Annotated in this window: 54 protein-coding genes (2 of these 54 only partly in view); 37 read left to right on the top strand and 17 right to left on the bottom strand. The window is 67.3% G+C overall.

From position 1 onward, the window contains the following. Positions 1-396: the 3' portion of a malonic semialdehyde reductase gene (locus Q9R31_RS08895; protein WP_311262355.1), read on the top strand. 210 nt of this gene lie to the left of the window's left edge; only the last 396 of its 606 coding nucleotides appear in the window; its start codon lies off the left edge, out of view; its stop codon occupies positions 394-396. A 188-nt stretch (positions 397-584) separates the two neighbouring features. Beyond that, on the top strand, positions 585-1,103 hold the full coding sequence (locus Q9R31_RS08890) for a 2'-5' RNA ligase family protein (RefSeq protein ID WP_311262354.1): 519 nt from the start codon (positions 585-587) through the stop codon (positions 1,101-1,103). On the opposite strand, the gene pgm is transcribed toward Q9R31_RS08890, so the two are convergent. Next, positions 1,100-2,764: a phosphoglucomutase (alpha-D-glucose-1,6-bisphosphate-dependent) gene (pgm, locus tag Q9R31_RS08885; RefSeq protein WP_311262353.1), complete on the bottom strand. Its 1,665-nt coding sequence runs from the start codon at positions 2,762-2,764 to the stop codon at positions 1,100-1,102. The genes Q9R31_RS08890 and pgm overlap by 4 nt on opposite strands. Before the next feature lie 238 nt (positions 2,765-3,002). On the opposite strand from pgm, the gene Q9R31_RS08880 reads away from it, so the two are divergent. Continuing rightward, entirely contained in the window at positions 3,003-3,986 is a 984-nt protein-coding gene (locus tag Q9R31_RS08880) for a nuclease-related domain-containing protein (protein WP_311262352.1), read from the top strand. Here Q9R31_RS08880 and Q9R31_RS08875 read toward each other — a convergent pair. After that, positions 3,946-4,872, bottom strand: a complete 927-nt coding sequence (locus Q9R31_RS08875) for a LysR family transcriptional regulator ArgP (protein WP_311262351.1) — start codon at positions 4,870-4,872, stop codon at positions 3,946-3,948. The two genes, Q9R31_RS08880 and Q9R31_RS08875, sit on opposite strands and share 41 nt — an antisense overlap. A 95-nt stretch (positions 4,873-4,967) precedes the next feature. On the opposite strand from Q9R31_RS08875, the gene Q9R31_RS08870 reads away from it, so the two are divergent. After that, positions 4,968-5,540, top strand: coding sequence for a LysE/ArgO family amino acid transporter (locus Q9R31_RS08870; protein ID WP_311262350.1), 573 nt, complete (start codon positions 4,968-4,970; stop codon positions 5,538-5,540). 34 nt (positions 5,541-5,574) lie between these two features. Next, a complete protein-coding gene (locus tag Q9R31_RS08865) occupies positions 5,575-6,036 on the top strand; it encodes a DUF4190 domain-containing protein (RefSeq protein WP_311262349.1) in 462 nt (153 codons plus the stop codon). An 83-nt stretch (positions 6,037-6,119) separates the two neighbouring features. Here the strand turns inward: Q9R31_RS08865 and Q9R31_RS08860 are convergent, their stop codons facing one another. Next, positions 6,120-7,565 (bottom strand): cytosine permease, encoded by a 1,446-nt coding sequence (locus tag Q9R31_RS08860; RefSeq protein WP_311262348.1) that lies wholly within the window; start codon positions 7,563-7,565, stop codon positions 6,120-6,122. 211 nt (positions 7,566-7,776) lie between these two features. Continuing rightward, positions 7,777-8,475 carry a FadR/GntR family transcriptional regulator gene (locus Q9R31_RS08855; protein WP_311262347.1) on the bottom strand — a complete coding sequence of 233 codons (699 nt, stop codon included), beginning with the start codon at positions 8,473-8,475 and terminating at the stop codon, positions 7,777-7,779. A gap of 134 nt (positions 8,476-8,609) precedes the next feature. Here Q9R31_RS08855 and Q9R31_RS08850 point away from each other — a divergent pair, with 134 nt between their 5' ends. From Q9R31_RS08850 to Q9R31_RS08840, 3 genes are read left to right on the top strand one after another with little or no spacing between them, the layout of a single operon-like run. After that, the gene (locus tag Q9R31_RS08850) at positions 8,610-9,977 is read left to right on the top strand and encodes an SLC13 family permease (RefSeq protein WP_311262346.1); all 1,368 of its coding nucleotides are present in this window, start codon (positions 8,610-8,612) and stop codon (positions 9,975-9,977) included. 55 nt (positions 9,978-10,032) lie between these two features. Further along, complete coding sequence (locus Q9R31_RS08845) at positions 10,033-11,241, top strand: CoA transferase (protein WP_311262345.1); 1,209 nt, start codon at positions 10,033-10,035, stop codon at positions 11,239-11,241. Position 11,242: 1 nt separating this feature from the next. Beyond that, positions 11,243-12,763 (top strand): carboxyl transferase domain-containing protein, encoded by a 1,521-nt coding sequence (locus Q9R31_RS08840; protein WP_311262344.1) that lies wholly within the window; start codon positions 11,243-11,245, stop codon positions 12,761-12,763. Positions 12,764-12,819: 56 nt separating this feature from the next. On the opposite strand, the gene Q9R31_RS08835 is transcribed toward Q9R31_RS08840, so the two are convergent. The 5 genes from Q9R31_RS08835 to Q9R31_RS08815 all read right to left on the bottom strand — a co-directional run bounded on the left by Q9R31_RS08835 (position 12,820) and on the right by Q9R31_RS08815 (position 15,905). Next, positions 12,820-13,245: a LapA family protein gene (locus Q9R31_RS08835; RefSeq protein ID WP_311262343.1), complete on the bottom strand. Its 426-nt coding sequence runs from the start codon at positions 13,243-13,245 to the stop codon at positions 12,820-12,822. 81 nt (positions 13,246-13,326) lie between these two features. Further along, positions 13,327-13,686, bottom strand: coding sequence for a hypothetical protein (locus Q9R31_RS08830; protein ID WP_311262342.1), 360 nt, complete (start codon positions 13,684-13,686; stop codon positions 13,327-13,329). Between the two features lie 112 nt (positions 13,687-13,798). After that, a complete protein-coding gene (locus Q9R31_RS08825) occupies positions 13,799-14,008 on the bottom strand; it encodes a hypothetical protein (protein WP_311262341.1) in 210 nt (69 codons plus the stop codon). A gap of 112 nt (positions 14,009-14,120) precedes the next feature. Then, positions 14,121-14,345 (bottom strand): hypothetical protein, encoded by a 225-nt coding sequence (locus tag Q9R31_RS08820; RefSeq protein WP_311262340.1) that lies wholly within the window; start codon positions 14,343-14,345, stop codon positions 14,121-14,123. Positions 14,346-14,477: 132 nt separating this feature from the next. Beyond that, positions 14,478-15,905, bottom strand: a complete 1,428-nt coding sequence (locus Q9R31_RS08815; RefSeq protein WP_311262339.1) for an amidase — start codon at positions 15,903-15,905, stop codon at positions 14,478-14,480. A 211-nt stretch (positions 15,906-16,116) separates the two neighbouring features. Between Q9R31_RS08815 and Q9R31_RS08810 the strand changes: the two genes are divergently transcribed. The 3 genes from Q9R31_RS08810 to Q9R31_RS08800 all read left to right on the top strand — a co-directional run bounded on the left by Q9R31_RS08810 (position 16,117) and on the right by Q9R31_RS08800 (position 17,721). Next, positions 16,117-16,443, top strand: coding sequence for a rhodanese-like domain-containing protein (locus Q9R31_RS08810; protein ID WP_311262338.1), 327 nt, complete (start codon positions 16,117-16,119; stop codon positions 16,441-16,443). Then, on the top strand, positions 16,443-17,423 hold the full coding sequence (pheA, locus tag Q9R31_RS08805; RefSeq protein WP_311262337.1) for a prephenate dehydratase: 981 nt from the start codon (positions 16,443-16,445) through the stop codon (positions 17,421-17,423). The genes Q9R31_RS08810 and pheA overlap by 1 nt, the downstream gene beginning before the upstream one ends. A gap of 94 nt (positions 17,424-17,517) precedes the next feature. Next, on the top strand, positions 17,518-17,721 hold the full coding sequence (locus tag Q9R31_RS08800; RefSeq protein ID WP_311262336.1) for a hypothetical protein: 204 nt from the start codon (positions 17,518-17,520) through the stop codon (positions 17,719-17,721). 71 nt (positions 17,722-17,792) lie between these two features. On the opposite strand, the gene Q9R31_RS08795 is transcribed toward Q9R31_RS08800, so the two are convergent. Then, positions 17,793-18,875: a diacylglycerol kinase family protein gene (locus Q9R31_RS08795; protein ID WP_311262335.1), complete on the bottom strand. Its 1,083-nt coding sequence runs from the start codon at positions 18,873-18,875 to the stop codon at positions 17,793-17,795. 88 nt (positions 18,876-18,963) lie between these two features. Here Q9R31_RS08795 and serS point away from each other — a divergent pair, with 88 nt between their 5' ends. The 4 genes from serS to Q9R31_RS08775 all read left to right on the top strand — a co-directional run bounded on the left by serS (position 18,964) and on the right by Q9R31_RS08775 (position 23,124). Next, complete coding sequence (serS, locus tag Q9R31_RS08790) at positions 18,964-20,244, top strand: serine--tRNA ligase (RefSeq protein ID WP_311262334.1); 1,281 nt, start codon at positions 18,964-18,966, stop codon at positions 20,242-20,244. Positions 20,245-20,292: 48 nt separating this feature from the next. After that, on the top strand, positions 20,293-20,667 hold the full coding sequence (locus Q9R31_RS08785; RefSeq protein ID WP_311262333.1) for a hypothetical protein: 375 nt from the start codon (positions 20,293-20,295) through the stop codon (positions 20,665-20,667). Positions 20,668-21,555: 888 nt separating this feature from the next. After that, complete coding sequence (locus Q9R31_RS08780; RefSeq protein WP_311262332.1) at positions 21,556-22,440, top strand: HAD family hydrolase; 885 nt, start codon at positions 21,556-21,558, stop codon at positions 22,438-22,440. 99 nt (positions 22,441-22,539) lie between these two features. Next, positions 22,540-23,124, top strand: coding sequence for a histidine phosphatase family protein (locus Q9R31_RS08775; RefSeq protein WP_311262331.1), 585 nt, complete (start codon positions 22,540-22,542; stop codon positions 23,122-23,124). Positions 23,125-23,183: 59 nt separating this feature from the next. On the opposite strand, the gene Q9R31_RS08770 is transcribed toward Q9R31_RS08775, so the two are convergent. Next, complete coding sequence (locus Q9R31_RS08770; RefSeq protein WP_311262330.1) at positions 23,184-23,783, bottom strand: hypothetical protein; 600 nt, start codon at positions 23,781-23,783, stop codon at positions 23,184-23,186. Positions 23,784-24,009: 226 nt separating this feature from the next. On the opposite strand from Q9R31_RS08770, the gene Q9R31_RS08765 reads away from it, so the two are divergent. Continuing rightward, a complete protein-coding gene (locus tag Q9R31_RS08765) occupies positions 24,010-26,448 on the top strand; it encodes a phosphoketolase family protein (protein ID WP_311262329.1) in 2,439 nt (812 codons plus the stop codon). 46 nt (positions 26,449-26,494) lie between these two features. Here Q9R31_RS08765 and Q9R31_RS08760 read toward each other — a convergent pair whose 3' ends face one another. The 3 genes from Q9R31_RS08760 to Q9R31_RS08750 all read right to left on the bottom strand — a co-directional run bounded on the left by Q9R31_RS08760 (position 26,495) and on the right by Q9R31_RS08750 (position 29,172). Further along, entirely contained in the window at positions 26,495-27,247 is a 753-nt protein-coding gene (locus Q9R31_RS08760) for a DUF429 domain-containing protein (RefSeq protein WP_311262328.1), read from the bottom strand. A 6-nt stretch (positions 27,248-27,253) separates the two neighbouring features. Next, positions 27,254-28,597 (bottom strand): carboxylesterase family protein, encoded by a 1,344-nt coding sequence (locus tag Q9R31_RS08755; RefSeq protein ID WP_311262327.1) that lies wholly within the window; start codon positions 28,595-28,597, stop codon positions 27,254-27,256. 86 nt (positions 28,598-28,683) lie between these two features. Then, positions 28,684-29,172, bottom strand: a complete 489-nt coding sequence (locus Q9R31_RS08750) for an inorganic diphosphatase (RefSeq protein ID WP_018762663.1) — start codon at positions 29,170-29,172, stop codon at positions 28,684-28,686. A 156-nt stretch (positions 29,173-29,328) separates the two neighbouring features. On the opposite strand from Q9R31_RS08750, the gene dacB reads away from it, so the two are divergent. From dacB to Q9R31_RS08680, 14 genes are all read left to right on the top strand, one after another. Then, positions 29,329-30,852 carry a D-alanyl-D-alanine carboxypeptidase/D-alanyl-D-alanine-endopeptidase gene (dacB, locus tag Q9R31_RS08745; protein WP_311262326.1) on the top strand — a complete coding sequence of 508 codons (1,524 nt, stop codon included), beginning with the start codon at positions 29,329-29,331 and terminating at the stop codon, positions 30,850-30,852. Positions 30,853-31,153: 301 nt separating this feature from the next. After that, positions 31,154-32,284: a zinc-dependent metalloprotease gene (locus Q9R31_RS08740; protein ID WP_311262325.1), complete on the top strand. Its 1,131-nt coding sequence runs from the start codon at positions 31,154-31,156 to the stop codon at positions 32,282-32,284. A gap of 159 nt (positions 32,285-32,443) precedes the next feature. Further along, complete coding sequence (gene tilS / locus Q9R31_RS08735; protein ID WP_311262523.1) at positions 32,444-33,517, top strand: tRNA lysidine(34) synthetase TilS; 1,074 nt, start codon at positions 32,444-32,446, stop codon at positions 33,515-33,517. A 30-nt stretch (positions 33,518-33,547) separates the two neighbouring features. Further along, entirely contained in the window at positions 33,548-34,099 is a 552-nt protein-coding gene (gene hpt, locus Q9R31_RS08730) for a hypoxanthine phosphoribosyltransferase (RefSeq protein ID WP_311262324.1), read from the top strand. Positions 34,100-34,322: 223 nt separating this feature from the next. Then, positions 34,323-36,386, top strand: a complete 2,064-nt coding sequence (ftsH, locus tag Q9R31_RS08725) for an ATP-dependent zinc metalloprotease FtsH (RefSeq protein ID WP_311262323.1) — start codon at positions 34,323-34,325, stop codon at positions 36,384-36,386. A gap of 9 nt (positions 36,387-36,395) precedes the next feature. Beyond that, on the top strand, positions 36,396-37,040 hold the full coding sequence (folE, locus tag Q9R31_RS08720) for a GTP cyclohydrolase I FolE (protein ID WP_311262322.1): 645 nt from the start codon (positions 36,396-36,398) through the stop codon (positions 37,038-37,040). A gap of 9 nt (positions 37,041-37,049) precedes the next feature. After that, positions 37,050-37,988, top strand: a complete 939-nt coding sequence (folP, locus tag Q9R31_RS08715; RefSeq protein ID WP_311262321.1) for a dihydropteroate synthase — start codon at positions 37,050-37,052, stop codon at positions 37,986-37,988. Positions 37,989-38,001: 13 nt separating this feature from the next. Beyond that, positions 38,002-38,394 (top strand): dihydroneopterin aldolase, encoded by a 393-nt coding sequence (gene folB, locus Q9R31_RS08710; RefSeq protein WP_311262320.1) that lies wholly within the window; start codon positions 38,002-38,004, stop codon positions 38,392-38,394. After that, the gene (gene folK / locus Q9R31_RS08705) at positions 38,391-38,936 is read left to right on the top strand and encodes a 2-amino-4-hydroxy-6-hydroxymethyldihydropteridine diphosphokinase (protein WP_311262319.1); all 546 of its coding nucleotides are present in this window, start codon (positions 38,391-38,393) and stop codon (positions 38,934-38,936) included. The genes folB and folK overlap by 4 nt, the downstream gene beginning before the upstream one ends. Then, the gene (locus tag Q9R31_RS08700; RefSeq protein WP_311262318.1) at positions 38,933-39,481 is read left to right on the top strand and encodes a DUF3180 domain-containing protein; all 549 of its coding nucleotides are present in this window, start codon (positions 38,933-38,935) and stop codon (positions 39,479-39,481) included. The genes folK and Q9R31_RS08700 overlap by 4 nt, the downstream gene beginning before the upstream one ends. Continuing rightward, complete coding sequence (locus Q9R31_RS08695) at positions 39,462-39,974, top strand: PH domain-containing protein (RefSeq protein ID WP_311262317.1); 513 nt, start codon at positions 39,462-39,464, stop codon at positions 39,972-39,974. The genes Q9R31_RS08700 and Q9R31_RS08695 overlap by 20 nt, the downstream gene beginning before the upstream one ends. Continuing rightward, entirely contained in the window at positions 39,971-41,623 is a 1,653-nt protein-coding gene (locus Q9R31_RS08690; protein ID WP_397428223.1) for a PH domain-containing protein, read from the top strand. Before Q9R31_RS08695 ends, Q9R31_RS08690 begins: the two co-directional genes overlap by 4 nt. Continuing rightward, positions 41,616-42,509, top strand: coding sequence for a DUF2520 domain-containing protein (locus tag Q9R31_RS08685; RefSeq protein ID WP_311262316.1), 894 nt, complete (start codon positions 41,616-41,618; stop codon positions 42,507-42,509). Before Q9R31_RS08690 ends, Q9R31_RS08685 begins: the two co-directional genes overlap by 8 nt. Further along, on the top strand, positions 42,510-43,439 hold the full coding sequence (locus tag Q9R31_RS08680; RefSeq protein WP_311262315.1) for a pantoate--beta-alanine ligase: 930 nt from the start codon (positions 42,510-42,512) through the stop codon (positions 43,437-43,439). 101 nt (positions 43,440-43,540) lie between these two features. On the opposite strand, the gene Q9R31_RS08675 is transcribed toward Q9R31_RS08680, so the two are convergent. Next, complete coding sequence (locus Q9R31_RS08675) at positions 43,541-45,121, bottom strand: DUF222 domain-containing protein (protein WP_311262314.1); 1,581 nt, start codon at positions 45,119-45,121, stop codon at positions 43,541-43,543. 277 nt (positions 45,122-45,398) lie between these two features. On the opposite strand from Q9R31_RS08675, the gene Q9R31_RS08670 reads away from it, so the two are divergent. Continuing rightward, positions 45,399-45,965 carry a type 1 glutamine amidotransferase domain-containing protein gene (locus Q9R31_RS08670; RefSeq protein WP_311262313.1) on the top strand — a complete coding sequence of 189 codons (567 nt, stop codon included), beginning with the start codon at positions 45,399-45,401 and terminating at the stop codon, positions 45,963-45,965. 121 nt (positions 45,966-46,086) lie between these two features. Continuing rightward, entirely contained in the window at positions 46,087-47,586 is a 1,500-nt protein-coding gene (locus Q9R31_RS08665; protein WP_311262312.1) for a DHA2 family efflux MFS transporter permease subunit, read from the top strand. A gap of 27 nt (positions 47,587-47,613) precedes the next feature. On the opposite strand, the gene Q9R31_RS08660 is transcribed toward Q9R31_RS08665, so the two are convergent. Together Q9R31_RS08660 and Q9R31_RS08655 are read right to left on the bottom strand one after the other, a co-directional pair. After that, entirely contained in the window at positions 47,614-48,450 is an 837-nt protein-coding gene (locus tag Q9R31_RS08660) for an alpha/beta hydrolase (RefSeq protein ID WP_311262311.1), read from the bottom strand. A 59-nt stretch (positions 48,451-48,509) separates the two neighbouring features. After that, a complete protein-coding gene (locus tag Q9R31_RS08655) occupies positions 48,510-49,181 on the bottom strand; it encodes a TetR/AcrR family transcriptional regulator (protein WP_311262310.1) in 672 nt (223 codons plus the stop codon). Positions 49,182-49,410: 229 nt separating this feature from the next. Between Q9R31_RS08655 and Q9R31_RS08650 the strand changes: the two genes are divergently transcribed. The 5 genes in view from Q9R31_RS08650 to atzF are tightly spaced (at most 52 nt apart) and all read left to right on the top strand, a layout consistent with a single transcriptional unit that may run on beyond the window. Next, entirely contained in the window at positions 49,411-50,913 is a 1,503-nt protein-coding gene (locus Q9R31_RS08650; protein ID WP_311262309.1) for an amino acid permease, read from the top strand. Between the two features lie 52 nt (positions 50,914-50,965). After that, positions 50,966-51,841, top strand: coding sequence for an urea amidolyase associated protein UAAP1 (locus tag Q9R31_RS08645; protein WP_311262308.1), 876 nt, complete (start codon positions 50,966-50,968; stop codon positions 51,839-51,841). After that, positions 51,838-52,515, top strand: a complete 678-nt coding sequence (locus Q9R31_RS08640; protein WP_311262307.1) for an urea amidolyase associated protein UAAP2 — start codon at positions 51,838-51,840, stop codon at positions 52,513-52,515. The genes Q9R31_RS08645 and Q9R31_RS08640 overlap by 4 nt, the downstream gene beginning before the upstream one ends. 11 nt (positions 52,516-52,526) lie before the next feature. Further along, complete coding sequence (gene uca / locus Q9R31_RS08635) at positions 52,527-56,267, top strand: urea carboxylase (protein ID WP_311262521.1); 3,741 nt, start codon at positions 52,527-52,529, stop codon at positions 56,265-56,267. Beyond that, positions 56,264-56,472 carry the 5' end (the start) of an allophanate hydrolase gene (gene atzF, locus Q9R31_RS08630; protein ID WP_311262306.1) on the top strand. The gene runs 1,639 nt beyond the window's last position, so only the first 209 of its 1,848 coding nucleotides appear in the window; the start codon lies at positions 56,264-56,266; the stop codon falls past the right edge of the window. Before uca ends, atzF begins: the two co-directional genes overlap by 4 nt.

The following is a 56,472-nucleotide window of genomic DNA, read 5'->3' as shown; positions in this document are numbered from 1 at the left end:
GTGGACGCGCTGTCCCGCGGCAACCAGGGCAAGACGGCCTCCGCCCCGCTCGTGGCCATCCTCAGCTACGACACCGACTGGGCTGGCAAGTGGGACAACTTCCTCCCCGGCTACAACGCCCCGAAGGCCATGTACGACGCCGACCCGGAGCTGGCCGCCGCCACGGGCAACAACAACGCCCACCTGCAGGCCGGTTACTTCATCCTGGCCGTCCGTTCGCTTGGTTTCGCTGCCGGCCCCATGACCGGCGCTGACTTCGCCGCTATCGATGCAGCCTTCTTCCCGGCCGGCGACCAGAAGAGCTTCCTGGTGGTCAACATCGGCCAGCCGACCGAGGACGCCTGGGGCGAGGCGAAGCCCAAGTTCTCCTACGACGAGGCCGTCCGGACCGTCTAACCTCCCACGCCCGCTCACTTTTGGCGGTCTTTCGGCAAACGCCCGCTCACTTTTGGCGGTCTTTCGGCAAACGCCCGCTCACACGGTGAGCGGGCGTTTGCTGTTTCTCTGCATAATGTGAGCGGGGGTGTGACCATCGCCTGTCAAAAGTGAGCGGGCGTCTGCGGGGCTGGTGGGAGACTGGGCGTATGCCTGTGCGGAACCTTATCTTTGTGGCCTTCGTCGAACCTGTGGCTGCCGGCCAGGTTTTTCCACGGACGGAGTGGCCGCTGCACATCACCCTGGTGAGGTTCGACGCCGCCACCACGGACGGTGCCGACGTCGCCGAAAGCATCGCCCGGCTCGCGGCGCCGCGCGCCGAAGCAGCGCTTGGCAGTCCGCTGGCGGTGGGGGAGGACGCGGGATTCGGGCGAAACGGCTCCGTCCCGGTCAACCTCATCAGGCCGCAACCGGACCTCCAGAGGCTGCACGAGCATCTCGTCGAGGCAGTCGGCACCACCGGCGGGAGGGTCCTGACACCGGCGCACACGCTCGCAGGCTACCGCCCCCACGTCTCACACCACGGCAGCAAGCGCCTCCACCCGGGCGACGCCGTCGTGCTTGACCGCGTCGCCCTGGTGGACATGGCTCCCGACGGCGACCACACCATCAGGCGCGTCCTCCGGCTCTGGAGCCGCGATCCTGAGCAGGGCCAGCCGCAGGGCTAGGCGATGACGCTGTCCACCAGCGCCTTGGCCTCCGCCTGCACCTGCTTCAGGTGCTCTTCACCCTTGAAGGACTCGGCGTAGATCTTGTACACATCCTCGGTGCCGGACGGGCGGGCCGCGAACCAGGCGTTTTCGGTGACAACCTTCAGGCCGCCGATGGCCGCGCCGTTGCCGGGGGCCTCGGTGAGCTTTGCAGTGATCGTCTCACCCGCCAGTTCCGTTGCCGTGACATCCGACGGCGACAGCTTGCCAAGCGCAGCCTTCTGCTCACGGGTGGCGGCGGCGTCGATCCGGGCGTAGACGGGGGCGCCGAACTGGTCTGTCAGTCCCTTGTACAGCTGGGACGGGGAAGTACCCGTGACCGCGGTGATTTCCGAGGCCAATAGGGCCAGCAGGATGCCGTCCTTGTCCGTGGTCCACACACTGCCGTCCAGCTTGTTGAAGGACGCACCCGCGGATTCCTCGCCGCCAAAAGCGCCTTCACCGGAGAGCAGGCCGGGCACGAACCATTTGAAGCCCACCGGAACCTCAACAAGCTTGCGGCCCAGGTTCCCGGCCACGCGGTCGATGATGGAGGAGGACACCAGGGTTTTGCCGATGACCGACGCGGGGTTCCAGCCGCTGCGGTTGCGGTAGAGGTAGTCGATGGCGACGGCCAGGTAGTGGTTGGGGTTCATCAGCCCGCCGTCCGGGGTGACGATGCCGTGGCGGTCGGCGTCGGCGTCGTTGCCGGTGGCGACGTCGAAGGCGGCCTGGCCGGTGGCTGCGGCGTCGGACATCCGCTGGATCAGCGACGCCATGGCGGACGGCGAGGAGCAGTCCATGCGGATCTTCTCGTCCCAGTCCAGGGTCATGAAGGCCCACTGCGGGTCCACGGTCGGGTTCACCACGGTGAGGTCCAGGTGGTGGCGCTCACCGATCTCGCCCCAGTAATCCACGGACGCGCCGCCCATGGGATCGGCACCGATCCGGACGCCGGCATTGCGGATGGCATCCAGGTTCAGGACGGACGGAAGGTCGTCCACGTAGCTGCTCAGGAAGTCGAACTTGCCCGTGGTGTCTGCGGCCTGGGCGTCAGCCAGAGGGATCCGCTTTACGCCGCGCAGGCCGTTTTCCAGCAGTTCGTTGGCCCGGTTGGCGATCCAGCCGGTGGCGTCCGAGTCCGCGGGGCCGCCGTGCGGAGGGTTGTACTTGAAGCCGCCGTCGGCAGGCGGGTTGTGGCTGGGGGTCACCACGATGCCGTCGGCCTGCGGGGCTCCGGGCGCCGCCTTCCGGTTGTAGGTCAGGATGGCATGGCTCAGTGCCGGTGTGGGGGTGTAGCCGTGCCGGGCGTCAACGAGGACCTGCACGCCGTTGGCGGCGAGCACCTCCAGGGCGGAGTTCTGCGCGGGCTCGCTCAGCGCGTGGGTGTCCTTGGCCAGGAACAGGGGGCCGGTGACGCCCTGCGCCGCCCGGTATTCCACGATTGCCTGGGTGATGGCCACGATGTGCTGTTCGTTAAACGACGCCTTGAGGCTGGAACCCCGGTGCCCGGAGGTGCCAAACACCACGCGCTGGCCGGGATCACCCAGGTCCGGCGCAATGTCGTAATACGCGTCAAGGAGCGCAGTGATGTCAACAAGGTCCTGGGGTTGGGCAACTGTGCCCGCGCGGCTAGCCATGGCTCCAGCATGCCAGAAGCTGGCAGGAGTCCAAACGACCCGCCCAAAATTCCGGCCCTTTGACACGCAATAACGTCATCAACCAAGTAGTCCACCTGAGTACACGGCCGGAAAGTACCTATATACCGGCCCTTTCGCACCCTGCTACCTTTCAAAAAATCCAGGAAAACAACTGAAAGGAACGGACGACGGCGGGCCGCCGCCGTCGTCCTGTCCGGCAAGGAAACGGGGACGTCCAATGGGGGCAGGAGACGGGGCAGCGGATCAGTCCAGGCTGGCTGCCGAGCGCGTTGCGAGGCTGAAGCGCCAACTCGACCAGGCCGAACGGTGCACGAAGGCGTGGGATGCCGGCGCCGTGGGGGAGCGGGTGGTCGCCGAGAAGCTCAGCGAACTGGTCCCGCGCGGCTGGTACGTACTCCACGACGTCCACTGGCCCGGCCGGCCCAAAGCCAATCTCGACCACGTCCTGGTGGGTCCCGGCGGCGTGGTGGTGGTCGATTCGAAGAACTGGACCGGCGAAGTCCGGGTGGCCTCCGGAGTTCTGTGGCAGGGCCGGTTTGCCCGGACCCAAGCCGTGGAAGGCGCCCTGGCCCAGTGTGCAGCCGTGGCCTCGGTACTGGCTCCGCCGCACCGCCGGCTGGTGCGCCCACTCATCTGCATGGCCGCGCAGCCTGACCTTTTCGGGGTGACGGATTCCGATGTTGCCGTGGCGGGTTCGCAGCGGGTGGTGGGCGCCATCGAGGCGCTGCCGGCAGTGCTCGACCAGCAGACTGTGGTGGGCCTGTACGCGCAGCTGGGCCAGCAGCTCACCCATGAGCAGGAGCCTGGCATCACCGCCCTGCGCAGCGTGCGGCCGGGAACCGTGGTGCGCCCGGCAGGAGCATTGCCACCGGCCGGCCCGGCAGCAGCTACGCGGGAGAATTCCGGATCGGGGGCCGGAACGAGCCGGGACGGAACGGGCCGGAGCCAAAGCGCGGCGCGGCACCCCGCCGGGCGCGCCCTTCCCCCGGGCGGAACGAAGGCAGGACAGCCGGCACGGCAGAGGGCGGGAACGCGGGCAGGCGGGCCGGCGGGAACGCGGACAGGGTCGTCGGCAGGATCGGCGCGCCGGGGCCGGAACGGCAAAGCGCAGCAGCATGGCGGTACCAGCGGAGGGAAGCTTGCCCTGCTGGCGGCCTTCGTCATTTTTGCCGTGTATATCCTGCCCTACTTGGGCCGTTAGCCTCCAGCGCATCTCCCGGCAGCAGCCGGTCCTGGGCCGCCCTACGGACTGCGGCTGTCAGGCGCTTGAGCCGTTCTGAATCCAGGGTCCAGGCCTGCCAGTACAGGGCCACATCCTGGTGGACGTTGTCCTCAAGCAGGACCAGGGCACCGGACGCCAGCTCATCCGTGAGCTGAAGCTCCGGAATCATCCCCCAGCCCAGGCCGGCTTTGACCGCGGCGAAGAACCCCTGGGACGAAGGGACGGTGTGCGTGGGCGGGAACTGCGGCAGGCTCTTCGCGGTGAGCAACTGCTGCTGCAGGTTGTCTTTCGTATTGAACTTCAGGACCGGCATCGCTGCCCAGTCCACGCGGCCGGAGCCTGAAAAGCTGCGGCGCAGCCCGGGTGTGGCCACCGGGACGTACCGCATGGAGCCCAACAGCTCCACCCTGCAGCCGCTCACCGGGACAGGGTCCGACGTCACGGCCCCCATGACCTCGCCCTCGCGGAGCAACTGGCTGCTGTAGCCCTGGTCCTCAACGTGGAGATCGAGGACAGAGTCCTCCCATGCTGCGGCCTGGTGCAGGACCGGGACCAGCCAGGTGGCCAGCGAATCCGCGTTGACGGCCACCGGCAGGTGGGCCCGGGCCGGACCGCTCGAGCCCAGCGCTGCCGACGTCTCCGCCTCCAGCACCTGCACCTGGCGGGCCATCCGCAGCAGCAGCGCGCCGGCGTCGGTCGCCGTGCAGGGCAGCCTTCGGCGCACCAGCACCTGGCCTACCGACGCTTCCAGGGCCTTGATCCGCTGGCTCACAGCCGACGGCGTAACGCGCAGCAGATCTGCCGCTGCCTCGAACGTTCCTTCGTCAATGACAGCCACCAGCGCTTTCAGATGCTCAAGGTTCATGAAGCTATTCTAATGACCCCTCAGAATCCTTTATTTGCCTACAGTGGGAGGGGAAACTTACCGTCATAGCTATGTGGACTGCAGGAATAACGGGAATGCTTACCGGGATGGCGCTGATCGTGGCGATTGGCGCCCAGAATGCCTTCGTGCTTCGCCAGGGCATCCGGCGGGAGCACGTGGGGGCGGTGGTGGCTGTCTGCATGGCTGGCGATGCGGTGCTGATCGTGGGTGGCACGGCGGGCATCGGGGCTGTGGTTACCAGGTTCCCCGAGGCGCTGGAAGTGCTGCGCTGGGCCGGAGCCGCCTACCTGCTGTGGTTCGCGGCACGGTCCTTCATGGCGGCGGCGAAACCCTCGGCATTGGCGGAGCAGGCGCCCAGGTCGAAGAACTCGGTGATCGCCACTACGGCGGCCCTGACCTTCCTGAACCCGCACGTCTACCTGGACACCGTGGTGCTGGTGGGCAGCCTTGCCAACCAGCAGGGCGCCGACCTGCGGTGGATCTTCGCCGCAGGCGCGGTCACCGGAAGCGTGCTGTGGTTCTCCGCCCTGGGGTACGGGGCAAGGGCGCTGGCGGGAGTGCTCAGCAGCACCCGCACCTGGCGCTGGATTGATGCTGCCATCGGCGTGCTGATGCTGATCCTGGCGGTCCGCCTGGTCCTGCACTGAAGTAGGCTGGAGCCAGATTCGCAGGGGAGAAACCATGAGCAACCAGCCATCCCAGGGGCCTGACTACCAGCGTGACGGTTCGCCGTGGCCCAGCTACCAGCCGCCGCCCCAGTACGGGCAGCCCCAGTATGGCCAAGGCCAGTACAACCAAGCGCAATATGGCCAGGCGCGGTACAACCAGCCGCCATACAACCAGCCGCAGTACTTTGGCCAGCAGCCCTACTATGGCCGGCCGGTGGAAGCGAAGACCCTGAGCATCGCGAGCATGGTCTGCGGCATTGCCTCGGTCCTCATGGGCTGGCTGCTGCTCCCGCAGTTCGCCGCCATCATCACCGGCCACTTGGCCCTCCGGCGCGAACCCTCGGGCAGGGGGATGTCCATCACGGGCCTGGTGCTGGGCTACCTGTGCCTGCTGGGCTACGGGGCCATCTGGCTGCTGCTCATCATCGGCCTGGCCGTCGCCGGCACTGCCGGTTCCAATACCGGCACTTTCTAGCCCTGCCCGAGCGGGAAGCAACGGCGGCGGAGACCCGGGCGCCCGGGTGACCATGGCACCCGGGCCCGGGCCGCCGTCGTGCCTTATCCCTTCATGGCCGCGACCGCAGGCACCTCAACCTGATTGTCCGGATAGATGGTCTGCGCCGGCGCACGGTTGGTGGCACGGGCCCACGGGTAGTAGATGGCCAGCGTGGCAACGATCCCCACAAGCCAGGAGATGTCGGCGCCGCCCAGGAGTTTGGTGACGGGGCCCGTGTACAGCGCCTGGGCCAGGAGCGGGACCTGGATGACGACGCCGATTCCGTAGGAAACCAGGGCGGCGACGTTCCAGCGGCCGTAACGCCCGTCCGGGTTGTAGAGGGCGGGGATGTCCAGGCGGTCCCGAGAGATCTTGTAGTAGTCCACCAGGTTGATCACCGACCAGGGCGTGAACACCATGAGCAGCAGGAGGACGAAGTTCTTGAACAGGTTCAGGAAGTCCTTGCTGGCAAACAACGCGATGAGTACGCTGGCGCCGATCACCGCGACGATGAAGGCAATCCGCACCGCCTTGGAGACGGTATCCCTGCGGTTGACGGCGGTGCTGATGGTGACGCCGCACATGAAGGCGCCGTAGGCATTCAGGCAGTTCACCGTGAGTTTGCCGGTAACGATCATCAGGTAGATGAAGACGGCGATCAGCCCGCCGCCGGCGAGGTCGCCCATGTAGCCCACCTGGTTCTTCAGGAAGTCCCCGCCCAGCTTGGCGGCGGAAAGGCCGCCGGCCAGGGCGCCCAGGGTCATGGCCCACTGGGCACCGCCCACGGAGCCGGCGAACGTGTACCAGAAGGTCTTCCGTTCCGAGGTGTCCGCGGGCAGGTAGCGGGAGTAGTCGGCAACATAGGGGCCGAAGGTGAGCTGCCAGCCGGCGCCCAGGGCAATCGCGGTGAGGAACGTGGGCCATTCAAAGCCCTTGACCATCATTACCTGCGTGATGTCGAACTTGGTGGCAACGGCAACCGTCAGGTACAGGAAGCCTGCCAGGCCCAGCACGGTGGCGATGCGGCCCAGCGCGTGGATGTATTTGTAGCCCAGGATGGCCAGCAGCGCTGTCGCGGCACCGAAGATGAGGATTCCGACGGCGGGCGCGTCCACTCCCAGCATGAGGTTGATCGCCTGCCCCGAGAGGACGGTGCCGGTGGAGGCGAATCCGACGTACATCAGGATGACCAGTACCAGCGGAATCACGGCCCCGTAGACGCCGAACTGGGCGCGGCTGGAAATCATCTGCGGCAGGCCCAGCTTGGGACCCTGCGCGGAATGGAGGGCCATGACGGCGCCGCCCACCACGTTCCCCACCAGCAGGCCCACAATCGCCCAGAAAGCGTCCGCGCCGAATACCACCGCCAGGGCCCCGTCCACGATGGCGGTGATTTGGGCATTGGCGCCAAACCACAGGGTGAACTGGCCGCGCGGGTGGCCGTGCCGCTCGCTGGGCGGAATCATGTCGATCGATCGTGCCTCTACGGCGGTGCTGCCTCCGGCCATGGCCTAACTCCTCAGTGATGGAAACGTAGTGTCCATCACACCGGGTTTGGCTCTCCGTCTACACCCGCAACCGGCTCCTACTGTCCGGGAAGCCAGACGTCTCCGCGTGTCGCGCATAAAAGTCCCCTCCGGATGGACTATTCCCAAGCTCATTACAGGGGGAGCGGTCCGTGCGGCGGGAAGTTGCCTCCGCGAAAGCGGCTTGGGGCGACTAGCGGAGCAGCTCCACGTCCGAGACCAGCTCAATGTGCGCCAGCATGGCGTCTGCGGCCGCTTCCGGATCCTGGGCGCGGATGGCGTCGGCGATTTTCCGGTGCGAAGCCAGGGACTGCTCCGGCCGGCCGGGCTGGCCCAGGGACTCCATCCGGGTTTCCAGGATCATTTCGGCAATGAAGGCCATCAGCTGCGCCAGGACGGAGGAATGTGCCGCCGCGGTGATGGCCTGGTGGAACAGTTCGTCGCCGTGGGCGCCGCGGTCGCCGTCGTTAATTTCCTTGGCCATGACGTCCAGGGCGTTGTCGATGGCGGCGAGGTCCTGGTCAGTCCGGCGTTCCGCGGCGAGGGCGGCAAGCTTTACCTCCAGGGTGCTGCGCGCTTCCACGATCTCCGGCAGCCGGCTTTGGTGCTCACGCAGGCCCTTGATGACCGACGCGACGCTGGGCCGCCGGGCCAGGACCGCGCCGGTGCCGTGCTGCACGTCGATGACGCCCAGCACCTCCAGGGCCACCAGGGCCTGGGCCAGCGTGGCGCGGGAAACCCCCAGCCGTTCAGCCAGGTCGCGCTCGGCCGGCAGGAGATCGCCGGGGCGGAGCTGGGCGGACTCGATGTAGGCGAGGATCTGCTCCACCAGCTGCTCGTACAGCCGCGGCCGTGTGACGCGTTCCAGGCCCAGCCGTGCTGTCTTCTCCACAAAGCCCTCCCAAGGGTCGTACGAAACAGAATACCTCCTCGTTCTATTGACAGATAGACTCACTGTCTAAGAGGCTAGTCCAGTGAGCCAGTAACTCACGTCACATTCTTTCTTTCCCCAACGGAGGACCAACGATGTCCGCTCCTGTCCTATCGATCATCATCCTCGCGGCGATGTTCCTGCTCGCCACCGTCCTGCCCCTCAACATGGGTGCGCTCGCCTTCGTGGGCGCGTTTCTGCTCGGCGCCGTGGTGCTGGGCATGTCCACCAACGAGATCCTGGCCAACTTTCCGGGCGGCCTCTTCCTGACGATCGTCGGCGTCACCTACCTGTTCGCCATAGCCCAGAACAACGGCACCATTGACTTGCTGGTCCGCGGCGCCGTCCGGCTGGTGGGCAGCCGCGTCGCCCTCATCCCCTGGGTCATGTTCGCCATTACCGCCGTTATCACGGCCGTGGGCGCCCTCTCTCCCGCCGCCGTCGCCATCATTGCCCCCATTGCCCTGAGCTTCGCCGGCAAGTACAAGATCAGCCCGCTGCTGATGGGCATGATGGTGATCCACGGGGCGCAGGCGGGCGGCTTCTCGCCCATTGCCGTCTACGGCGTCACCGTCAACGGCATCCTGGCCAAGACGGACCTTGCGTTCAGCCCAACCGCGCTCTTCCTGTCGAGCTTCATTTTCAACCTGGTTATTGCCCTGGTGCTCTTCGTGGTCCTGGGCGGACGGAACCTCCTGTCCTCGAAGGTGGGCCACTTCGTGGAGCAGGCGGCTGAAGCCAGGATGGCCGTCAGCGTCGGCGCCAAAGCCGGCACCGACGTTCCCTTCAAGGGCTTCGGCTCCGGCATGTACGGTCCCCGGGACCCTGCCGGCGACGGCGTCGAGGCCACCAAGGAGCGCTCGCAGCGGATTCCGCAGCTGGTCACCATTGCCGGCCTGATCGTGCTGGCCGTCGTGGCCCTTGGCTTCAAGATGGACGTCGGCTTCGTGTCCATCACCATCGCCATCGTGCTGGCCCTGGTTTCACCGGCAGCGCAGAAGGGCGCCATCAACAAGATCAGCTGGTCCACCGTGCTGTTGATCTGCGGCATGCTGACCTTCGTGGGCGTGCTGGAGGAAGCCGGCACCATCGAATTCGTTTCGAACGGCGTGGCCGGCATGGGCATGCCGCTGCTGGCCGCCCTCCTGATCTGCTTTATCGGCGCCGTGGTATCCGCTTTCGCCTCCTCCACCGCCATCCTGGCCGCCCTCATCCCCTTGGCCGTGCCGTTCCTCTCCACCGGCGAGATCGGCGCCGTCGGCGTCATCTGCGCCCTGGCGGTGTCCGCCACCATCGTGGACGTCTCACCGTTCTCCACCAACGGTGCCCTGGTGCTGGCCAACGCCCCGGAAGGCGTGGACAAGGACCAGTTCTACAAGCGGATCCTCGGCTACAGCGGCATCGTCATCGTCGCCGGTCCCGTCCTGGCATGGCTGGCGCTGGTGGTGCCCGGCTGGCTCTAGCCGCAACTGCACCCGCCGGCGATCCGCCATCCGTTCCAGAAAGGAAACCCAGACCATGAGCACCGAAAACCGCCAAGGCCCGCTGGCCGGGCACACCGTCGTCGACCTCAGCCGCGCACTGGCCGGACCCCACGCAGGCATGATGCTGGCGGATCTCGGCGCCCGCGTCATCAAGGTGGAGAACCCCGGAACCGGTGACGACACCCGCGGCTGGGGGCCGCCCTTCGTCGGGCCCGAAGACGACCTCCAGTCCACCTACTTCATGTCCTGCAACCGCAATAAGGAGTCCATCAGCCTGGACCTGAAGAGCGGCGACGGACAGGCGGTGCTTCGCGGCCTGCTGGAGCGGGCGGACGTGGTGATCGAGAACTTCCGGCCTGGGGTCATGGACCGGCTGGGCTTCTCCACCGCGGCGATGCATGAGCTCAACCCCCGGCTGGTGGTCCTGTCCATTACCGGTTTTGGCCACGACGGGCCCGAGTCCCAGCGCAGCGGCTACGACCAGATCCTGCAGGGCGAGGCGGGGCTCATGTCCCTCACCGGGTCCGGCCCGGACGACCCCCAGCGCGTCGGCGTCCCGATTGCCGACCTGCTCTCCGGCATGAACGGCGCCTTCGGCGTGCTGGCAGCCCTGGTGGAGCGGAACCAGACCGGGCAGGGAAAGGTAGTACGCACCTCGCTGCTGGCCTCACTGATCGGCGTCCACGCATTCCAGGGCACCAGGACCACGGTGGCGGGCGAAGTCCCGCAGGCTCAGGGCAACCACCATCCCTCGATCGCCCCTTACGGCCTGTTCAACTGCAAGGACGGAAGCGTGCAGATCAGCGTCGGCAGCGAGAAGCTGTGGCAGTCATTTGCTTCGGCCTTCGGCCTGGACCCGGCTGCCCCCGGCTTTGCCAGCAACGCCGAAAGGGTGCGCAACCGCGGCGGGGTGATTGCCGCCGTCGAACGCGCCTTCGCCGGCTACGGCGCGGCGGAACTGCTGGAAAAACTGAACGACGCCGGGATCCCGGCAGGGAAGGTCCGCTCGCTGGACGAGGTGTACGCCTGGGAACAGGTGGCGTCCCAGGGCCTCGTGGTGGATGTGGAGCACCCGCTGCTCGGAAAGGTGAGCCTGCCCGGGCCGCCGCTGCGGTTCTTCGCCCCCGGGGATGCAGCCGAAACCACCCCGACCGAGCACGATGCACCGCCGCTGCTGGACGAGGACGGGCCGGCGATCCGCGAGTGGCTGGGCCTGGCTTCTGCAACGGCAGGGGCGAAATAGCATGCCGACAAAGGAAAAGGTGCGGCACCTGAACGCAACGGAACTGCTGGACGCCGTGGTGGACGCGGGGTCGTTCGTCTCCTGGGACGCCGAGCCGGAACAGCCGGAGGTGTCCGTGGAGTACGCCCGCGACCTGGCCAAAGCGCGCGACCGCAGCGGCGCCGATGAGTCGGTGATCACCGGCGCCGGGCTCATCCGCGGCCGGCGCGTGGCGGTGATTGTCAGCGAATTCTCCTTCCTGGCCGGTTCGATCGGCCACGCGGCGGCGCAAAGGATCGTTGCCGCCGTCGAACGCGCCACCGCGGAAGGACTGCCGCTGCTGGCCGGGCCCGCCTCCGGGGGAACCCGGATGCAGGAAGGGACACTCGCGTTCCTTTCCATGGTGAAAATCACCGGCGCCGTCCGGGCGCACCGCCAGGCCGGCCTGCCATACCTCGTCTACCTGCGGCACCCCACCACCGGCGGTGTCATGGCCTCCTGGGGTTCTTTGGGCCATATCAACGTGGCGGAGCCGGGAGCCCTGCTGGGATTCCTCGGCCCCCGCGTGTATGAGGCGCTGTACGGCGAAGCGTTCCCCGAGAACGTGCAGGTGGCAGAGAACCTTTTCAACAAGGGACTGATCGACGGCGTGGTGGAGCCGGGTGACCTGGCCGACTTGGTGGGCCGGGCGCTGGACATCCTGATGCCGGAGAACTCGATGGCTGAAGGGGCGCTGTCGGCGCCACCCGAAACCCTGAACGTCCGGCCCTCAACCGTGGACGCGTGGACCTCCATCGGGATTTCCCGCCGGCCGCGGCGGCCGGACCTCCGCCAGCTGCTGAAGTTCGGCGCCACGGACGCCCTGCCGCTGAACGGGACGGGGCAGGGGGAGAAGGATCCCGGGTTGCTGCTGGCGCTGGCACGGTTTGGTGCCCAGTCCTGCATCGTGCTGGGCCACGCCCGCCCGCTGCGGAAGGACGCCGCGGGCATGGGGCCGGGTTCACTGCGTGAGGCCCGCCGGGGCATGAAGCTGGCGGAGGAGCTGCGGTTGCCCCTGCTCACTGTCATCGATACCGCCGGCGCCGCGTTGTCGCAGGAGGCGGAGGAGGGCGGACTTGCCGGCGAAATCGCGCGCTCCCTACATGAGCTGATCGGCCTGGAATCGCCGTCGGTTTCCGTGCTGCTTGGCCAGGGCGCGGGTGGAGGAGCGCTGGCGCTGCTGCCCGCCGACAGGACCATCGCCGCCCAGCACAGCTGGCTCTCGCCGCTGCCGCCGGAGGGTGCCAGCGCCATCGTGCACCGGACCACCTCATTTGCCCCGGCCATGGCCCAGGCGCAGGGGGTCAACGTCGCCGCGCTGTATGCCAACGGCCTCGTGGACCACATCGTGGATGAGCGCGACGATGCTTCACAGGAGCCACGCGAATTCTGCACCCGGATGGCACGGGCGATTGAGTACGAACTGGGCTCGGTCGCCGCTATGCCGGTGCAGGAACTCGTGGCCGCCCGGGCCCGGAAGTTCGCAAGCCTCGGCGGCTGCTGACGGCGCGGAGCCCAGATCCGGGAACGCGCCGGGAACCCTGGTCCCGGCCGCCTCACCTACCTCCGCTGCTGGGTCCGTGCCCGGTGCGCGTTGGAACGGAGCTGAAGGATACGCGCGCCGCCAGCCATGGCTACCAGCACGCCGCCCGTCACGGCTGCGATAAACAGTGCCATGCCCAGCGGGACTGCGCCCTCGAAGCCCAGGAATTTCACCAGAGCCTGTTCCTGGTTCTGCAGGATGAAAACGATCAGCAGGATCAGCAGCACCAGGGCAGCCACGACTGCTGCCCAGATGACTCCGGCGCGGGTGACTTTGCGCTCAGGAGGAGCTGCAGGGGTTGCCTTGGGCGCCGGTGGGACGGGCTGGGAGTCTGCCGGCCGAACGTCCGGCGCCGCGGGGGTGCCGGCCCTGTCGGCCGGAGTGGGGTAGTTGTCGGGCTCCGGCTGATCCCCGGCCCCGGGTGTGTACTGTCCAGCACTCATTCGCGTCCCCTTCCAAGATGCTAAGCATGCTTATGATGCCACCTTAGCGGGCGGGCTTCGGCTGGCACAACGCCAGGCTGGCTAAGAGCCCGCGATTCGGAGCGCATGCCCGCGCTCCTCCGTCGTCAGTTCACCCGCACGGCTCTCCAAAAACCTCCAATGTGAAACAGTGCCGTCCGGGCCGGCCTGGGAGCCATGCGCCAAGGCATCGTCAATACGACGACGGACCTCACCTTCCTGCAGCGGGTCCGCGGCGAAGATCGTCCGCAGCGTCACGGTGCTGCCGTCCTGTTGCACCGCTGTGTAGTGCGCGGCGAGCGGGCACGGCGGCGGGTGCTCCCAGCTGCCGCAGAGGGCTGTGGTGATGGCTGCTCCCGGCGCCCCTGTGCGGGCGTCGGCATCAAACCGGAGGGTGGCCTCATGTACGAAGAGTCCGTGCATGCGTCCATTCTCCCGCCTGGCGGGATCCGTGCAGACCCGTGCCGGGCGCAGCGGAAGGGCCTCTGGAGGAGACCCTTCCGTGGACTTCGGCACAGTTCAAACCGGCAGCGTGTCAGACCCTTTCCCTGCTCCGTTCAGCGGAGGGAGTGCGGGGCCGTGGTGTCCTGCGCCAGTTCGGGAAAGCCCAGAATGTGTAGTCCTGTGCCTCGACGCGCGGTTCCGGAGTCTCCACCGGGCTTTCCGGGGTGTCCTGCTTGGCTTCAGGCCGGTGGGTTTCCTTCTTGACGTTCCACCCGAAGTCTTTGCTGGATGAATAGCACATCACAGACCTCCTCATAGTGACTGCCCCTTAATCGTCCTCCTGATTGGCTGGAGAGTCGATAGGCCGGCAAAGCCCACGGGTGCGCCAGGACAGCAGGGTGGGGCAGGGCCTGTCACGCGCCGTCCACCACGTCCTGTGCCTCTTGCGGACGGTGGAACTCGCAGGGCCCCTGATGCCGGAGGGGAAGGAGGCAGGTCCGGCCCGTAGGCAGATGGACCAGCGCGCAGCGGCCGGTCATCGCCAGGTCTTCCCTGACGTTCGGGTTGCTCATGTCTGGACGCCCGTCGCCTGCCGTCATGGTGGTTTCGGTACTTGGGGCAGGATGTTCAACGTTCACGGTGGGGCAACTCCTCATCGGGCGGAGGGCGAGTGGAGGGTGCTGAAGGGTGCTTTTCCAGTGTGCGCCGCCGGGGTTACCAGCGGATTAAGCGGGCGTTAGGAACAGGTCAACAAGTGCCCCGGCCACCGGTCAAGGGCGCAGGTTTCCCTGGCAGCCCAGCTGGTGCGCCACCTGCAGGAGGAGGGCTTCCGAACCCATGGGGCCAACCAGCTGGATTCCCATTGGAAGTCCGGAGGCGGGGGCACCGCCGGTCCAGTGCACAGGAATCGTGACGGCCGGCAGGCCGCACACATTCACCATCGAGGACCACGGGGCGAATTCGCACTGCTTCCGGTAGTCGCCGTCGGCATCCCCCGGCCACTGCGCCGACGGCCAGCGCTCACCGCCGTGCGCAGTCCCCGTGAACCAGCCCACTGGCCGCGGCGTCTGCGCCAGCGCGGGCATCAGCATCAGGTCCCACTGCCCGTACTGCACCAGGGTGTCATGCTGGAACTGCCGCAGGAATGCCAGTGCTTCGGCGAGCTTGGCGGGACTGCGCTGCTGGGCGCGGCGCCGGAAGGTGCGGGTCAGGGGTGCCAGCAACGCTTCCCGCGAGAGGCTGATCCGGGCCGCACCCACCCCGGCGGTCCACGCCGTGGTGAAGGCGTCCGCGTAACGGTTGTCATAGCGGATGGCAGCGTCACCCAGGCTATGGCCCGCATGTTCCAGGAGGGCCTCGCCGGCCCGGAGCGCGTCCAGGGCCTCCCGCTCCGGGGTAAAGGGAAACGTGGCTGACCACGGGCTGTCCAGCGTGACGCCGATCCGCAGCCGTGGCGGCTCCCCTTGTTGCACTGCCCGCAGATATTGGTTTCCCGGGACCATGACGTCCATCATCAATGCGGCGTCCTCGGCGCTCCGGGCAAGGGGGCCGGGCACCACCAGCCGGGCAGGATCGCCGGCACTTTCCCCGGCCGTCACCAGCCCCCGGCCGGGCTTCAGCCCCACCAGACCGCATGCGGCGGCCGGAATGCGGACTGACCCGCCGCCGTCGGTCCCCGGGGCGAAAGGCAGCAGGCGCGCCGCCACGGCCGCCGCACTGCCGCCGGAGGATCCTCCCGAACTCCTGCTGAGTGCGTGCGGATTGCGCGACGGCGGTGCGATGCGGTTTTCGCTGTAAGCCGTCAGTCCGAATTCAGGTACCTGCGTCTTGCCCAGCGACACCACGCCGGCTTCCTTGAAGAGGGCAACCAGCGGGGCGTCGGCGGGAGCGGGCTTGTGATCCAGGGCTGCGCTGCCATGTGTGGTCACCACGCCGGCCACGTCCGTGAGGTCCTTGAAGGCAAGCGGCATGCCGTGCAGCAAAGGCAGATCGTCGGCGTCAGTGTGGGCACGCAGGGCATCAGCCGCCCGTGCCTGATCCATGGCCTGTTCCGCGGTCACGGTAATGAAGGCGCCGAGAAGCTGGTTCTGCTGTCCGATCCGTGCCAGGAAATGGGCGGCGGCCTCCGTGGCGGACACGGTTCCACTCCGCAGGAGGTCCCGCAGGCCCAGCGCCGGGAGCTCATGGAGTTCAACCACAGACCGGGGACTCCGTTTGTGGTCCGGCGTGCCGTTCCGCGCCGAGGTCCGGCAAAGCCGGGGACGTGGCGAGGGCTGCGGGCTGTTGGGACATTGAAACCTCCTTGGGCTCCACCAGCCTAACCCGCAGCTTTTGCGTACCTGTTCAGCGGTGAAAGGGGCGGAAGGGCTAGGCTTAAAGCTGACTCTGATCCGCCAAGACAGGACTCCGATGAGTGACTTCGATACCGTCCCCGTGCATGACATTCCCGCTGACGCGGTGATCCTGGATGTCCGGGAGGACTACGAATGGGTTGCCGGGCACGCCGACGGCGCACTCCACATCCCCATGGACCAAATTCCGGCCAGGCTGGGCGAGCTCGATCCGGACGAGGACATTTACGTCATCTGCCGAACAGGTGGCCGGTCCTTGCGCGCTGCCCAATGGCTCACGGGCCACGGTTACACGGCCATCAACGTCGCCGGCGGGATGGACCAATGGCTGGAATCCGGCAAACCCCTGGTCTCGGACAACGGACTCAAGCCGCTGGTGCTTTAGTGCCCGGTACTTCCCGCACCTACACCTTCCTGGGTCCGGAAGGCACCTTTACTGAGGCGGCACTCCTCCAGGTACCCGGGGCCCTGCAGGCAGTCCGGGTCCCGGCGTCCAACGTCAACGCCGCCCTTGAGAAGGTGCGCGACGGGGCGGCCGACGCCGCCATGGTCCCCATCGAGAACTCGGTGGAGGGCGGTGTCACTGCCACGCTGGATGCCATCGCCACCGGCCAGGAACTGCGGATCATCCGCGAGGTCCTGGTTCCCATCAGCTTTGTCCTGGTGGCCCCGCCCGGGACGCGGACCGAGGGCATCCGGCGGGTGTCAACGCATGGCCACGCCTGGGCCCAGTGCAGGCTGTGGATGGACAAGAACATACCCGATGCGGAATACGTTCCAGGCTCATCTACGGCGGCCGCCGCCCTGGGGTTGCTTGAGGAGGGTTGCCCTTATGACGCGGCCATCTGCGCGCCGCTGGTGGCCAGCGAGCATGCGGGGCTGTCCGTGCTGGCGGAGGACGTCGGCGATAATCCGGGTGCGGTGACCCGCTTCATCCTGGTCAGCCGGCCGGGTGTGCTGCCGGCCCGCACCGGAGCGGACAAGACCACCGTGGTTGTCCCGCTTCCGGAGGACCGTCCCGGAGCGCTGATGGAAATCCTGGACCAGTTCGCCAGCCGCGGAGTCAACCTCAGCCGCATCGAGTCCCGGCCCACCGGGCAGTACCTGGGGCACTACTTTTTCAGTATCGACGCTGAAGGCCACGCCGGCGAGGCGAGGGTGGCCGACGCACTGGCGGGGCTGCACCGTATCAGTCCGGGAACCCGTTTCCTGGGCTCCTATCCGCGGGCTGACAAGCAGGAGACTGAGGTTCCGGCGTACACCTCCGATGCTGCATTTTCGGCCGCGCAATCGTGGGTTGACTCCATACTTGCTGCGGAATGTTTCGCAGGTGAAAGCGGTTCCGGAGCTTCGCCCACAGCGTAGGCAAATGCCCCCGGAAATACTTCCGCGGGCTGTGGACAATGCGTATGCTTGCCTGATCCACACGGGGTATGGCCCCTGACGAAAGGAGAGGGTCATGACCAGCAGCACTGACAACGACGGCCAGGGGATGATCGTCAACCCCAGGCCGACGGCTGACAACCAGGATTGGGACGGGGATGACGCGGACCGGGCCGACCGCCTGCGCTTCGAAGAGGAGCAGGCCATGATCCGCGAGCAGTCTGAAGCCCACGCCGCGGCGAAGGCCGCCGCGGACGCCAAGAAGCGGGCCAGCGCCTGACCCGCGCAGCACTCCCGCCCTTGTCACTTCACAGATTTGTTATCGCACAGCCTCGTTAACGCAAAGCCCTGTTACCGCACAGCCTTGGCGCTGCTGCCGTGGACCTCTCGCTTGACCCGGACCAGGAGTGACCGCGGCAGGACCTGAACGGTGAGCTGCGTGGCTTCACCTGACGTGTCGCCGTCGAGCTGTGTGGGCATGGGCTCGGGGCACTTGATCACCACCCTCCCTGACCGGTAAATGGTCATGACGGGCAGCTTGCCGCTGTGCTTGAACATGATTTTCATGTACATCAACAGCCAGCCCAGCGCGCTGCGGGGGCTCATCACCACCACGTCGAGCATGCCGTCGTCGATCATGGCCTGCGGGATGAAGTCGATGCCGCCCGGGACCAGGCCGCAGTTGGCGAAAAGCACGCTGCGGATGTTCCGGACCTGCTCCGGGCTGCCGTCCAACGCGATGGACACCTTCTTCCGCCGGCCCGGCAGGTGGCGTACGCCCGCTTCGGTATACGCCAGCCAGCCCACCGCTTTTTTCAATCCGGCGTTGGTGTCGGCCAGGACCTCGGCATCCATGCCGATTCCGGCGATCACCAGGAACACGTGCTCCGAGTAGTGGCCTGTCCGGGAGTTCTCGATGGCCATCCGCGCCGTGTCGATGTAGCGCTGGCGGCCGAACAGTGCCGTCTGGACGTTGCCGTGGAGGTCGTTCACATCCAGGTCCACGTTCCGCGCCAGCAGGTTGCCCGTACCCAGAGGGATCAAACCCAAGGCAACGTCCGTGTGCGCCAGGGCCTCAGCCACCACGCGTACCGTGCCGTCACCACCGCCCACAAGGACGACGTCGGGCTTGCCGGCCAGGGCGGCCTGCATCTGGGAAAAACCGGGGTCCTCCGCCGTCGTCTCGAAAAAGACGGGCTCCTCCCATCCGGCCGCCAGGCAGGCCCGCTGGATGATGGCCTTCGCTTCCCCGGCACGTACCTTGATCGGATTGAGGACCACGGCCACCCGCTGCTGCGCCAGCCCGGAGTCGTAGGATTCCCCTGCCATGGCGCTGCGCATGTGCAGGGCTTTGAGGCGGCGTACCCCCCACCAGCTGGAGATGGCGAAGGCAAGCGCCACCGCAATCAGCAGGTAGAGAATCCAGTCGCTCATGGTGATTCAACAGTAGCCCGGCACATGGTGGACGGGTGCACAGAGCCCGCCGCCCGCCGTCGTGCGCGGTATTGGATACCCTTGTCTGGTGATCGACGTAAAAGACCTCAGCGAAAACCCGGATAAATACCGTGCCAGCCAGCGTGCCCGTGGCGCGGACGAATCAGTGGTGGACGCGATCATCGCCGCGGATTCCGCCCGCCGCACTGCCCTGATCCGCTTCGAAAACCTCCGCGCCGAGCAGAACGTGTTCGGCAAGAAGGTGGCGCAGGCCAAGGGTGAGGAGAAGCAGGCGCTGCTGGCAGAGGTCAAGGAGCTGGCCAACTCCGTCAAGGCCGCGTCTGCTGAGGCCGATGCCGCGCAGACCAAGCAGGAGGAGCTCCTGCGCACCATCCCCAACCTCATCGAAGACGGCGTGCCCGAGGGCGGCGAGGATGACTACGTGGTGGTCAAGACCGTCGGCACCCCGCGTGAATTCCCGGATTTCCAGCCGCGTGACCACCTGGAAATCGGCGAGCTGATCGGCGCGATCGACATGGAACGCGGCGCCAAGGTCTCCGGTGCCCGGTTCTACTTCCTGCGCGGCGTGGGCGCACGCCTGGAGATGGCCCTGCTGCAGATGGCCATGGACCAAGCCATCGAAGCAGGCTTCGTCCCGATGATCACCCCCACGCTGGTGCGCCCCGAGACCATGCAGGGCACCGGCTTCGATGTAAAGCACGACGCCGAGATCTACCGTCTCGCCGAAGATGACCTGTACCTTGTGGGTACCTCGGAGGTGGCGCTCGCCGGGTACCACGCGGACGAGATCCTGGACTTCTCCAACGGACCCATCCGGTATGCCGGCCAGAGCTCCTGCTACCGCCGCGAGGCCGGCTCGCACGGCAAGGACACCCGCGGCATCATCCGCGTCCACCAGTTCAACAAGGTGGAGATGTTTATCTACACCACCGTTGAGGAGGCCGCCGCCGAGCACCAGCGGCTCCTGGCCTGGGAAGAGGAGATGCTGGCGAAGTGCGAGCTGCCGTACCGGGTTATTGATACCGCTGCAGGTGACCTCGGCACATCCGCAGCACGCAAGTACGACTGCGAAGCCTGGGTTCCCACACAGGGCGCCTACCGCGAGCTGACCTCCACCTCCAACTGCACCACCTTCCAGGCACGCCGCCTGAACATCCGTGAGCGTGTGGTGAACTCCGAGGGAGTCGCCAAGGGCACCCGGGCTGTCGCCACCCTGAACGGCACCCTTGCCACCACCCGCTGGATCGTGGCGCTGCTGGAGCACCACCAGAACCCGGACGGCTCCGTCACCGTGCCCAAGGCGCTGCAGAAGTACCTGGGCGGCCTCGAGGTCCTGCCGGTCCTCTAAAAGGCCTTCCTGTCGCAGCTCCCCGCCTAGTGGACTATTCCTCCCGTAATGCAGGGGGTCCGGTCCACGGGGCGGGGTTGTCTGCGGCCGGATGCCTGCAGCAATGAGCCGTTCGCGCAAGACGTCCGGGGTGGACAGAATCTTCCAGTCCCACCGGACCACCTTGTAGCCAAGAGCCCGCAGCCGGTCTTCGCGCTTCTTCTCGGCAAGGATCGCTTCCTGCGTGCTTCGCCCGGCGAGCAGGACATCGTCGAGGTACTTCGCGTCGCCGTCGAACTCGCCAATCACCTTGGCGTCAGGCCAGAAGAAGTCCGTGCGCGCGATGAAGCCTTCGTGATCCTGGAACACGCACTGGAGGACAGGAGCGGGCAGCCCGAGCACGTGGATGAGCGCCCTGCTGCGCGACTCTCCGACGGACTCTGACGCTTCATCGGCCAGAGCCAGCAGTTCGCGGATCCGCCGGCGCTTGGCGGCAGAGGTCATGACGTCTGCCGCCTCGCTCAGCTGCTGGCGCGTGAGCCCTTCGCCGGGCCGCCTTCCCGGTCCAAGTACTGCATCGGCCAGGGCCACTGCATCCGGGAGCTCGAGCCTGACCAGGCAGTCCATAACCGTCTGGGGCAAGGAAGTAACCGAGAAGCCATGCAATTGCACCGTATCGGCCGGCCAGAAGTGGCGGGCCACACCGTAGCTGCGGACGTGCTCAATGCCGGTTTTCCCTGTCTTGGTATCCGGCGCAGCAGTGGTGGTTGGCGGAAGCCGTCCCGCCTTGTGCGGGGAGGCGGTGATGACATGGACGTGGGTTGGAACGCCAGGCCCCGGAAGATTCCAAATTCGCAATGCTGTCACGTAGCAGAATGTGGTGGACGCATCGAGAGCGGCCACTGCAGCCATGGTGATTCCGTACCTCTCCCAGGGCTTGAGCGAAAGCCAGGCGGCTTTCCCGAAGTAGACACCGGCCCGGACCCTGACCAAGGTGCCGTTCTTGTAGCCCCGGCTTAGCGAGCGGCTGTCTCCAGTCAAGGCCCGACGTCTGCTGGCCAGAACCAGGCCTGCATCATTCGATTTCATGACTCCATGCTGGGCCGCTCGGGCGCTGCGGTGCCGATCAGGATGTCCTATGTGGAAAAGAGCCGCGCTCCTCCCCGCGCCGCGGACAAGTCCTCGGATAACACGGTGGGGACTTGTCCATTACGGGGGGACAATTGCGCGGCGGAGCCCCCGTATGTGGGAACCCGCCGTGTTAACCAACAGTTCAATAAACCTGTGGCCCGCGTCCTAGCGCGTGTCGGTTACGTCTGGTTCACTATGTGGATGACAACGCTGACTGAAACCTCAGTCGCCGGCAACGATGACCGGCGAGACAACAACCGAGACAACACGAGCACCCTGGGCCTGACCGGCGCGGACCAGAAGTTCATGGTCGCGCTGGACGTGGATGGGACCCTGGTGAACCACGACGGCCACATGTCTCCGGGCGTGCGGGAGGCTGCGCAGGCCGTGGTGGCAGCCGGGCACGAGGTGATGATCGCCACCGGCCGTTCCCTGAATGCCACGCTTCCCATCATTGAGAAGATCGGCATTGATCGCGGGTACGCCGTCTGCTGCAACGGTGGCGTGACCCTCCGGCTCCACCCGGAACTGGAAAACGGCTACGAGGTGATCCACAAGGCCACGTTTGATCCTGCTCCGGCCCTTCGTGCGCTGCGTGAACGGCTGCCGTCCGCCAAATATGCGCTTGAGGACGCCGACGGCAATTTCCTCTCCACCGAGCGGTTCCAGGATGCCAGCTTTGGCGTCGAGGCCGTGGGCGTGGACTTCCACACCATGCTTGAGGCCACCGCCGTCCGCGTGGTGGTCTTCAGCACCGAAAACACGCCGGAGGAGTTCACCGAGGCCATTAATCATGTGGGCCTGGCGGGAGTCACGTACTCGGTGGGTTGGACTGCGTGGCTGGATATCGCCGCCGCAGGGGTGACCAAGGCCAGCGCCCTGGAAAACCTGCGCGTCCGCCTTGGTTTTGAAGAGCACCTTACCGTTGCTGTCGGCGATGGCCGGAACGACATCGAGATGCTCACCTGGGCCGGCCGCGGGGTCGCCATGGGGCAGGCCCCGGCGGAGGTGGTCGCCGCCGCGGATGAGGTCACCCACTCGGTGCAGGACGACGGCGCCGCCCACGTACTGCGCAGCCTCCTCTAAACGGACAGCGCACCCTTAGCCGGCGCCGCCGCCCGCTCAATGGCCGGGGGAGCAGGCGGCGATTCCGGTCCGGGCCCGGGGTCAAGGCAGAATAGGGGCATGACCCTTACGACGTTCGCCCTCGTCCGCCATGGCCAGACCGACTGGAATGCCGAGCGCCGGTTGCAGGGAGCCACGGATATTCCCCTGAACGACGTCGGACGCGGCCAGGCGAGGGACGCCGTCGCCGTCCTTGCCCCATACGAATGGGACGCCATCGTCTCCTCGCCCCTGAGCCGCGCTGCGGAAACCGCGGACCTGATTGCCGAAGGCCTCGGGCTGACAGTGTCCCGCCGCGTCCCGGAACTCACCGAGCGCAGCTTCGGCCCGGCCGAAGGAATGCAGGCCGGTCCCGAGCTTGACGCTCTCCGAATTCCAGGCGGATTCAAAGGCGCGGAAAGCGAAGACGAGGCCGCGGACCGGGGCCTTGCCGCACTCGAGGCGCTGGCGGAGGAGTTCCGGGGCCAGCGGCTCCTGGTGGTCACCCACGGCACCCTGCTGCGCGTGAGCCTGAGCCGGGCCATTGGCCAGACCCTTGCCAGCGTGGACAACGCCGTGCTGAACCTGGCGCACCATCACGCGATCGACGGCTGGAAGCTGGAGTACTTCAACGGCGAGCCGGTCATGGCGGCCACCGGCAGGTAAGGTCCGGCAGGCCAAGTCAGCCGTACAAGCCGTCAACGATGGCGCAAGGGTACTGAGGACTACTGGGCCGCGAGGATCAAAGCCAGCAACCTGGCAGCCGCCGGGCGTGCGGCATGCTCCTCATTCCACTGCGCCCGCGCCACTGCTTTGCTGACGGCCTGGGTGGTGATGCCCAGTTCCTGTGCCACCGCTTTTTGCTGTCCCCGCACGCTGGGAGTCAGCAGATCCAGCACCCGCCATTCCGCGTCGGACCGGTCCCGCACAATGTGGCCCAGTAACCGGAGGATGGCCTCTGCGTCATGGGCAACATCGGCCAGTGGCCCCTCCACCGCAACGGGGACCCGCTCCTTGCTGCTGCGGAGCCGGTCCACCGCCCGCCGCGCGTAGACCAAACCGTGGCCGGACGCGTCCTTGATCTGGTTGGGCAACGGCTCATTCACGGGCCCGGCGCCAATCCCCACGTACCAGTGCCCGCTGCGCAGCGCGATCAGTGCTGCATCCACCGCCTGGTGCGGACAATCCACGATCCCCTGGACTTCGTCCTCCACCGACCGGTCAAAGTCCAGGCGCGCAGGGATGTGCCGCAGTGCCTTCAGCAGTTGCGGGACCTGGTCGCCGTCGCGCCGGCTGTCCGTCTGGTTGATGGTCAATGTGAACATTCTGGGTCCACACTACCCGGAAGTAGGAATTGCTAAAGGGCCGGATTGCGGGGTGCGCCTGCCACCTGCGGCAGGAGATTTTCCCGGTCCTGCCAGGCCCGTGCCGCCCGCAGCAGGTGCGGCCAGGAGCGGGGAAGGCCGACGGCGGGGGTTGCCTGCCTGCCCCTCCATCTGTTGCGATGGGGGAACGGCCGCCCGCAGCGGCACACCCGACGTGAGGATGGTTATGGCCGGCAGCGCTGGACAGGATGAACGGCGGCAGAATGAACGGCGGCAGGACGGGCTGGGGCAGGAGGAGCTAAGCCTGGTCGACAAATGGTGGCGGGCCGCCAACTATCTGTCGGTAGGGCAGATCTACCTCCGGTCCAACCCGTTGCTGCGTGAACCCCTGCAGGCGGAGGACACCAAGTCCCGCCTGCTGGGCCACTGGGGCACCACCCCCGGACTCAACTTCGTCTACGCCCACCTGAACCGCGTGATCCGCCGCGACTCCCTGGAGATGCTCTTTGTCGCCGGTCCCGGCCATGGCGGCCCCGCCGTCGTCGCCAACGCTTGGCTGGAGGGAACCTACTCCGAAATCTATGCCCATGTTGGCAATGACGAGGCGGGACTGGCGGAACTGTTCCGGCAGTTCTCCTACCCTGGCGGCATCCCCAGCCACGCCGCCCCGGAAAGCCCCGGCTCCATCAGCGAAGGTGGTGAGCTGGGGTACTCCCTTGCCCACGCCTACGGATCGGTGTTCGACAACCCGCAGCTGGTGACCGCCGTCGTGATTGGCGACGGTGAGGCTGAAACCGGACCGCTGGCCGCCAGCTGGCACTCCCACAACTTCCTGGACCCGGCGGTGGACGGTGCGGTCCTGCCCATCCTGCACCTGAACGGGTACAAGATCGCCAATCCCACAGTCCTGGCCCGGATGCCGCAGGACCAGCTGGAGCAGCTGCTGCGCGGATACGGCCACGAACCGTACTTCGTGACAGTTGCGGATCCGGACGATACCGAAAAGGCGCACCGCGATTTCGCCGGGGTCCTGGACCGCTGCCTGGCGGACATCAAGGCCATCCAGGATGCCCACCGGCAGGATCCCGCGGATGACGGGGCGGGGGAGGACGCCGCGCACCGCTGGCCGCTGATCGTGCTGCGCTCACCGAAGGGCTGGACCGGGCCGCGCACCGTGGACGGGCTGCAGGTGGAAGGCACCTGGCGGGCCCATCAGGTGCCGCTGTCCGAGGTCCGCACCAACGGGGAGCACCTGAAACAGCTGGAGGAGTGGCTGCAGTCCTACCGGCCGGAGGAATTGTTCGACGGCGATGGGCGGCTCCGTCCCGACGTCGCCCAAGGAGCGCCCACCGGAGACTTCCGCATGAGCGCCACCCCGCATGCCAACGGCGGACTCCTGAGGCGCGCCCTGAAACTGCCCGCCTACCAGGACCACGCCGTCGAGGTTCCCAACGCAGGCATCGACCGGGTCAGCCCGATGGTCACGCTCGGGTCCTGGATGCGGGACGTGATCGCACAGAATATGGAGAACTTCCGGCTGTTCGGGCCCGACGAGACGGCGTCCAACCGGCTGCAGAACGTCTACGAGGTCACCGACAAGGTGTGGCAGTACCGGATTGACGACGTCGACGAGCACCTGGCGCGGTCCGGGCGGGTCCTGGAGGTGCTGAGCGAGCATCTGTGCCAGGGCTGGCTCGAGGGGTACCTCCTCACCGGCCGGCACGGGGTCTTCAACTGCTATGAGGCGTTCGTCCACATCGTCGACTCCATGTTCAACCAGCACGCCAAATGGCTGAAGGTATCCCGCAAACTGCATTGGCGCCAGCCCGTGCCGTCGCTGAACTACCTGCTGTCTTCACACGTGTGGCAGCAGGACCACAACGGGTTCTCACACCAGGACCCCGGCTTCATCGACCACGCGGTGAACAAGAAGGCCGAGGTCATCCGGGTGTACCTGCCGCCGGACGCCAACACCCTGCTGTCCGTCATGGAGCACTGCCTGGCCTCCACCGACTACGTGAACATCGTGGTCAGCGGGAAGCAGCCCTCGCCCACCTGGCTTGGCCCGGCCGACGCCGCCAACCATTGCCGCCGCGGGCTGGGGATCTGGAGGTTTGCCGGCTCCGAAGTGCCAGGCGAGGAGCCCGACGTCGTGCTGGCCTGCGCAGGTGACGTGCCCACCGTGGAGACCGTGGCGGCCGCCGAACTGCTCCGGGAGGGCGCGCCCGGACTCAAAGTGCGGGTGGTCAACGTGGTGGACCTGATGCGGCTGCAGGACGAAAGCGAGCACCCGCACGGCCTCCCTGCCCACGACTTCGACGGCATCTTCACCCCTGACAAGCCCGTCATCTTCGCGTACCACGGCTACCCGGCCCTGATCCACCGGCTGGCGTACCGGCGCACCAACCAGCAGGGACTGCACGTGCACGGCTACCGGGAGGAGGGGACCACCACCACGCCGTTCGACATGGCCATGGTGAACGGCATCGACCGCTACACTCTGGCAATCGACGCGATCGACCGTGTGCCCGGGCTGGCGGAGAAGCACTCGCTGCTGCGCCAGGACCTGCAGGACCGGCGCAACCGCGCCCGCGAACACACCCGCACCCACGGCGAGGACCCCGAGGAGATCCGGAACTGGAAGCTGGGAAGCTCTGCCGCCTAGCGCCGGAGCTCCCTGAGCCCTGCAGCTTCTTCAGCCCCGGTCCCACTCAGCCCGGGAGCTCTTCCAGAGTGCAGGACGGGAGGTGGATCCAGCCTTCGCTGCGTGCGGCCCGGGCGTGGGAATCATCCGGCAGGAGTGTACGACGGCGGGCGGCGGCCCGGGCGGTCAGGGAGGCGATGACGGCGTCGAACAGGTCGTCCGAAGCGGCAAGGCTGTCCCGGTGTCCGGCCAGGTCCAGCCATGGTGCGTGCTCCTCGAGGGCCGCCAGCAGGAGGCCAAGGCGCTCGGCTTCGGGGACGCCCCTTCCCTTGTAGCCGCGACCGTTGAGGCCCCAGATTTTCAGTGACGCCGCCGGGTACACCTCGGCAAGGCGGCCGGAGCCGTCGCGCGGCTGCGGACCGTGCAGCGCGGCAATCTTTGCCTGGATTACTGCGCAGCGCATGGCCGGATGAGCCAGCCGGTCGGCGGAGACGCTCAGCGGGATCAGCCCGGTCTGGCGGGTGGTGAAGCGGTCGGTGTCGCGGTAGGCGAGCAGCCTGCGGCCGGCGATCCCGTCGTACTCGAGGACGGGGCCGGCGTCGAAGTCCAGGTGGCCGGTGAGGAAGGGGATCAGCGCATCGGGCCAGCCCACTGGACAGTCCACGCCGGTCATGTCGCAGGAGCCGAACAACTCCACGATCTCCTGGTCAGTTACATCGAGTGCGAGGTGGACCAGCTGCGCGGAACCTTGGCCCCAATCGATGACCGCCGCTGCCGTTTTTTTGGTGGCCGCTGCCAGGTCCACGCCGAGGGTTTTCACGGTGTGTCAGGCCCGCCTGTAACGCAGCGCGCCGTCAACAGCTCCCGCTTCGCCGAGATCGTCGCCGCGGGCGAAGCCCGCCCACAGGGCCCGTAGTGACCGGCCCGTCATGTCCACGTCCTCCCAACGGGCACCGTCGATCAGTCCCACGCCGTCCCAGGTCTTCCTGGTGCCCAGCAGCAGCGGCAGGTCGACTGTGTGCGCGGCGCCGAAGAGGTTGCCGGGGGCGTGCCAGGTCAGGAGGTAGCGGTGGGCCTTTCCGCCTGCCTTGGCGTGGCGCCGGGCGAAGCGGCGGGTTGCCCGGCCGTATACGGTTTCGGTGACCACCCAGTCGATGGCGCGCACGGCGGGTGGCCCCACCATCGGAACCCTGGCCAGGCGCATCAGGTGCGGGCTGCGGGGAAGGAACAGCCGTGCCTCCTCCGAGGTATGGCCGATCAGCACCTCGATCGAGGGCGCCGCCCGGTTCCACGCCGCTTCGATATCGGATTCAGCCGGAAGCGGGTCGTGCCCGTACTGCGTGCCAAAGGGCATGGCGGCCAGCATGCCGAACTTTTTGGCCACCTGGGTGACCCGCTCCTCGAGCGCCACCACGTCCATGGCCGGCGTCTGTTCGGTGACGGATTCGGCGGCAATTCCCATGGCGTGGTTCATCTTGGCCCGGCCCCGGGTGATGCCCAGCGGTGCGCTCTGGATAATGGCGCGCTGGAAGAGGGCGGGTGCCTCAGGTGTGGCCATCAGGTGGGCGATCGCGTCGCCGCCGGCGGACTGGCCGAAAGCGGTGACCCGGCCGGGGTCCCCGCCAAAGGCTGCGATGTTCCGCTGCACCCACCGGAATGCCTCCAGCTGATCCAGCAGCCCCAGATTGCCGGGCCGCCCGGAAGGTGTCGCCAGGAACCCGAACAGCCCCAGCCGGTAGGTCACGGAGACCACGATGACGCGGTTCTCGGCCACCAGCCGGGCGGGATCGAAGATGGCCAGGTCGCCGGATCCCGTGGTGTAGGAGCCGCCGTGGATCCAGACCATGACGGGCAGCTTTTCGTCATGGGTGAGGTCGCCCGGCATGGTGATGGAAAGGTTCTGGCAGTTCTCGCTGCCCGGGAGTTCCCCATATCTGGTGCCCAGGACGTCGTCGAGGAACGGGACGGGCGCCTGCGGGCAGGCGGGGGAGAGGGACGTGGCCGACAGTTCGGAGGTCCAGTCGGGAACCGGTGCGGGCGGCTGGAACCGGGCGGCTACGGCGTACGGGATCCCGGTGGCGCGGATAACACCGCTGTCCCGCCAGCCGGCGATGGGGCCGCACGGAGGATGGAACAAGAGCTGGGAAGTCAGGGCTGGCTCGGAATTCACAGCCCCACCATGCCATATCTTCCTGAAACTACGACGGCGGGTGTCCGGCTTCGAAAGCCGGGCACCCGCCGTCGGAAGAAACGGCGTTAGTGGCCGGTGGGCACGTAGCGCTTGATGGAGGCTTCCAGCTCGGCTTCGGCGGCGGCGCGGTCGCCCCAGCCCTCGGCCTTGACCCACTTGCCGGGCTCCAGGTCCTTGTAGCGGGTGAAGAAGTGCTCGATCTCCTTGATCAGGAACTCGTTGACGTCGCTGACTTCCTGGATGTGGTCAAAGCGGGCATCAACCGGAACGCAGAGGATCTTGGCGTCTCCGCCGCCATCGTCGGTCATGTTGAAGACGCCGATGGGGCGGGATTCGACGATGACGCCGGGGTGCAGGTCGAAGTCCTGCAGGAGCACCAGGGCGTCCAGCGGGTCGCCGTCCTCGCCGAGGGTGTTTTCGAAGTACCCGTAGTGCGTGGGGTACTGCATGGAGGTGAAGAGGACGCGGTCCAGGCGGACGCGGCCGGTCTCGTGGTCAACTTCGTACTTGACGCGTGATCCCTTGGGGATCTCGATGGTCACGTCGTGCTTCATGGAATGCTCCTCGGCAATTGCAGGGGGTGCGCGGCACACTTTGACGGGCCCACAAAAAAGAGTGTCGGTGCCGCCGACTACTATTGAGGATATAGCGAGAGGCCCTGGAATCAGGAACTTGTGGGGATATTTCAGGACTTGAGGACCAGCACCAGCATGACCAAAACAACCGGGCAGGAACCGCCGCGCGCGCATCGCTCCAGGCGCTCCGGCGGCTTTGGCCGGGTCCCGGCGGAAGGGCCGCGCAAGCCCTGGCCCCTGGCCCTGGCGGCCTTGGTCCTGCTCGTCCTGGCCGTTCCGGGAGCCCTGCTGGCAGCCCCCGGATTCCTGGGTCCCGGGTTCCTTGGCGCAGGGGCTCCCGAACCCGCCCCGGCACCCCCTGCCTGGCAACAGGTTCCCGCCACCCTCTCGGCCCCGCAGGTGCTTGCCCCGCTTCAACCGTCGGCCCCGGTGCCCCTTCCGTCAGCGGTGACGGCCCAGGTGGAGCCGGTGCTGAAGGCCGACGGCGGCGGTACTTTCACCGGCATGGTGCAGGACGCTCTCACGGGCCAGGTCCTCTTTGACCGGGGCGGCGCGGAAGGCCGGGTGCCGGCGTCGAACCTTAAGCTGCTGACGGCGGTGGCGGCACTGCGCACCCTGGGGCCGGACCACCGGTTCGCCACCAGGGTGGTCCAGGGTCCTGCCGCGGGGCAGGTGGTGCTGGTGGGCGGCGGCGACGTCCTCCTGGCCGCCGGGGAGTCGCAGCCGGAACAGGTCATGGGCCACGCCGGCCTTGCCACCCTTGCCGTCCTCACGGCGCAGGCCCTGCAGGCCGCGGGCACCACCGGAGATATCAAGGTCCTCTTGGATGACTCCCTCTTTACGGGCCCGGCGCTGAACCCCGCCTGGCAGAGCGGGGACGTGGAAGCCGGCGAAATAGCCCCCTTGTACCCGTTGGCGCTCAACTCTGCGCGCTTCGACCCCGCCGTCACTACCGGCTCCCGGCCCCAAAATTCTGCCATGGCCGCCGCAGAGGAGTTTGCGGCCCGGCTCCGCGCGGCAGGTGCCGGAGCCGGACTGACGGTAGCGGCCGGCGTCGAACGCTCACCAGGGGCTTCCCAAGCCAGCGCCGCAGCCCTGGCGGCCGTTGAATCGGCCACGGTGGCAGAGCAGGTAAACCTGATGCTGCAGGTATCGGACAACTACCTGGCCGAAACCATGGGACGGATGGCAGCGGTGGCCACGGGCCGGTCCGGGAGCAATGACGGTGCCACGGCCGTTGTCGCGGCCGAGCTTGCGGCAGCGGGCATCGCGTCAGAGACGGTGAAGCTGGTGGATGTGTGCGGTCTGGCCATGGGCAACCAGGTTGCGGCCCGCCAGTTCACGGATGTGGTGCGGGCCATTACCGCCGGCGCGGACACCAGGCTTCGGGCCGCCTTGGACGGCTTTCCGGTCGGCGGCCTGTCCGGAACGCTGGACACCCGCTACGGGGACGCCACCACCTCCGGAGGTGCCGGCCTGGTCCGCGCCAAGACCGGGACATTGAACACTGTGCTGGCACTGAGCGGGTATGTTGTGGACGCCGACGGACGGCTCTTGGCTTTTTCCTTCATCGGCAACGGCCTGACGCCCGGTGCCGCCGGCAACAAGGAAGCCCTGGATCGGGCCGCCACGGCGCTGGCCGGCTGCGGCTGCCGCTAGCACCAGTTCCTCCGGCGGCCGGGACTTCTGGCTGGTACTACCGGGGCTGGATGCCCAGCAGCGCAGCCATGACGACGGCGGCAAGCACCGACGCCCAGCCCTTGCGCGGGCCGGTGGTCAAGGGAGGAATGGGACGGTAGGGGATCATGGCGGCTTCCTTTTTAGGGCGATTCTTCCTGCACTTCCAAAGTGCCCGCCGGGGCTGGGACGGTGCTTTCGCCCTCCTGTGCAGCCGCTGTGTAAGTTCGCCGGTCAGCGAACTTAAGGACGATGCCCGGCCTGCTGTGTTCTGATGGGAACCATGGAGTCCACTGCGCGCGAGTCCGCATCGACGATGTCCCCAACAGCCCAGTCCCTGATCAACTGGGATCTCGCTGCTTCCACCGCAGCGCGGCTGGCTCCCGCCGGGCCCGTGCTCGACGAAAAGGCCATCGGTGAGGCGGTGGACAGCCTTCGCAGACTGGCGGATGCATCTGTTCCGCACGTCCACGAAATCACCGGACTGGAGGCTGCGCGGGACCTGCGCGACTCCTCCGTGCTGGTGGTGGACCGGGCATCCTGGGCCAAGGCCAACACCCAGAGCTTCGCGGTGATGCTCAAGCCTGCCATGCAGAAGATGCTGGACAGCCGCCGCGGCAACCTCAGCCCAGCTGCCGCCCAGGTCAGCGGCGCCATCACCGGAAGCCAGCTGGGCGCGGTGCTTGCCTTCCTGTCCAGCAAGGTCCTGGGCCAGTACGATCCCTTCGCGGCGCTGGCAGAGAACTCCACGGCACCTGCGGGCGGAAGGCTCCTGCTGGTGGCCCCCAACATCGTCTCGGTGGAGCGCGAACTCAACGTCACCCCGGAGGATTTCCGGCTGTGGGTATGCCTGCACGAGCAAACCCACCGTGTCCAGTTCGCGGCAGCCCCCTGGCTGCGGCACCACATGCTGGAACAGGTGGACGAACTCAGCGGCCACCTCCTGGGCAACGTCGACACCCTGATGGAGCGCGCCACCGCCGCTGCCCGCTCCCTCAAGGACCGCTCCGCCACCGGAAATACCCCCGGCCGCGGCGCCATCCTGGACCTGCTGCAGGATCCCGAGGAAAAGGCCGCCATCTCGCACCTCACCGCCGTGATGAGCCTCCTCGAAGGGCACGCCAACGTGGTGATGGACGCCGTTGACGCCAGCCTTGTGCCGTCGGTCAAGACCATCCGGCAGCGGTTCAACGACAGCGGCAAGGACCGCGGCGTCATCGAGAAGTTCATCCGCAGCCTGCTGGGGCTGGACGCGAAGATGCGCCAGTACTCCGATGGCGCCCGCTTCGTCCGGGCCGTGGTGGATGTGGCGGGCATGGACGGCTTCAACAAAGTCTGGGAGTCGGTGGACCACCTGCCTACCGAGCCCGAAATCCACGACGCCAAGCTGTGGCTTGAGCGGATGGGTCTCTGATTGACGGACGCACCCGGGACACCCTTGCCTGACGCCGGGTCGCCTGGCGCACCGTTGCCCGGGACAGTCTTGCCTGACCTCCCGTCCACCGGCGCGGTGGCACGCAGCGGACGACGCCGGCCCGGAAGGCTCGCGCCCGTCGTCGGGACTGCGCGCAAAATGCTGCAAAACGCGCTTGCCGACGCCGGGTACCCGCGCCACGTCCTGGTGGCGTGCAGCGGCGGGCCGGACTCGTTGGCGCTCGCCGCCGTCGCCGCGTACTTTGCTCGGCGTGGCCACGTGGATGGGCACCCGCTGACCATGGGTGCTGTGGTGGTGGACCACCAACTGCAGGAGGGGTCCGCGGAGGTTGCCGCCCGCACCGCGGAGACACTGGAGGAGCTGGGCCTGTCACCCGTTGAGATCCGCGAGGTCACGGTGGCCGGCGCCGGCATGGGCCCCGAGGCCGCTGCACGCGAAGCCCGGCACGCCGCGCTTGAGGCAGCCGCGGCGGGACAGGACGCGGACGCCATCCTGCTGGGCCACACCCTCGACGACCAGGCGGAACAGGTACTGCTGGGCCTGGCCCGGGGCTCCGGTTCCCGCTCCCTCGCCGGCATGCGGCCCGCCCGGGCCGGGGCCGGAAACAGTGTCCTCCTGCGCCCCTTCCTCGGACTGCGCAGGGCGGACACCGAGGAGATCTGCGCGGTGGAGGAACTGGATCCCTGGCACGATCCCACCAACGCGGATCCTGCCTTCGCACGCTCGCGGACCCGCGTGGCGGTCCTGCCACACCTTGAGGAGAATCTTGGCCCCGGCGTCGCCGAGTCCCTGGCCCGGACCGCCGCCATCCTGCAGCTGGACGCCGACTACCTGGAGGTTGTGGCGGAAAGCACCTTCGAATCCCTTGTGGAGCGGGAGGGCGGCGCGCTGGCCCTGCCGGAGGAAGCGTTGCGTGCCCTGGCCCCGGCCATCAGGTTCCGGGTGATTGCCAAGGCGGCGGCCGACGTCGGCGGGCAGCAACCCAGCTACCAGCGCCTTTTGGCGGCGGAGGCGCTGCTGCGGCGGCAGGGTTCGGCCGGTCCGGTGGAGCTTCCCGGCGGTGTCAGCGTATATCGGTTGTCGCTGGCGCAGCTTGAGGGATCAAAGGACGGAGCAGCACCGGCGGCCCAGGGCAGCCCCGGTTCCGTTCCCCGCGAACGTGCGCGCTGTGGGAAGCTAGTATTCCGGTCTCAAAAACCGCCCGCAAAATAGTCGCACCCCGCATCTAAACAGGAGCCATTGGTGGATTCAAACGACGTCCAGGCAGATCTCAAGCACGTTCTCTACACCAAGGAGCAGATCCAGCAGCGGATCACCGAGCTCGCTGAGCAGATCGACAAGGACTACGAAGGGCGCGAGATCCTCCTTGTGGGCGTGCTCAAGGGCGCTGTCATGGTCATGGCCGACCTGGCCCGCGCACTCCACAGCCACATCTCCATGGACTGGATGGCCGTGTCCTCCTACGGCTCGGGAACCCAGTCCTCCGGCGTGGTGCGCATCCTGAAGGACCTGGACACCGACCTGATGGGCAAGGACGTCCTGATCGTCGAGGACATCATCGACTCCGGCCTTACCCTGTCCTGGCTCAAGACCAACCTGGAATCCCGCGGCACCGCCTCGGTGGAGATCTGCACGGCGTTCCGCAAGCCCACCGCCGCCAAGGTGGAAATCGACGTCAAGTACGTCGGCTACGACATCCCCAACGAATTCGTGGTGGGATACGGCCTGGACTACGCCGAGAAGTACCGCAACCTGGACTTCGTGGGAACCCTGGCTCCGCACGTCTACGAGTAAGCCGCGCCGCACTCTCCGCCACCGCCGTGCTCCGGCAAAACCCCCGCCACGCAGGTAACTCAACGCTGTCCCGGCGCAGCTACGCCCACAGGGAACTTTTGCTTTTCGCTATGCGTGATGTACTCCGGACGGTGTATAGCTAGAAGCTGACGCAGCACCATCACGCGCGCAGACTACTCGCCGTGAAGCACTACCGGAAGGGACGGGGCCAGCCCCCGAACAGATGAAAGCTAAGAACTTCTTCAAAGGCCCGGGCATCTGGATCGTCGTTGTGGTCGGTCTGCTCCTCGTGGCTTTTGCAACGCTCGCCCCCGGCGGTGCGGCCCGGATCGATACGGACAAGGGCCTGGAACTGCTCTCCGGCAACAAGGTGGAGCAGGCCAGGATCTTCGACGGCGAGAACCGCGTTGACCTCACGCTGAAGGACAACCTGCAGGTGAATGGGCAGGACAAAGGCAAGAGCGTCCAGTTCTTCTTCGTTGATGCCCGCGCACAGGACGTGGTGAAGGCCGTTACCGACGCCAAGCCGGCCCAGGGCTTCACCGACCAGCCGATCGAAAGCAACTGGTTCTCCGGCCTGCTCTCCCTCCTGATCCCCGTCATCCTGCTGGGCGCCCTCTTCTGGTTCCTGATGACCCGCATGCAGGGCGGCGGCTCCAAGATCATGCAGTTCGGCAAGTCCAAGGCCAAGATGGTCAGCAAGGACATGCCCCAGGTGACCTTCGCCGACGTGGCCGGCTCCGACGAAGCTGTAGAGGAACTGCAGGAGATCAAGGAATTCCTGCAGGAACCGGCCAAGTTCCAGGCTGTTGGCGCCAAGATCCCCAAGGGTGTGCTGCTGTACGGCCCACCAGGTACCGGTAAGACACTCCTGGCCCGCGCCGTGGCCGGTGAAGCCGGCGTTCCCTTCTTCTCCATCTCCGGCTCGGACTTCGTGGAGATGTTCGTCGGTGTGGGCGCCTCCCGCGTCCGCGACCTCTTCGAACAGGCCAAGGCCAACTCGCCCGCCATCATCTTCGTGGACGAGATCGACGCCGTTGGCCGCCACCGCGGCGCAGGCATCGGCGGCGGCAACGACGAACGCGAGCAGACCCTCAACCAGCTGCTGGTGGAGATGGACGGCTTCGACGTCAAAACCAACGTGATCCTCATCGCCGCCACCAACCGGCCCGACGTCCTGGACCCGGCCCTGCTGCGTCCCGGCCGCTTCGACCGGCAGATCGGCGTGGACGCGCCGGACATGATCGGCCGCGACCAGATCCTGCAGGTGCACGCCAAGGGCAAGCCCATGGCGCCCGGCGTGGACCTCAAGGCAGTGGCGAAGAAGACCCCCGGCTACACCGGCGCGGACCTGGCCAATGTCCTGAACGAAGCCGCGCTGCTCACCGCGCGCTCCAACGCCAACCTGATCGATGACCGCGCCCTGGACGAGGCCATCGACCGCGTCATGGCCGGCCCGCAGAAGCGCAGCCGGGTCATGAAGGAGCACGAGCGCAAGATCACCGCCTACCACGAAGGCGGCCACGCCCTCGTCGCAGCCGCGCTGCGGAACTCCGCCCCGGTCACCAAGATCACCATCCTTCCCCGCGGCCGCGCCCTGGGCTACACCATGGTGGTCCCGGATAACGACAAGTACTCCGTGACCCGCAACGAACTGCTGGACCAGATGGCCTACGCCATGGGCGGCCGCGTGGCCGAAGAGATTGTGTTCCACGATCCGTCCACCGGCGCCTCGAACGACATTGAGAAGGCAACCGGCACCGCGCGCAAGATGGTGACCGAATATGGCATGAGCGAGCGCGTAGGTGCTGTCCGGCTTGGCCAGGGCGGCGGCGAGCCGTTCCTGGGCCGCGACGCCGGCCACGAGCGCAACTACTCGGACCAGATCGCCTACGTGGTGGACGAGGAAGTGCGCCGGCTCATCGACCAGGCCCATGACGAGGCCTACGCCATCCTCACCGAGAACCGCGACATCCTGGACATCCTGGCCCTTGAGCTGTTGGAGCGTGAAACCCTCAACCAGGCCGAGATTGCCGACATTTTCCGTGACGTGCGCAAGCGTGACTTCCGCGAGGTGTGGCTGTCCAAGGAATCCCGCCCCGTTCAGATGGCCGGCCCGGTGGAGAGCCGGCAGGAGCGCGCCGAGCGCGAGGCGCAGGAGGAAGCCAAGAAGGCCCGGCTGGATGAGCCCCTGGACGCCCAGCCCCCGCACCCCCAGGGTGTTCCGGAGGACGCTCCGTTTCGCGGAGGCACCCCCGACTCGGGGCCTGACACCCTTCGCGGCTAAGCTTTCCTTGTGACTTCTTTCGACGACGACGACGTTCCCGCCTCCGCCGGACACCTAGCGGTGGACGGTTCCCACCATTCAAAACGCGAAAAGGTGGACCGGCCCAGGATCGAGGCGGCCGTCCGCGAGATCCTCCTTGCCATCGGCGAGGACCCGGACCGCGGCGGCCTCCTCGACACCCCGAAAAGGGTTGCCAAGGCGTACGCCGAAATGTTCGCAGGACTGCACCACGACCCCGCGGATGTCCTGTCCACCACCTTTGACCTTGACCATGAGGAACTGGTCCTGGTCAAGGACATTCCGTTCTACTCCACGTGCGAGCACCACCTGGTGCCGTTCCACGGTGTGGCCCATGTTGGCTACATCCCCTCGCACGACGGCAAGGTTACCGGCCTGAGCAAGCTGGCCCGCCTGGTGGACATCTACGCCCGCCGCCCGCAGGTGCAGGAGCGGCTCACCACTGAAATTGTCGAAGCGATGGTCCGCCACCTCAAACCCCGTGGCGCCATCGTCGTTGTTGAATGCGAACACATGTGCATGTCGATGCGCGGTATCCGCAAGCCCGGAGCGAAGACCGTCACCAGTGCGGTCCGCGGGCAGCTTCATGATCCGGCCACCCGTGCCGAAGCCATGAGCCTCATCCTCGGAAGGTAACTACAGACCATGGATTCACTCGCCGCAGCCCCTGGAACCGGGCCAGCAACCTCCCCGCTGCCCATCCTTCGCAGGCCCCGCCCGGCCGCGCGCTTCGAAGACCTGCCCACTGACCGCACCCTGGTCATGGGAATCCTGAACGTCACCCCGGACTCCTTCAGCGACGGCGGGAAGCATGCCACGGCGGACACCGCCATCGCTGCCGGCCTGCGCATGTTTTACGCGGGCGCGGACATCATCGACGTCGGGGGCGAATCCACCCGGCCCGGGGCTGACGATGTCAGCGCCGACGAGGAACAGCGCCGCGTCCTGCCCGTGATCGAGGCCCTGGTGAAGGCCGGCGCGCTGGTCAGCATCGACACCACCCACGCCTCCACGGCGGCAGCGGCAGTCAAGGCCGGCGCAGCAATCGTCAACGACATCTCGGGCCTGAGCATCGAGCCCGAAATGGCCGAGTTCGTGGCGTCCTCAAAGGTGCCGTACGTCCTCACCCACCGCCGCGGGGACGCCCGGACCATGAACTCGCTCGCCGAATATACGGACGTTGCGGGCGAAGTGGTGGCGGAGCTGGCAGGAGTCCGGGACAAGCTTTACGCCGCCGGAGCCAGCCAGGAACAGATCATTATCGACCCGGGCCTCGGGTTTGCCAAGAACGACGCCCAGAACTGGGAACTGCTGCAGAACCTGGACCAGTTGGACAGCCTGGGCCACAAGGTCCTGGTGGGCGCCTCCCGCAAGCGTTTCCTCGGCACCCTGCTCACCGTGGCCGGCAAGTCCGCCGCCCCGGAAGAACGCGACGGTGCCACTGCGGCGATCACAGCCATCAGCGCCTACCGCGGGGCCTGGGCGGTCCGCGTGCACGAGGTCGGGTCCAGCCTTGACGCCGTCAAGGTGGCTGCACGCATGGCCGCAGCATCCACAGCACAAGCCGTACCCAAAAACCAATAGGGCCGGGGGACCCATGGACAGGATTACGCTGACCGGTGTGACCGCCGTCGGCCATCACGGCGTCTTTGATTTCGAACGCCGGGAGGGCCAGCCTTTCGTCGTGGACGCAGTGCTTCACCTGGACTTCACCGAAGCGGCGCAGTCCGACGACGTCCGGGACACCGCGCACTACGGCGAGGTGGCGCAGCGTATCACCGAGTGGATCTCCGGCGAGCCCCTCAACCTCATCGAGGCACTCGCGGTGCGGATCGCCGACAGCCTCCTGTCCGAATTCAAGCTCCAGGCCGTGGACATCACCGTGCACAAACCACAGGCCCCCATCGAAGTCCCGTTCGGCGACGTGGCGGTCACCGTCCACAGGGAACGGGTCCCCGCACGCTCCGCCATGGCCGGGGCACAAACGTGAACGGGACCTACACCAAGGCCGTACTTGCCCTGGGCAGCAACCTTGGTGAACGGAACGAGACCCTGACAGAGGCCGTGGCGGACCTGGTGGATCCGCCGGAGGTCCGGCTCCTGGCCGTCTCACCCATCGTCCAGACCAAAGCCGTGGGCGGCCCGGCGGGACAACCGGATTTCCTGAACATGGTCATCACGGTGGAAACCAGCCTGACCCCGCAGGAACTGCTTGACCACTGCCAGGCGGTGGAGAACAAGCACCATCGCGTCCGCGAAGTCCACTGGGGGCCGCGGACCCTCGACGTCGACATCATCACCTATGGCGACCTCCGCAGCGAAGACCCCACGCTCACCATCCCGCATCCGCGGGCGGCATCACGGGCTTTCGTCCTCTACCCCTGGTCACTCATCGAACCGGCCGCCACGCTGGACGGCGAACGGATCAGCACCCTGGCAACGCAGGCAGCGGATTTCGGCGACCTTGCCCCGTTCGACGGGTTCGGCGACTTTGACGGCATGCCCACGGCAGGAGCAGTGGAGGAGCGATGAAGCCCATCAACCCGCTGCGCCTGTTGCTGATCTGCGTCATCCTTGCCGTTGCGGGCTGGTCAGCCACCGTCGTCACCAGCCGGTACAGTATGGCCACCCCTGTCCTGCCCGCCACGGCGCTTGCCACCATGGGCGTCATCGTGATCATCACGCTGATCCTGGGTATCCGGGTGCTGCGGTGGCGCAACAGCGTCAAACCGAACAGCACGGCCAGGAAGACGCAGCTGGACCCCCTTCTGGCCGCGCGGACGCTGGTCCTGGCACAGGCGTGCGCCTACGCGGGAACAGTGCTGCTGGGCTGGCATGCGGGCATCTTCCTGGACCAGCTGCGGATCTGGAGCCTCCGCAGCGACCAGGGCATCACCTGGCTGGCCCTGGCCATGGCCGGCGGCGGCCTGGTGATGATCGTGGTGGGGCTCCTGGTGGAGCGGTTCTGCAAAATTCCGCCGGAGGATGGCGACGCCAACAGCGTCGACGGGAAGAAGGGCCGCCCTGCCCGCGGGGAAGCCGCCGGGGAAGGCGAATATGCATACCGAGGCGATTGACCCGCCGGGTATCGCCTGGCAGCGGGTGTCACCAAAATACATCACAGTCCGGTTGGTGGAATGGGCGGTGGCCAACCTCATCACCGTACTGCTCCTGTCCGCTCCGCTGGTGTTTGTCCTCCTGGGTTGGTGGCGCTGGCCCCCGCTGTGGCTGGCCGTCACCGTTCCGTCCGCCACGCTGCTGGCAGCCCTGTGGCGGCTGGTGCTCATACCGCGGCAGGTCCGGGCCATCGGTTACGCCGAGCGTGACGATGACCTGCTGATCAGGGGCGGCATCTTCTTCCAGCGCACCATGGCCGTCCCCTACGGCCGTATGCAGTACGTGGACATTGCCGTCGGACCCGTGGAACGCGCGCTGGGCCTGTGCTCCGTCAAGCTCCACACCGCCGCGCCCGGCACGAACGCACGCATTCCCGGGCTGCCGGCAGCAGAAGGCGCGCGGCTGCGGGAACAGCTGGCCGCCCGCGGCGAAGCCAGGCTGGCAGGACTGTGACCACTGACGGCCAGCTGCCCGGGCCGCCGGTGGTGCCGCCTGCTGCAGAACGCCCGGACACCAACAGGGCGGCCGACGGCGAGTGGCTGCGGGTGCATCCTGCCTCACCTTTCGTCCGCGGCTGGGTTGCCCTGGCCGCCATCACCTATTTCTTTGGCCGGGACCTCTTCGAACGGACGCTGCAGGGCCAGCCGGTGTTCGAGGACGGGTTCGCCAGGCGTGCACCATGGCTCCTGGGCGGCGGGGCGGTGCTGCTGGCCGTGGCGGTGCTGGGGTTCGTCCTCACCTGGTACTTCACCAAGTACCAGGTGTCAGGCGGCTACGTCCGGGTCAACAGCGGGCTCGTCTTCCGCCAGCACCGGCAGGCCCGCCTGGACCGCGTGCAGGCCATCGACATTGTGCAGCCCCTGCTGGCCCGGATCTTCGGACTGGCCGAACTCAAATTCGAGGTGGCCGACGCCGGCGAATCAGCCGTGCGCCTGGCCTACCTGAAGATTGATGACGCCCGGCAGCTTCGTGCCACCATCCTGGCGCGGGCTTCCGGGGCAGTCGCCGGAGCCACTTACGATGTGAGCGGCGTTCCGGACGCGGGTGCCCTTTCCGCCGCCGCCGCCGCCGACGCCGCCGGGGTCGGGTACGGCGTCGGGTCCGGGGCGGGCACCGGCCCGGGAGTATCAGCAGGGCAGGACCGCGTTGCCCAGCCCGCACCCGAGGCGCCGGAAATCACGGTCCTGGCCGTGCCGCCGTCGCGCCTTCTCGGATCGCTGATCCTGAGCGAGCAAAGCGTGTTTATCGTGGTGGGCGGCATCGCTTCGGTGGTTCTGTCAACGCTGACGGACAACCGCGCTTTCTACTTCTACCTGGTGCCCGCGGCCCTGGGCCTTGCGGCCGGCTACTGGAATTTCTTCAACAAGGGGTTCAATTTCACCGCCGCGGTTTCGCCCGACGGGATCCGGCTGCGGTACGGGCTGCTGGATACCCAGGCGCAGACGCTTCCGCCCGGGAGGATCCAGGCGGTGAAGGTGGCCCAGCCTCCGCTGTGGCGTCCGTTCGGCTGGTACCGGATGCAGGTGAATGCCGCCGGTTACGGGGTTTCCGGCAACGCCGCCGAGGGCAGCACCAGGACCATCCTCCTGCCGGTGGGAAAGCTTTCCGACGTCATGGCGATGCTGTCGCTGGTCCTGCCGGACCCTGGGACCGACCAGCCGGAACTGGTGTTTGCCGCAGGGCTTAACGGCAGGGATTCCGACGGCGGATACGTCACTACGCCGCGCCGGGCCCGGCTGCTGGCACCCCTCACGTGGCGGCGAAACGGGTATACCGCAACGGACACGGCCCTGCTGATCCGCTCGGGGCGCTGGTGGCGGGAGCTTGTACTCGTTCCCCACCAGCGGACCCAGTCGCTGGCATTGCAGCAGGGTCCCCTGGCGCGCCGGTTCCGCGTGGCGGACCTGGTCCTGCACACGACGGCAGGACCGGTGTCCCCCCGGCTGATCCAGGCCGGTCTGGACGAGGCCAGGCAACTCTTTGATGAGCAGTCGGCACGTGCCCGGTTGGCCCGGAGGCGGCAAACCACCGAACAATGGTTGCGGCAGGTTGTTCCGTCAGCACGAGACCATTACCAACAGGAAGGCCAGCAGCATGGCTAAGCCCGGACGCCTCGGCGTCGGAATCATCGGTGCCGGCAAGGTGGGAGCCGTGCTTGGCGCTGCTTTGCGCGCGGCCGAGCATGCCGTCGTCGGGGTGTCAGCCGTGTCCGACGCGAGCCGGGAGCGGGCTGAGGCACTGCTGCCCGGCGTGCCCGTCCTGGAAGTGCAGGACATTGTTGAGCGGGCGGAACTGGTGTTGCTGGCAGTGCCGGATGACGCCCTGCCTGGCCTGGTGGAGGGGCTGGCGAAGCTTGGGGCATGGCAGCCAGGCCAACTCGTGGCACATACGTCCGGGCGGTTCGGCGTCGGCGTGCTGCATCCGGTCCGTGCCGCCGGTGCTATTCCGCTGGCGCTGCACCCCGCCATGACATTCACTGGCATGAGCCTGGACCTCACGCGGCTGCTGGACTGCACTTTCGGGGTGACGGCCGACGCCGCCATGCTGCCCATCGCCCAGGCGCTGGTAGTGGAGATGGGGGCGGAGCCCGTTGCGATCGCCGAAGCAGACCGGACGCTGTACCACGCAGCCCTGGCGCACGGTTCCAACCACCTGGTGACCCTGGTGGCGCAGGCGTCGCAGCTCCTGCGGGAGGTGGGCGTGGAGATGCCCGAACGGATGCTTGGTCCGCTGCTGCGCGCCACGCTGGAAAATGCGCTGGCCTCAGGGGAGTCGGCGCTGACTGGCCCGGTTGCCCGCGGGGACGTGGGGACAGTCAGTGCCCATGCTGAGGCTTTGCGGGAGTTCGACGGCGGCGGGCACGGCGACGTGCTCGAGGCCTACCTTGCGATGGCGCGGGCCACTGCCCTGCGGGCAGAAGGCCGGGGACTGCTGAAACCTGACCAGCTGAAGGGGCTGCGCGAGGCCCTCGATCCGAAGGAGGACTGAATGTCCATTCAACTCGTCACCACCGTTGCCGGACTGCACGCCGAAAGCGCCAGGCTCCTCGGCGCAAAGCGCGGGACATCGCAGGGCCTGGTGCCTACCATGGGTGCACTCCACGAAGGCCATGCCGTGCTGGCGCGCACCGCCGTCGAGCACAACGACGTGGTGGTGGCCAGCATCTTCGTCAACCCCCTGCAGTTCGGCGATGCCGTGGACCTGGACCGCTACCCGAGGACACTCGACGCCGACCTTGCGCTGCTGGAGGAGCAGGGCGTTGACCTCGCATTCGCACCGTCCGTGGAGGAGGTCTACCCCGGCGGGGAGCCGTTGGTGCGTGTTACCTCCGGCCGCCTCGGGGAAAAGTGGGAGGGCGCTTCCCGGCCCGGACACTTTGACGGTGCCCTGACCGTTGTGGCAAAGCTGCTGCATTACGGAACGCCTTCAGCGGGTCTTCCTGCCGGTTCCGCCGATGACGCTTCCGAAGCTGGCGGCCTGCCCGCGTACCGGGCCTACTTCGGGCAGAAAGACGCCCAGCAGTTGGCCCTGGTCCGGCGGATGGTTGCTGACCTGAACTTTCCGGTCGAGATCGTCGCTGTGCCCACCGTCAGGGCAGAGGACGGGCTGGCGCTATCCAGCAGGAACCGCTTCCTGTCCGACGCCGAGCGGGACGCCGCGCTGGTTCTTTCCAGGGCGCTGCGGCTGCTGGAGGAGCGGGCAAACGCCCATGAGCCGCTGGACCTGGATTCCGCGCTGGCGCTCGTTGATTCCCAGCCGCTGGTGGATCTGGACTACTTCGAAGTGGTGGACCCGGGAACCCTTGAACCGCTGGCCGAGAACTGCCGGGAGACTCCCTTCCGTGGTGAAGGCTTGGCGCTCATCGCCGCCAAGGTTGGCCCGGTGCGGCTGATCGACAATATGCCGCTCAGTTCCTGAATCTTCACTACTCCCGGGTTTCCGTTTCGTAGAGTAGGTAACGAGCACGCTGAGTTAGAGGTCCAGCACGTCCTCGCTGGCCATGAGCCACCGCGCAGCTGCTACTGCACGGCGCCAACGCACTCCGGGAACAGTACGAACGGCGTTCTAAAGAAGTCAGCCCACAGCGGATCCTCCGGTGATAGCTCATCGAGATCTATGAGTTGGTCGTCGTCTGGTTCCCAGTGGGGGAGGTCTTCGGGGCCGGCATCCAGGCAAGGGGTTGCAGCAGGCATCGGCATGCTGCCGGGTGGCCAGTGGGTTGGTTCGGGATCGCGGTGTTCCGGTTTGTAGTGTCGGCCGGCGGGTGAGGTCCAGTCCGGTGACTCGTTTTCCGTTGCCTTATCGGGGATCCATGGGCGGGCGTGCTTGAGCCGGTGGTGTTTGGGGCAGAGCTGTCCCAGGTTGTTGGCGCCGGTGGTGCCGCCGTGGTCCCAGGCGGTGAGGTGGTCGGTGTCGTTGTCCGGGGTGTGGTTGTTGCAGCCGGGGAAGGTGCATTTGCCGTCCCGCATCCGGATCCATTGCTTGATGGTTTCGGGCAGCCGGTAGCGGGTGCGGCCGATCTCCAGCGGGGCGCCGTCGCGGGGGTCGACCAGGACCCGGTAGAACGACTCCGCCCCGTCCGCGACGAGTTTGCGGGCCATCGATGCCGGGATCGGGCCCAAACCGTCCAGCACCGCGGGTTCGTCCGTCTGGCCGAGGACGGAGAATACCGGCACCATGACCAGCACATCGGCCCGCGGGGTGGGGACTCTGCCTGCCTCGGTGGGTCCCGGGCTGTCGGTGTCGCTGGCGTTGCCTGCGCCGAGGAGGAGTGATGCTGCGATGTCGGGGCGGAGTTGGGTGAGGGTGCGGGGCTCATCGGGGCCTTGAAGGCCGCGGGCGGTGGCGGTGGTGCGGTTCCAGATGGCGCAGGCGGTGTCGCCGGGGAGGTGGAGGGAGATCCAGGCCATGCCGTCGCGGTCCGGGGTGTATTCCATCCGCCGGTCCGCGACGCCTTTGGCGTGGCGCTTTTCCAGGGTTTCGGGGTGGTGGCGTTCCCGCCAGCCGCGGACCTTGGCCCGGAACCGGGAGGGCACGAGTTCACCGGGGGCGGCACCGCGGGCCGGGTTGGGCGCGTCAGGGTCGAAGAAGTGCTCCACCAGCCCGGCGGCACCGTCCGGGGACAGGCCTTCGGTTTCGTCGGCAACAATCCTGGCGTGGGGCCAGGACACGGCACCGGCGGACAAGGCTGCCAGGACGGGCGGCAACAAACACACCCGCCTGGACTGCTCCACGAACGCCCCGGCAGCGCCGGAGCTGATGGTCAGGACCCCGGCGATCTCCTCCAGCGCTGACATCTCCGCGAAGGTGCGCTCGTGCACCGGCGCGTCCGGGGCAAGCATCGCGTGCTGGATCTCAACGGCCTCGGCAACATCACGGGCCTTGACCGCGGCGAGCTGCGCCTCCAGCCGCTTCACCACCTCCAACCGTTCCAGCCGGAGCTCATACCGCCGCTGCAACACATCAACATCAGCACCAACACCAAGCCCAACGCCGGCCCCGGCAGCCAGGAAAATGTCCTCGCGGTCAAGCGCATCAAGGGCAGCTACAGAGGCATGAACGCCCTCCATAGCCACCCCACCACCGCTGCTGATTCCCATACGAACATCATCCAACGGGGGTCTGACAATCAAACCGGCAGCCTAAACCTGCCGACTAAACCCGCCCTGCCCCGCCTCGCGCTCAGCCCAGTGCCGCCCAGGCGCCTTTGGTGCCCGGCCCCGTGCCGCCGTCGTACGTAATAAAGCAGGGGGACGAACAAATAGTCAGCTTGCTTATCACTTTCAGCTTTCCTAGGCTGGAAAGTGTCAGGCAATCAACTCTCGATGCGGACCACTGCGCGCGAAAAACACGCAACCGCAAGCATGAGGAGGAACAATGTCAGAGCACAGCATCGCAGGCAAGAAGGTAGCATTCCTGCTGACTGACGGAGTGGAGCAGGTGGAGCTCACCAGCCCCTGGCAGGCCGTGAAGGATGCCGGCGGCGAACCCACACTGGTGGCTCCCAAGAGTGGCAAGCTGCAGGGCTACAACGGCACGGAGAAGGGTGACACCTTCGACGTCGACCTTACGGTGGCTGAAGCGAATGCCTCGGACTTTGACGCCCTGGTGCTTCCCGGCGGCGTCGTCAATGCGGACCACCTTCGCGTGGACAAGGACGCCCAGGCCTTTACCCGCACCTTCTTTGAACAGCACAAGCCAGTGGCATCGATCTGCCACGGACCCTGGCTGCTGATCGAGGCCGGAGTCATCAGGGGCCGTAACGTCACGTCCTACTTCACCCTCGAAACCGACCTGAAGAACGCGGGAGCCAACTGGACGGACCAGGAAGTGGTGGTGGACCAGGGCCTGGTCACCAGCCGGAACCCGGATGACCTCCCGGCCTTCAACAACAAGCTGGTGGAAGAGATCTCTGAAGGGGAGCACGCGGGCCAGACCGCCTGACCCCTAATGTTCCCTCAGGGGTAAAAAACCCGTAGGGAGGAATTACTCCAGCGGGTAGAGTGTTGGAATCTGCAGCGGCGCAGCCCGCGCATCACTTCCAAAAACCCCTGAGGGAACACCCATGTCTACCGAAGCCTCTCCGAACGCCAGCGGCAAGTCCGTTCAGGGCGAAGCAACGCGGGCGGAAACCCGCGAAGGAACCCAGCCCGCTGCCCCGGAGAAGATGTCCCGGGAATCCGTCACGATCATCAGCACGCTGCTGGTGGCGACGTTCGTGGTGATCCTCAACGAGACCATCATGAACGTCGCCCTGCAGCGGCTCATGGTGGACCTTCGCGTCGATGCTCCCACCGTGCAGTGGCTGTCCACCGGGTTCATGCTCACTATGGCCGTGGTCATCCCGACCACCGGCTTCATCCTGCAAAGCCTGTCCACGCGCGCCGTCTTCATGCTTGCCATGGGACTGTTCGCCGGCGGAACAGCGCTTGCCGCGGTGGCGCCAGGGTTCGAGGTCCTGCTCCTGGCACGCATTGTCCAGGCCGGCGGCACCGCCATCATGCTCCCGCTGCTGATGACCACCATCCTTACCCTGGTTCCGCTGGCCAAGCGCGGCGCCGTCATGGGCAACGTCAGCATCGCCATTTCGGTGGCACCGGCCATGGGCCCCACGGTCTCCGGCCTGATCCTGGAGCATTTCACCTGGCGCTTCATGTTCGTCTTCGTGCTGCCGGTGGCCCTTGCGGCGCTGGCCATCGGCGCGAAATACCTCACCAATGTGGGCGAGCCCGAAAAGGCAAGGCTGGATGCACTGTCCGTCGTCCTCACCGTCCCCGCCTTTGGCGGCCTGGTCTATGGGCTCAGCCAGATCGGCGGCGGCCATGGGGGCCAGGCCGGTCCGAGTGCCGGCGCCATCGCAGCCCTGGTCATCGGCGTCGCTGCCCTCACGGTCTTCGTCCTGCGCCAGGTCCGGCTCCAGAAGGCAGCCGCGCCGTTGCTGGACCTGCGCGCCTTCAAGCTCCGGATGTTCACCGTTTCGGTCCTGCTGATGGTGGTGGCCATGATGGCCCTGTTCGGCGGCGTCATCCTGCTGCCGCTCTACCTCCAGGAAGTCCGGGGCCTGGGCTCGCTCGAAACCGGTCTTGCGCTGCTTCCCGGCGGCCTGGCCATGGGCCTGCTCGGCCCGGTCATCGGCCGCGCGTTCGACAAGGTGGGCCCGCTGCCGCTCACCATTACCGGATCCATCCTGATGGTGGTGACCCTCTGGCAGTTTTCCATGCTCGACGCCGGCACCCCGGTTTGGTGGATCGTCACCCTGCACGTGGGGCTGAGTTTCGGCCTCGCGCTGCTGTTTACGCCCGCCTTCACCACAGGGCTGAACCCGCTGCCGCCGCACCTCTACTCCCACGGGTCCGCGATCATGAGCACCACCCAGCAGGTGGCCGGTGCCGCCGGAACGGCACTCCTGGTGTCCATCTTCGCCGTGGTGAGCGCGACGTCGGGACTCGTCGCCGGGATGAGCGCCGCCTTCCTGACGGCAACAGTCATAGCCCTTGCCGCCGTCGTACTTTCCGCGATGATGCGCAAGACCGAAGGTGCCGGCGCGGGTCACGGCGGCCACTAGCCCAACTTGGCGCTACCTACTTGGGGGTCAGCCGGCGAAGAACTCGCTCAATTCCTTGATCAGCCTGTCCGGAGCCTTGATGGCGCCGTCGTGGCCGAGGCCGGGCAGGATGGTGTAGCTGGAGCCCGAGAGTACGTCGTGGATCTGGCCGCAGGCGATGCCGAAGTAGGCGGGGCTCTTTTCGCCCACGACAATCAGTGTCTCCAGGGGAAGCGCCTGGAAGGGCTCGGCCGGCATGTCGGCGGCAATGATGGCCTTGATTTCGCGGACGCCGGTGCGCATCAGCTCGCGCTGCTGCTTGCCTTCGCTGGTGCCGGCGGTCAGTTTGTTCGCCAGGGTCAGCATGGAAAGCGGCATGCGCGATGAGAAGGAACCGCCGGCTTCCAGGCCGCGCTGAATCACGGCAAGGGCGCGGTCATGGTCTCCGGCGGCGATGGCCCGCTCATACTCCACGATCCAGTCGGCCGTGACGCTGCCGTTCACGGAGACCGCGGGGTCGTAGACGGCGAGCCGTTCCACCGGCAGGGTCCGCGCCGCGTGCAGGGCAACGGCGCCGCCGAAGCTGTGGCCAAAGACGTCGGTGCTGGAGGTGTGCTTCATGACCGTCTCCAGGTCCCGGATGTCCACGTCCAGCGTGTAATCGTCGGGCTGGGGCGATGAGGATCCGCGCCCGCGGCGGTTGAAGGTATGCACCGGACGGCCCAGGGCGGCGCTCAGTTTCTGGGCGAACTTGGTGTAATCCGCAGCCGTCACCATGGAAGGCGGCACAACCACCACGCCCGAACCCGCAGAAGCAAGTTCAGCGCCGGTGGAGAAGAGCTCCACAGTGCCGCCGTCGGGGGTCCTGATGTTCTCTCGCGTCATGTTCCGAGCCTAGCCGAGCAAGCCGGGCGCGGCATCCCGGCGGCCGGCAGCAGGCGGGGTCAGGCCAGGCGGTTGATGAGGTCCTGGCTCGCGGCGCGGATGGCCGGCAACAGGTCCCCGAGTCCGCAAAGGATCAGCCCGGCGTCGGCGGCCTGCATGGCGGATTCAGCATCGGCCGCGCCGTCCGCCCGGAGGTAGATCAGGGATTCGACCAGGCGGAAGGTGAAGTCGCCGCCATCCGGGCCGCCCGGCGCGGCTGAGAGCCCGGCGCCCAGTTCCCCGTACAGCCGCCTGAGCTCCTGGCGGTGGCTGTGGAACAGGGCAAAGCGGGCGCTCCGGACCTCTGGCAGGTGGTACAGCACGCCGAGGTTCCACCGGGCGCTGCACAGCTGGGTGCCGTCATAAAGTGCGACGGCGTGCAGCCGGGTTCCAGCGGGACCTTCCGTCCCCGGGGCGTCAGCGGGCAGCGCGGCCACGGTGCGCGCGAACGTCAGCCCACCCGTCACCGTCCCCTCGAGGAGGTCCTCGAGGATATCGTCCTTGGTCTTGAAGTGGTGGTACAGGGAGGACTGCCGGATGCCCACCGCGTCCGCGATGGACCGGGTGGAGGTGCTGGCGAAGCCCTGGGTGGTGAAGAGCTCCGCCGCGGCGTCCAGGATTTCATCGCGGGCGGTGGCCCCTGGCCGCGAGGGCTGCTGGTGGCGGGGGCGGCCCGGTCCGGCGGAAGTCACGGCCCCATTCTTGCATCACGGGGCAGGGTCAAAATCGCCGTCCTCCATTGTGAGGGGACGGAAATCTCCCGGAAACAAGATGTCTATCCGTCTTTTACAGAGGTGAAACTGTTTGGGGACATCCCGCTGGAAAACTATCAATTGACCGGTAATCAGCAGCCTTCGGCCGAGCGCTGCAGTGCCGGGAGGCTTCGCCCCCAAGATCCCTTTCCAGTTCCGGAGATTCCCGATGACATCAACAGTTCTCCCCACCGTCCACCAGGACGATGCAGACCTGACGTCCCTTGGCTACCAACCCACCCTCCACCGAAAGCTCGGCCGCTACGCTTCTTTTGCCGCGGGCTTCTCGTTCGTTTCCATCCTCACCACCATCTTCCAGCTCTTCGCCTTCGGCTACTCCTTCGCCGGGCCCGCGTTCTTCTGGACCTGGCCGGTAGTCCTGGTGGGCCAGCTCCTCGTGGCCCTGAACTTCGCCGAACTCGCCGCCCGCTACCCCCTGTCCGGTGCCGTGTACCAGTGGGCGCGGCGCGTCGGCGGGGAAGGCGTGGGCTGGTTCGCCGGCTGGTTCATGGCGATCGCGCAGGTGGTCACCGCAGCAGCTGCCGCCATCGCCCTGCAGGTGGTCCTGCCCCAGCTTTGGGAAGGGTTTCAGGTGGTGGGCGGCGACCCCGCACTCAACACGGTGACCGGTGCTTCCAACGCCGTAGTCCTGGGCGCCGTCCTCCTGGTGGCCACCACCATCATCAACTCGCTGGGCGTAAAGCTGATGGCACACGTCAACTCCGTAGGCGTCACCTGCGAGATCGTGGGCGTCGCCGCCGTCATCCTGGCCCTCATCAGCGCCGCCCAGCGGGGGCCGGACGTGGTTGCGGACACCACCGCGCTGCAGGGATCCGACCTCGGCGCCGTGGGGGCCTTCCTGGTCTCGGGGCTGATGGCCGCCTACGTCATGGTGGGCTTCAACTCCGCCGGTGAACTGTCCGAGGAAACCAAGGACCCGCGCCGCACCGCACCGCGGACCATCCTCTCCGCCCTCCTCATTTCCGGCGTCGGAGGTGCGCTGATGATCATCACCGCCCTGATGGCCGCGCCCAGCCTCGACGACGGCCGCCTCGCCACCGAAGGCCTGCCCTACGTCCTCACCGCAGTCCTGGGCACCTTCTGGGGCAAGGTCCTGCTGGTGGACGTGGCCATCGCCATCTTCGTCTGCACCCTGGCGATCCAGACTGCCGGTTCCCGCCTGGTCTTCTCCATGGCCCGCGACGGCAAGCTCCCGGCGTCGGCCCTGCTCTCCTCCGTCCACCCCACCCGCGGCACGCCCATGTGGCCCTCCATCGTGATCGGGGCACTGGCAGTTGCGGTGCTGGCCATCAACGTCGGCAACGCTGCCCTGTTCACCACCCTGTGCAGCGTCTGCATCGTAATGGTCTACCTCGCCTACCTCCTGGTCACCGTCCCGCAGCTGCTCAGCCGCCTCCGCGGCGACTGGGACCGCGTGGGGCAGACCATGCCGGCAGGCCTCTTCTCGCTGGGTCGCTGGGGCCTTCCCGTCAACATCCTCGCCGTCCTCTACGGCGGCGTCATGGTGGTCAACCTCGCCTGGCCCCGGCCCGAGGTGTACGACCCCTCCGGAGAGAACGGGCTCCTGCTCTGGTCCGCACCCCTGATGGTCGCCGCCGTCCTGCTCCTGGGCTTCTGGGTCCGGAGCCGGAACGTGGCAGCCAAGGCCTGACATACCTGGAACCCAAGCTTCCACAAGAACCCCAAAGACCTACAGGACTGACATGACACAGACCATCGAAACCCCCACTACCGGCACCGCCACCACAGCCGGCGCCCGCGCCCACGCGCGGGAACAGCATGGCCGGACCGCCGAAACCATGCGCCACGTGCCGGCAGCTTCCGCCCCGGCGCACCTTCTGGCGGGAATGCCCGACGGCGTGTCCCCCACCTGGGCGGAACCCCTCGCCTTTGGCCGCTACACCACCATGTCCCTGGCCCGCGGCACGCGGGTCCGGCTCACGGACACCGCAGGTGACGCCTGCGTTCACACCCTCCTGTACCGCGCCGGCGCCACCCACGAACGCCTCAACGTGGCCGACACCGTCAAAGTCCCCTGGCAGGCCTACCCCGGCACGGGCCACCCGATGCTGTCCGACGCCGGGCGCCTGATGGCCACGATCGTTGCCGATACTTCCTCCAGCCATGACGCACTGACCGGCGCCACCACCCTCGCCGGCAACACCGCCAAGTACGGCGCCGGAACCGCCCACAGCGCCTCTCCGGCAGCACGCGAGCTGCTTACCCTGGGCGCCCTCAAGAACGGGCTGGGCCCGCGGGACGTCGCTCCGTCCCTGTCGCTCTTCAAAGGCATCACGGTCGACCCGGCCGGAAGCATCACCTTCACCGGGAGCGCCGGACCGGGTGCCGCCGTCGAACTCCTGCTCCAGATGGACGCCGTGCTGGTCCTTGCCAATACCGCGCACCCGCTGGACCCGCGCGCAGATTTCACCGGCACCGCCGTGGACATCGTCGCCTGGCACGCACCGCAGGACCTGGCAGCACTGGAGGCCGGCACCCTGGCCGGACCCTTGGCCCCGGAACACCTGCAGGCCCTCCGCAACACTGAACACGACCTCGCCGCAAGGAACGCCCGATGAACACTGCCATTGACACCAAGCCCATCCCGGACGCCGCCGATACTGCCCTCGCCCCGGGCGCCGTGGTCCTTGATGAATTCGTCGAGGCCCGCGGTCCCTGGTCAGCGGTGGTGGCAGCGGGCGACGTGCTGACCATCGTGGACCTGGAAGGCAACCAGGCCGTGGACTGCCTGCTGTACGCGGCGGCGGACACCACCCTGCGCTACTCGGCGGCGTCCACCATCGCTGCCCAGCAGTCGATTGTCCTCACCACCGGCTCCGTCCTCCGCGCTGACACCGGGGCAGCCCTGATGACCGTCGTGGCGGACGAGGTGGGCGTACACGACACTATCGGCGGCGCCTGCTCGCAGGAATCCAACACACTCCGCTACGGCCAGCACACCCGCGAACAGCACGCCTGCGTGGAGAACTTCCTGATCGAGGGCTCCCGCTGGGGCCTGGGCAAGCGGGACCTGGTGTCCAACATCAACTGGTTCATGAACGTCCCCGTGGACCCGGACGGGGCCCTGGGCATCGTTGACGGCCTGTCGGCTCCCGGCAAGCGCGTGGCGCTGCGGGCCGAGGTGGACACCCTGGTGCTCGTCTCCAACTGCCCCCAGATCAACAACCCGTGCAACGGCTTCAACCCCACCCCAGTCCGCATGATCGTCACCCGGCCGGAGGCTGCACTGTGACCAACAAGAACGTGAACACTTTCGACACCCTGCTGATTGCCAACCGCGGCGAGATCGCCTGCCGCATCATCGAATCCGCCCGGAAACTGGGACTGCGCACCGTTGCCGTTTTCTCCGAAGCGGACCGGGGCGCCAAGCACGTCCGCCTCGCCGATGAAGCCGTGCTCCTGGGGCCCGCGCCGGCGAAGGAGTCCTACCTCCGCGTGGACGCCCTGCTTGAGGCCGCCAAATCCACCGGCGCCGGTGCCATCCACCCCGGGTACGGTTTCCTGTCCGAGGATGCGGCCTTCGCAGAAGCCGTGGAAGCAGCCGGGCTGGTTTTCGTAGGCCCTACCGCCGAGCAGCTCCGCATCTTCGGCACCAAACACACAGCACGCGACGCCGCCCGCGCGGCCGGGGTGCCGATGATCGCCGGTTCCGGGCTGCTGGAGGACGTGGACGCCGCCGTCGCGGCCTCCGCAACGATCGGCTTCCCGCTGATGCTCAAGGCCACCGGCGGTGGCGGCGGGATCGGCATGACGGTATGCCGCGACGAGGCTGAACTGGTTGAAAGCTTTCCCCGCGTCGCGCGCCTCGCCGGCGCCAGCTTCGGCACCGCCGGTGTCTTCGCCGAACGGTACGTGGAGAACGCCCGCCACATCGAGGTCCAGATCTTCGGCGACGGCGAAGGCCGGGTGGTCAGCCTCGGCGACCGGGACTGCTCGCTGCAGCGCCGCCACCAGAAAGTCCTGGAGGAAGCTCCCGCTCCGGACCTGCCGGATGAACTGCGCGAGGAACTCCACCGCAGTTCCCGCGCCCTCTGCGCGTCCCTCAACTACCGCTCCGCCGGCACCGTGGAATTTGTCTACGACTCCGCCCGCAAGGAAGCCTCCTTCCTGGAAGTCAACGCCCGGCTGCAGGTGGAGCACCCCGTCACCGAGGCCGTCACCGGCGTGGACCTGGTGGAGTGGATGCTCCGCCTGGCCCAGGGCGGCAGCGAAGCTTCAACCGTCCTCGCCAATGTGCCGGACAGCCTCCCCGTCACAGGCCACGCCGTGGAAGCACGCGTCTACGCCGAAGACCCGGCCCGCGGTTTCCAGCCCAGCGCCGGCACCGTGACCAACGCCGCCTACCCGGAAACGGAGGGCGTCCGCGTGGACGCCTGGGCCGAAACCGGCACCGACGTTTCCACGAATTACGACCCCCTCCTGGGGAAAATCATTACTTCCGCTCCGAGCCGCACCGACGCCTTCAACCGGCTGGCCGCAGCCCTCAAAGACACCCGGATCGACGGGATCGAAACCAACCTCGGGCTGCTCCGCGCCGCCACCGCCCTCGACGTGGTGCGCACCGTCCAACACTCCACGAGCACGCTGGACAGCGTAGGAGATCCCGAACCGCGCATCACCGTGGGCCGCCCCGGCCTGCAGACCAGCGTGCAGGACTGGCCCGGCCGCACCGGCCTCTGGCAGATCGGCGTACCTCCCAGCGGCCCCATGGACGATCTCTCCTTCCGGCTCGGAAACACCGCCCTCGGCAACCCGGAAGGCGCTCCCGGCCTGGAATTCACCATGACCGGCCCCAGCCTGACCTTCACCCACGCCACCACCGTGTGCGTCACGGGCGCGGAAGTAACGGTGACAGTTGATGGGACGGAGGTGCCCGGCTGGGCGCCCGTCACGGTCCCCGCGGGAGGAACGCTCGACGTCGGCACGGCCGGCAGCAAGGGCCTGCGCGGCTACATCCTGTTCCAGGGCGGCCTGGACCTTCCCAAGTACCTGGGCAGCGCTTCCACCTTCGCCCTGGGCCAGTTCGGCGGCCACGCCGGGCGGGTGCTCCGCGCCGGGGATGTGCTCCGGGCAGTCGCCACGAACGCCGCTGCCGGAAACGGCACACCCACGGCCGCGGTGCCGCTGGACAGCCGCCCGGCCCTGACCTCGGCCTGGGAACTTTCTGTGGTGGAAGGCCCGCATGGTGCCCCGGAGTTCTTCCAGCGCGAAGACATCGAGGAACTGTACGCTGCGGAGTACGAGGTCCACTTCAACTCCGCCCGGACCGGCGTGCGCCTCATCGGTCCTAAACCGCGCTGGGCGCGGACCGACGGCGGCGAGGCAGGCCTGCACCCCTCCAACATCCACGACACCGCCTACTCGGTGGGTGCCCTGGACTTCACCGGCGATACCCCCATCCTGCTGGGCCCTGACGGTCCCAGCCTGGGCGGTTTCGTCTGCCCGGTCACCGTGGTGACCGCCGACCGCTGGAAGCTCGGCCAGCTGCGTCCGGGGGACAAGGTCCGGTTCGTTCCCATCCAAGCCAGCCAGGCGCCGTCGGCCAGGGACCTGGGACCCGGCCGCCAGCTGATGCTCCCGGGCGACGCCGGCTGGTCGGGTGATCTTTCGACCCACCTCCCTGCGGTCACCCCCGCTGCCGGCCGCACGGCACGCGGCGATGGCGACGACGGCGTGCTGGGCCGGGTGCCGGAAGGCCCCGGACGGCCGGCCGTCACCTATCGCCGCTCCGGCGACGACAACCTTCTCGTGGAATACGGCGAGATGGTCCTGGACCTCGGGCTCCGCGCCCGGGTGCACGCCCTGCACCAGCACATCGAACAGCTGCGGGTGCCGGGAATCGTGGACCTCACCCCGGGAATCCGGTCCCTGCAGATCAAGGTGGACCCGTCCGTCCTGTCCACCACGCGGCTGCTGGACCAGGTCCAGGAAATCGAGGCCGCGCTGCCCGCCAGCTCCGAGCTGGTGGTTCCCAGCCGCACGGTCCGGCTGCCGCTGTCCTGGGACGACCCCGCCACCCGTGAAGCGATCGAGCGGTACATGGCCGGTGTCCGCGACGACGCCCCGTGGTGCCCCTGGAACATCGAGTTCATCCGCCGGATCAACGGCCTGGACTCGGTCAACGACGTCTTCGACACCGTCTTCAACGCCGAATACCTGGTCCTGGGCCTTGGGGATGTCTACCTTGGCGCTCCGGTGGCCACCCCGCTGGATCCGCGCCACCGCCTGGTCACCACCAAGTACAACCCGGCCCGCACCTGGACGCCGGAGAACGCTGTGGGCATCGGCGGCGCCTACATGTGCATTTACGGCATGGAAGGACCGGGCGGCTACCAGTTCGTGGGCCGCACCACCCAGGTGTGGTCGCGCTACGCGGATTCCGCCCCGTTCGAGCCGGGCTCACCGTGGCTGCTGCGCTTCTTTGACCGGATCTCCTGGTATCCCGTCAGCCCGGAAGAGCTCCTGGACCTGCGCGCCGACATGGCTGCCGGCCGTGGCCGCGGTGTGGAGATCGAGGACGGCACGTTCTCGCTCGCCGAGCACGAAGAGTTCCTGGCTGAGAACAGCCAGTCCATCGCGGCGTTCCGGGAAAAGCAGGGTGCCGCTTTCGCGGTGGAACGGCAGGCCTGGGCCGACGCCGGTGAGTTCGACCGCGCGGAGGCGTTGGCCGCCGTCGTGTCCCCAGTGGCGGACGAGGTGGACGTGCCGGAGGGCGGTTCCCTCGTGGCCGCACCGTTCGCGGCGAGCGTCTGGAAGGTTGACGTGGCCGAGGGTGACCGGGTGGCAAAGGGGCAGCCCCTGGTTTCGCTCGAGGCAATGAAGATGGAAACCGTGCTGGAAGCACCCTGCGACGGCGTGGTCCTGCGGGTGCTGCCGGTTGCCGGTTCGCAGGTGGTGGCAGGCGAAGCGGTGGTGGTCCTCGGCGCCGACGACCTTGAGCAGATCGGGGCCGGCACGCCGGAACTTGAGGAGGCAGCAGTATGAGCACGGCAATCAACGGCAGTGCCACCCGGCGTGCCACGGCAGCGCTTGCCGCGCTTGAAACAGTGGACCGCCCGGAAATCTGGATCACGCTCCGCAGCGGGGAGGACCTCCTGGGGGAGGCGGCAGCGATCGACGCCGCCGCGGCGGACGGCGCGGACCTGCCCCTGGCCGGGCTCCTGCTCGCCGTCAAGAACAACGTTGACGT

This window comes from Pseudarthrobacter sp. BRE9, assembly GCF_031844305.1.
Classification (GTDB): Bacteria; Actinomycetota; Actinomycetes; order Actinomycetales; family Micrococcaceae; genus Arthrobacter.
This window is presented reverse-complemented; position numbering and strand designations above follow the sequence as displayed.

Bases quoted from the DNA above. Each gene is read 5' to 3' on its own strand.
- Q9R31_RS08890 (WP_311262354.1), top strand. From the start codon at position 585: ATGCCTGTGCGGAACCTTATCTTTGTGGCCTTCGTCGAACCTGTGGCT.
- pgm (WP_311262353.1), bottom strand. From the start codon at position 2,764: ATGGCTAGCCGCGCGGGCACAGTTGCCCAACCCCAGGACCTTGTTGAC.
- Q9R31_RS08880 (WP_311262352.1), top strand. From the start codon at position 3,003: ATGGGGGCAGGAGACGGGGCAGCGGATCAGTCCAGGCTGGCTGCCGAG.
- Q9R31_RS08875 (WP_311262351.1), bottom strand. From the start codon at position 4,872: ATGAACCTTGAGCATCTGAAAGCGCTGGTGGCTGTCATTGACGAAGGA.
- Q9R31_RS08870 (WP_311262350.1), top strand. From the start codon at position 4,968: ATGCTTACCGGGATGGCGCTGATCGTGGCGATTGGCGCCCAGAATGCC.
- Q9R31_RS08865 (WP_311262349.1), top strand. From the start codon at position 5,575: ATGAGCAACCAGCCATCCCAGGGGCCTGACTACCAGCGTGACGGTTCG.
- Q9R31_RS08860 (WP_311262348.1), bottom strand. From the start codon at position 7,565: ATGGCCGGAGGCAGCACCGCCGTAGAGGCACGATCGATCGACATGATT.
- Q9R31_RS08850 (WP_311262346.1), top strand. From the start codon at position 8,610: ATGTCCGCTCCTGTCCTATCGATCATCATCCTCGCGGCGATGTTCCTG.
- Q9R31_RS08845 (WP_311262345.1), top strand. From the start codon at position 10,033: ATGAGCACCGAAAACCGCCAAGGCCCGCTGGCCGGGCACACCGTCGTC.
- Q9R31_RS08840 (WP_311262344.1), top strand. From the start codon at position 11,243: ATGCCGACAAAGGAAAAGGTGCGGCACCTGAACGCAACGGAACTGCTG.
- Q9R31_RS08835 (WP_311262343.1), bottom strand. From the start codon at position 13,245: ATGAGTGCTGGACAGTACACACCCGGGGCCGGGGATCAGCCGGAGCCC.
- Q9R31_RS08830 (WP_311262342.1), bottom strand. From the start codon at position 13,686: ATGCACGGACTCTTCGTACATGAGGCCACCCTCCGGTTTGATGCCGAC.
- Q9R31_RS08825 (WP_311262341.1), bottom strand. From the start codon at position 14,008: ATGTGCTATTCATCCAGCAAAGACTTCGGGTGGAACGTCAAGAAGGAA.
- Q9R31_RS08810 (WP_311262338.1), top strand. From the start codon at position 16,117: ATGAGTGACTTCGATACCGTCCCCGTGCATGACATTCCCGCTGACGCG.
- Q9R31_RS08800 (WP_311262336.1), top strand. From the start codon at position 17,518: ATGACCAGCAGCACTGACAACGACGGCCAGGGGATGATCGTCAACCCC.
- Q9R31_RS08795 (WP_311262335.1), bottom strand. From the start codon at position 18,875: ATGAGCGACTGGATTCTCTACCTGCTGATTGCGGTGGCGCTTGCCTTC.
- Q9R31_RS08785 (WP_311262333.1), top strand. From the start codon at position 20,293: ATGCAGGGGGTCCGGTCCACGGGGCGGGGTTGTCTGCGGCCGGATGCC.
- Q9R31_RS08780 (WP_311262332.1), top strand. From the start codon at position 21,556: ATGACAACGCTGACTGAAACCTCAGTCGCCGGCAACGATGACCGGCGA.
- Q9R31_RS08775 (WP_311262331.1), top strand. From the start codon at position 22,540: ATGACCCTTACGACGTTCGCCCTCGTCCGCCATGGCCAGACCGACTGG.
- Q9R31_RS08770 (WP_311262330.1), bottom strand. From the start codon at position 23,783: ATGTTCACATTGACCATCAACCAGACGGACAGCCGGCGCGACGGCGAC.
- Q9R31_RS08765 (WP_311262329.1), top strand. From the start codon at position 24,010: ATGGCCGGCAGCGCTGGACAGGATGAACGGCGGCAGAATGAACGGCGG.
- Q9R31_RS08750 (WP_018762663.1), bottom strand. From the start codon at position 29,172: ATGAAGCACGACGTGACCATCGAGATCCCCAAGGGATCACGCGTCAAG.
- dacB (WP_311262326.1), top strand. From the start codon at position 29,329: ATGACCAAAACAACCGGGCAGGAACCGCCGCGCGCGCATCGCTCCAGG.
- Q9R31_RS08740 (WP_311262325.1), top strand. From the start codon at position 31,154: ATGGAGTCCACTGCGCGCGAGTCCGCATCGACGATGTCCCCAACAGCC.
- tilS (WP_311262523.1), top strand. From the start codon at position 32,444: ATGCTGCAAAACGCGCTTGCCGACGCCGGGTACCCGCGCCACGTCCTG.
- ftsH (WP_311262323.1), top strand. From the start codon at position 34,323: ATGAAAGCTAAGAACTTCTTCAAAGGCCCGGGCATCTGGATCGTCGTT.
- folP (WP_311262321.1), top strand. From the start codon at position 37,050: ATGGATTCACTCGCCGCAGCCCCTGGAACCGGGCCAGCAACCTCCCCG.
- folB (WP_311262320.1), top strand. From the start codon at position 38,002: ATGGACAGGATTACGCTGACCGGTGTGACCGCCGTCGGCCATCACGGC.
- Q9R31_RS08700 (WP_311262318.1), top strand. From the start codon at position 38,933: ATGAAGCCCATCAACCCGCTGCGCCTGTTGCTGATCTGCGTCATCCTT.
- Q9R31_RS08695 (WP_311262317.1), top strand. From the start codon at position 39,462: ATGCATACCGAGGCGATTGACCCGCCGGGTATCGCCTGGCAGCGGGTG.
- Q9R31_RS08685 (WP_311262316.1), top strand. From the start codon at position 41,616: ATGGCTAAGCCCGGACGCCTCGGCGTCGGAATCATCGGTGCCGGCAAG.
- Q9R31_RS08680 (WP_311262315.1), top strand. From the start codon at position 42,510: ATGTCCATTCAACTCGTCACCACCGTTGCCGGACTGCACGCCGAAAGC.
- Q9R31_RS08675 (WP_311262314.1), bottom strand. From the start codon at position 45,121: ATGGGAATCAGCAGCGGTGGTGGGGTGGCTATGGAGGGCGTTCATGCC.
- Q9R31_RS08670 (WP_311262313.1), top strand. From the start codon at position 45,399: ATGTCAGAGCACAGCATCGCAGGCAAGAAGGTAGCATTCCTGCTGACT.
- Q9R31_RS08665 (WP_311262312.1), top strand. From the start codon at position 46,087: ATGTCTACCGAAGCCTCTCCGAACGCCAGCGGCAAGTCCGTTCAGGGC.
- Q9R31_RS08660 (WP_311262311.1), bottom strand. From the start codon at position 48,450: ATGACGCGAGAGAACATCAGGACCCCCGACGGCGGCACTGTGGAGCTC.
- Q9R31_RS08650 (WP_311262309.1), top strand. From the start codon at position 49,411: ATGACATCAACAGTTCTCCCCACCGTCCACCAGGACGATGCAGACCTG.
- Q9R31_RS08645 (WP_311262308.1), top strand. From the start codon at position 50,966: ATGACACAGACCATCGAAACCCCCACTACCGGCACCGCCACCACAGCC.
- Q9R31_RS08640 (WP_311262307.1), top strand. From the start codon at position 51,838: ATGAACACTGCCATTGACACCAAGCCCATCCCGGACGCCGCCGATACT.